This is a genomic window from Cytobacillus sp. MT66, from assembly GCF_058792595.1.
In genome coordinates this window covers 260967-317420 of the sequence record NZ_JBXAFB010000006.1, presented here as the reverse complement: position 1 = coordinate 317420, position 56454 = coordinate 260967, and the positions used below count along the sequence as shown (strand labels likewise).

At 40.1% G+C, this 56454-nt stretch carries 64 protein-coding genes, 1 riboswitch and 1 other annotated feature (2 of these 66 running past the window's edge); of the genes, 22 read left to right on the top strand and 42 right to left on the bottom strand.

What is annotated here, in order from left to right:
• The 3 genes from AC1Q59_RS13575 to yugI all read right to left on the bottom strand — a co-directional run.
• Positions 1–395, bottom strand: the beginning of a protein-coding gene (locus AC1Q59_RS13575) for a LacI family DNA-binding transcriptional regulator (RefSeq protein ID WP_492366374.1). Its footprint begins 610 nt before the window's first position; 395 of the gene's 1005 nt are visible here — the first part of the coding sequence; the start codon lies at positions 393–395; its stop codon lies off the left edge, out of view.
• Between the two features lie 147 nt (positions 396–542).
• The gene (locus AC1Q59_RS13570) at positions 543–1745 is read right to left on the bottom strand and encodes an ornithine--oxo-acid transaminase (RefSeq protein WP_492366373.1); all 1203 of its coding nucleotides are present in this window, start codon (positions 1743–1745) and stop codon (positions 543–545) included.
• A 229-nt stretch (positions 1746–1974) separates the two neighbouring features.
• Positions 1975–2370, bottom strand: a complete 396-nt coding sequence (gene yugI / locus AC1Q59_RS13565) for a S1 domain-containing post-transcriptional regulator GSP13 (RefSeq protein ID WP_492366372.1) — start codon at positions 2368–2370, stop codon at positions 1975–1977.
• 286 nt (positions 2371–2656) lie between these two features.
• On the opposite strand from yugI, the gene AC1Q59_RS13560 reads away from it, so the two are divergent.
• Positions 2657–3499 carry an alpha/beta fold hydrolase gene (locus AC1Q59_RS13560; RefSeq protein ID WP_492366371.1) on the top strand — a complete coding sequence of 281 codons (843 nt, stop codon included), beginning with the start codon at positions 2657–2659 and terminating at the stop codon, positions 3497–3499.
• Positions 3500–3584: 85 nt separating this feature from the next.
• Complete coding sequence (locus AC1Q59_RS13555) at positions 3585–4754, top strand: MalY/PatB family protein (RefSeq protein ID WP_492366370.1); 1170 nt, start codon at positions 3585–3587, stop codon at positions 4752–4754.
• A gap of 31 nt (positions 4755–4785) precedes the next feature.
• Here AC1Q59_RS13555 and AC1Q59_RS13550 read toward each other — a convergent pair whose 3' ends face one another.
• Together AC1Q59_RS13550 and AC1Q59_RS13545 are read right to left on the bottom strand one after the other, a co-directional pair.
• Positions 4786–5313: a superoxide dismutase family protein gene (locus AC1Q59_RS13550; protein WP_492366369.1), complete on the bottom strand. Its 528-nt coding sequence runs from the start codon at positions 5311–5313 to the stop codon at positions 4786–4788.
• Positions 5314–5403: 90 nt separating this feature from the next.
• Entirely contained in the window at positions 5404–5625 is a 222-nt protein-coding gene (locus tag AC1Q59_RS13545; RefSeq protein ID WP_492366368.1) for a hypothetical protein, read from the bottom strand.
• 151 nt (positions 5626–5776) lie between these two features.
• Here AC1Q59_RS13545 and kapB point away from each other — a divergent pair, with 151 nt between their 5' ends.
• On the top strand, positions 5777–6157 hold the full coding sequence (kapB, locus tag AC1Q59_RS13540) for a kinase-associated lipoprotein KapB (protein ID WP_492366367.1): 381 nt from the start codon (positions 5777–5779) through the stop codon (positions 6155–6157).
• 63 nt (positions 6158–6220) lie between these two features.
• Here kapB and AC1Q59_RS13535 read toward each other — a convergent pair whose 3' ends face one another.
• Positions 6221–6469 carry a hypothetical protein gene (locus AC1Q59_RS13535; RefSeq protein WP_492366366.1) on the bottom strand — a complete coding sequence of 83 codons (249 nt, stop codon included), beginning with the start codon at positions 6467–6469 and terminating at the stop codon, positions 6221–6223.
• Positions 6470–6714: 245 nt separating this feature from the next.
• Here AC1Q59_RS13535 and AC1Q59_RS13530 point away from each other — a divergent pair, with 245 nt between their 5' ends.
• The 8 genes from AC1Q59_RS13530 to mnhG all read left to right on the top strand — a co-directional run bounded on the left by AC1Q59_RS13530 (position 6715) and on the right by mnhG (position 13641).
• A complete protein-coding gene (locus AC1Q59_RS13530) occupies positions 6715–7731 on the top strand; it encodes a DUF1646 family protein (RefSeq protein ID WP_492366365.1) in 1017 nt (338 codons plus the stop codon).
• Between the two features lie 184 nt (positions 7732–7915).
• Positions 7916–10315, top strand: a complete 2400-nt coding sequence (locus AC1Q59_RS13525; protein WP_492366364.1) for a Na+/H+ antiporter subunit A — start codon at positions 7916–7918, stop codon at positions 10313–10315.
• On the top strand, positions 10302–10724 hold the full coding sequence (locus AC1Q59_RS13520) for a Na(+)/H(+) antiporter subunit B (protein WP_492366363.1): 423 nt from the start codon (positions 10302–10304) through the stop codon (positions 10722–10724). The genes AC1Q59_RS13525 and AC1Q59_RS13520 overlap by 14 nt, the downstream gene beginning before the upstream one ends.
• A complete protein-coding gene (locus AC1Q59_RS13515) occupies positions 10724–11065 on the top strand; it encodes a Na(+)/H(+) antiporter subunit C (RefSeq protein WP_492366362.1) in 342 nt (113 codons plus the stop codon). The genes AC1Q59_RS13520 and AC1Q59_RS13515 overlap by 1 nt, the downstream gene beginning before the upstream one ends.
• Positions 11058–12539: a Na+/H+ antiporter subunit D gene (locus AC1Q59_RS13510; protein ID WP_492366361.1), complete on the top strand. Its 1482-nt coding sequence runs from the start codon at positions 11058–11060 to the stop codon at positions 12537–12539. Before AC1Q59_RS13515 ends, AC1Q59_RS13510 begins: the two co-directional genes overlap by 8 nt.
• 4 nt (positions 12540–12543) lie before the next feature.
• Entirely contained in the window at positions 12544–13020 is a 477-nt protein-coding gene (locus AC1Q59_RS13505; protein WP_492366360.1) for a Na+/H+ antiporter subunit E, read from the top strand.
• Positions 13020–13304: a Na(+)/H(+) antiporter subunit F1 gene (locus tag AC1Q59_RS13500; protein WP_492366359.1), complete on the top strand. Its 285-nt coding sequence runs from the start codon at positions 13020–13022 to the stop codon at positions 13302–13304. The genes AC1Q59_RS13505 and AC1Q59_RS13500 overlap by 1 nt, the downstream gene beginning before the upstream one ends.
• Positions 13288–13641, top strand: coding sequence for a monovalent cation/H(+) antiporter subunit G (gene mnhG, locus AC1Q59_RS13495; RefSeq protein WP_492366358.1), 354 nt, complete (start codon positions 13288–13290; stop codon positions 13639–13641). The genes AC1Q59_RS13500 and mnhG overlap by 17 nt, the downstream gene beginning before the upstream one ends.
• A gap of 47 nt (positions 13642–13688) precedes the next feature.
• On the opposite strand, the gene AC1Q59_RS13490 is transcribed toward mnhG, so the two are convergent.
• Positions 13689–14072, bottom strand: a complete 384-nt coding sequence (locus AC1Q59_RS13490) for a hotdog fold thioesterase (RefSeq protein ID WP_492366357.1) — start codon at positions 14070–14072, stop codon at positions 13689–13691.
• Between the two features lie 167 nt (positions 14073–14239).
• On the opposite strand from AC1Q59_RS13490, the gene AC1Q59_RS13485 reads away from it, so the two are divergent.
• Complete coding sequence (locus AC1Q59_RS13485; RefSeq protein WP_492366356.1) at positions 14240–14620, top strand: YuzC family spore coat inner layer protein; 381 nt, start codon at positions 14240–14242, stop codon at positions 14618–14620.
• Between the two features lie 112 nt (positions 14621–14732).
• Here the strand turns inward: AC1Q59_RS13485 and AC1Q59_RS13480 are convergent, their stop codons facing one another.
• From AC1Q59_RS13480 to ald, 3 genes are all read right to left on the bottom strand, one after another.
• Positions 14733–14948, bottom strand: a complete 216-nt coding sequence (locus AC1Q59_RS13480) for a hypothetical protein (RefSeq protein ID WP_492366355.1) — start codon at positions 14946–14948, stop codon at positions 14733–14735.
• Between the two features lie 117 nt (positions 14949–15065).
• Positions 15066–16496: a proline--tRNA ligase gene (proS, locus tag AC1Q59_RS13475; RefSeq protein ID WP_492366354.1), complete on the bottom strand. Its 1431-nt coding sequence runs from the start codon at positions 16494–16496 to the stop codon at positions 15066–15068.
• Between the two features lie 272 nt (positions 16497–16768).
• Positions 16769–16975: a binding site (T-box leader), on the bottom strand.
• Between the two features lie 104 nt (positions 16976–17079).
• On the bottom strand, positions 17080–18189 hold the full coding sequence (gene ald / locus AC1Q59_RS13470) for an alanine dehydrogenase (RefSeq protein WP_492366353.1): 1110 nt from the start codon (positions 18187–18189) through the stop codon (positions 17080–17082).
• A 164-nt stretch (positions 18190–18353) separates the two neighbouring features.
• Between ald and AC1Q59_RS13465 the strand changes: the two genes are divergently transcribed.
• Positions 18354–18863, top strand: coding sequence for a MerR family transcriptional regulator (locus tag AC1Q59_RS13465; protein WP_492366352.1), 510 nt, complete (start codon positions 18354–18356; stop codon positions 18861–18863).
• Between the two features lie 129 nt (positions 18864–18992).
• Here the strand turns inward: AC1Q59_RS13465 and AC1Q59_RS13460 are convergent, their stop codons facing one another.
• The 3 genes from AC1Q59_RS13460 to AC1Q59_RS13450 form a co-directional block, all read right to left on the bottom strand.
• Positions 18993–20306: a Na+/H+ antiporter family protein gene (locus AC1Q59_RS13460; RefSeq protein WP_492366351.1), complete on the bottom strand. Its 1314-nt coding sequence runs from the start codon at positions 20304–20306 to the stop codon at positions 18993–18995.
• 211 nt (positions 20307–20517) lie between these two features.
• On the bottom strand, positions 20518–22017 hold the full coding sequence (locus AC1Q59_RS13455) for a leucyl aminopeptidase (RefSeq protein ID WP_492366350.1): 1500 nt from the start codon (positions 22015–22017) through the stop codon (positions 20518–20520).
• Between the two features lie 60 nt (positions 22018–22077).
• A complete protein-coding gene (locus tag AC1Q59_RS13450; protein WP_492366349.1) occupies positions 22078–22452 on the bottom strand; it encodes a DUF309 domain-containing protein in 375 nt (124 codons plus the stop codon).
• 183 nt (positions 22453–22635) lie between these two features.
• Between AC1Q59_RS13450 and AC1Q59_RS13445 the strand changes: the two genes are divergently transcribed.
• Positions 22636–23112: a divergent PAP2 family protein gene (locus AC1Q59_RS13445; RefSeq protein WP_492366348.1), complete on the top strand. Its 477-nt coding sequence runs from the start codon at positions 22636–22638 to the stop codon at positions 23110–23112.
• Positions 23113–23219: 107 nt separating this feature from the next.
• Here the strand turns inward: AC1Q59_RS13445 and spsC are convergent, their stop codons facing one another.
• From spsC to AC1Q59_RS13425, 4 genes are all read right to left on the bottom strand, one after another.
• Positions 23220–23936 carry a stationary phase survival protein SpsC gene (spsC, locus tag AC1Q59_RS13440; RefSeq protein WP_492366347.1) on the bottom strand — a complete coding sequence of 239 codons (717 nt, stop codon included), beginning with the start codon at positions 23934–23936 and terminating at the stop codon, positions 23220–23222.
• Between the two features lie 121 nt (positions 23937–24057).
• On the bottom strand, positions 24058–24381 hold the full coding sequence (locus AC1Q59_RS13435) for a YuiB family protein (RefSeq protein ID WP_492366346.1): 324 nt from the start codon (positions 24379–24381) through the stop codon (positions 24058–24060).
• A gap of 94 nt (positions 24382–24475) precedes the next feature.
• Entirely contained in the window at positions 24476–24604 is a 129-nt protein-coding gene (locus tag AC1Q59_RS13430) for a YuiA family protein (RefSeq protein ID WP_492366345.1), read from the bottom strand.
• Between the two features lie 288 nt (positions 24605–24892).
• Positions 24893–26110 carry an NAD(P)/FAD-dependent oxidoreductase gene (locus AC1Q59_RS13425; RefSeq protein WP_492366344.1) on the bottom strand — a complete coding sequence of 406 codons (1218 nt, stop codon included), beginning with the start codon at positions 26108–26110 and terminating at the stop codon, positions 24893–24895.
• A 548-nt stretch (positions 26111–26658) separates the two neighbouring features.
• Here AC1Q59_RS13425 and AC1Q59_RS13420 point away from each other — a divergent pair.
• On the top strand, positions 26659–27654 hold the full coding sequence (locus AC1Q59_RS13420) for an NAD(P)/FAD-dependent oxidoreductase (protein ID WP_492366343.1): 996 nt from the start codon (positions 26659–26661) through the stop codon (positions 27652–27654).
• Positions 27655–27715: 61 nt separating this feature from the next.
• On the opposite strand, the gene AC1Q59_RS13415 is transcribed toward AC1Q59_RS13420, so the two are convergent.
• Together AC1Q59_RS13415 and AC1Q59_RS13410 are read right to left on the bottom strand one after the other, a co-directional pair.
• Positions 27716–28078 carry a HesB/IscA family protein gene (locus tag AC1Q59_RS13415; RefSeq protein ID WP_492366342.1) on the bottom strand — a complete coding sequence of 121 codons (363 nt, stop codon included), beginning with the start codon at positions 28076–28078 and terminating at the stop codon, positions 27716–27718.
• A gap of 309 nt (positions 28079–28387) precedes the next feature.
• Positions 28388–28627, bottom strand: coding sequence for a YuzB family protein (locus AC1Q59_RS13410; RefSeq protein ID WP_492366341.1), 240 nt, complete (start codon positions 28625–28627; stop codon positions 28388–28390).
• A gap of 160 nt (positions 28628–28787) precedes the next feature.
• Here AC1Q59_RS13410 and AC1Q59_RS13405 point away from each other — a divergent pair, with 160 nt between their 5' ends.
• A complete protein-coding gene (locus AC1Q59_RS13405; RefSeq protein ID WP_492366340.1) occupies positions 28788–29855 on the top strand; it encodes an NAD(P)/FAD-dependent oxidoreductase in 1068 nt (355 codons plus the stop codon).
• Positions 29856–29941: 86 nt separating this feature from the next.
• Here AC1Q59_RS13405 and AC1Q59_RS13400 read toward each other — a convergent pair whose 3' ends face one another.
• The gene (locus tag AC1Q59_RS13400; RefSeq protein ID WP_492366339.1) at positions 29942–30265 is read right to left on the bottom strand and encodes a YuzD family protein; all 324 of its coding nucleotides are present in this window, start codon (positions 30263–30265) and stop codon (positions 29942–29944) included.
• Between the two features lie 177 nt (positions 30266–30442).
• Between AC1Q59_RS13400 and AC1Q59_RS13395 the strand changes: the two genes are divergently transcribed.
• Entirely contained in the window at positions 30443–30685 is a 243-nt protein-coding gene (locus tag AC1Q59_RS13395; protein WP_492366338.1) for a NifU family protein, read from the top strand.
• A 57-nt stretch (positions 30686–30742) separates the two neighbouring features.
• Here AC1Q59_RS13395 and thrB read toward each other — a convergent pair whose 3' ends face one another.
• The 4 genes from thrB to yutH form a co-directional block, all read right to left on the bottom strand.
• Positions 30743–31672 carry a homoserine kinase gene (gene thrB / locus AC1Q59_RS13390; RefSeq protein ID WP_492366337.1) on the bottom strand — a complete coding sequence of 310 codons (930 nt, stop codon included), beginning with the start codon at positions 31670–31672 and terminating at the stop codon, positions 30743–30745.
• Positions 31669–32733, bottom strand: a complete 1065-nt coding sequence (thrC, locus tag AC1Q59_RS13385) for a threonine synthase (RefSeq protein WP_492366336.1) — start codon at positions 32731–32733, stop codon at positions 31669–31671. The genes thrB and thrC overlap by 4 nt, the downstream gene beginning before the upstream one ends.
• On the bottom strand, positions 32730–34025 hold the full coding sequence (locus tag AC1Q59_RS13380; protein WP_492366335.1) for a homoserine dehydrogenase: 1296 nt from the start codon (positions 34023–34025) through the stop codon (positions 32730–32732). Before AC1Q59_RS13380 ends, thrC begins: the two co-directional genes overlap by 4 nt.
• Before the next feature lie 345 nt (positions 34026–34370).
• Positions 34371–35372 carry a spore coat putative kinase YutH gene (gene yutH, locus AC1Q59_RS13375; protein WP_492366334.1) on the bottom strand — a complete coding sequence of 334 codons (1002 nt, stop codon included), beginning with the start codon at positions 35370–35372 and terminating at the stop codon, positions 34371–34373.
• 200 nt (positions 35373–35572) lie between these two features.
• Here yutH and AC1Q59_RS13370 point away from each other — a divergent pair, with 200 nt between their 5' ends.
• Positions 35573–36073, top strand: coding sequence for a phosphatidylglycerophosphatase A family protein (locus AC1Q59_RS13370; protein ID WP_492366333.1), 501 nt, complete (start codon positions 35573–35575; stop codon positions 36071–36073).
• 43 nt (positions 36074–36116) lie between these two features.
• On the opposite strand, the gene AC1Q59_RS13365 is transcribed toward AC1Q59_RS13370, so the two are convergent.
• From AC1Q59_RS13365 to AC1Q59_RS13310, 12 genes are all read right to left on the bottom strand, one after another.
• A complete protein-coding gene (locus AC1Q59_RS13365) occupies positions 36117–37037 on the bottom strand; it encodes a polysaccharide deacetylase family protein (protein WP_492366332.1) in 921 nt (306 codons plus the stop codon).
• Between the two features lie 87 nt (positions 37038–37124).
• A complete protein-coding gene (locus AC1Q59_RS13360; RefSeq protein ID WP_492366331.1) occupies positions 37125–37874 on the bottom strand; it encodes a GNAT family N-acetyltransferase in 750 nt (249 codons plus the stop codon).
• A gap of 5 nt (positions 37875–37879) precedes the next feature.
• The gene (locus AC1Q59_RS13355; protein ID WP_492366330.1) at positions 37880–39010 is read right to left on the bottom strand and encodes a glycosyltransferase family 4 protein; all 1131 of its coding nucleotides are present in this window, start codon (positions 39008–39010) and stop codon (positions 37880–37882) included.
• Positions 39011–39040: 30 nt separating this feature from the next.
• A complete protein-coding gene (locus tag AC1Q59_RS13350; RefSeq protein ID WP_492366329.1) occupies positions 39041–40018 on the bottom strand; it encodes an O-antigen ligase family protein in 978 nt (325 codons plus the stop codon).
• Between the two features lie 223 nt (positions 40019–40241).
• Complete coding sequence (locus AC1Q59_RS13345) at positions 40242–41546, bottom strand: lipopolysaccharide biosynthesis protein (RefSeq protein WP_492366328.1); 1305 nt, start codon at positions 41544–41546, stop codon at positions 40242–40244.
• The gene (locus AC1Q59_RS13340) at positions 41543–42694 is read right to left on the bottom strand and encodes a GNAT family N-acetyltransferase (protein ID WP_492366327.1); all 1152 of its coding nucleotides are present in this window, start codon (positions 42692–42694) and stop codon (positions 41543–41545) included. Before AC1Q59_RS13340 ends, AC1Q59_RS13345 begins: the two co-directional genes overlap by 4 nt.
• Before the next feature lies 1 nt (position 42695).
• Entirely contained in the window at positions 42696–43625 is a 930-nt protein-coding gene (locus AC1Q59_RS13335; protein ID WP_492366326.1) for an NAD-dependent epimerase/dehydratase family protein, read from the bottom strand.
• Positions 43626–43686: 61 nt separating this feature from the next.
• The gene (locus AC1Q59_RS13330; RefSeq protein WP_492366325.1) at positions 43687–44466 is read right to left on the bottom strand and encodes a tyrosine-protein phosphatase; all 780 of its coding nucleotides are present in this window, start codon (positions 44464–44466) and stop codon (positions 43687–43689) included.
• Between the two features lie 42 nt (positions 44467–44508).
• A complete protein-coding gene (locus AC1Q59_RS13325) occupies positions 44509–45879 on the bottom strand; it encodes a tyrosine-protein kinase domain-containing protein (protein WP_492366324.1) in 1371 nt (456 codons plus the stop codon).
• 29 nt (positions 45880–45908) lie between these two features.
• Positions 45909–46574, bottom strand: coding sequence for a sugar transferase (locus tag AC1Q59_RS13320; RefSeq protein WP_492366323.1), 666 nt, complete (start codon positions 46572–46574; stop codon positions 45909–45911).
• 327 nt (positions 46575–46901) lie between these two features.
• On the bottom strand, positions 46902–47669 hold the full coding sequence (locus tag AC1Q59_RS13315) for a TIGR01457 family HAD-type hydrolase (RefSeq protein WP_492366322.1): 768 nt from the start codon (positions 47667–47669) through the stop codon (positions 46902–46904).
• Positions 47670–47702: 33 nt separating this feature from the next.
• The gene (locus AC1Q59_RS13310; RefSeq protein ID WP_492366321.1) at positions 47703–48140 is read right to left on the bottom strand and encodes a DUF86 domain-containing protein; all 438 of its coding nucleotides are present in this window, start codon (positions 48138–48140) and stop codon (positions 47703–47705) included.
• A 157-nt stretch (positions 48141–48297) separates the two neighbouring features.
• Here AC1Q59_RS13310 and AC1Q59_RS13305 point away from each other — a divergent pair, with 157 nt between their 5' ends.
• Both AC1Q59_RS13305 and AC1Q59_RS13300 read left to right on the top strand, forming a co-directional pair.
• A complete protein-coding gene (locus AC1Q59_RS13305) occupies positions 48298–48564 on the top strand; it encodes a DUF3055 domain-containing protein (RefSeq protein WP_492366320.1) in 267 nt (88 codons plus the stop codon).
• Between the two features lie 115 nt (positions 48565–48679).
• Entirely contained in the window at positions 48680–48967 is a 288-nt protein-coding gene (locus AC1Q59_RS13300) for a cytosolic protein (protein ID WP_492366319.1), read from the top strand.
• A 14-nt stretch (positions 48968–48981) separates the two neighbouring features.
• Here the strand turns inward: AC1Q59_RS13300 and AC1Q59_RS13295 are convergent, their stop codons facing one another.
• Positions 48982–49269 (bottom strand): YutD family protein, encoded by a 288-nt coding sequence (locus AC1Q59_RS13295; protein ID WP_492366318.1) that lies wholly within the window; start codon positions 49267–49269, stop codon positions 48982–48984.
• A gap of 126 nt (positions 49270–49395) precedes the next feature.
• Here AC1Q59_RS13295 and AC1Q59_RS13290 point away from each other — a divergent pair, with 126 nt between their 5' ends.
• Positions 49396–50034, top strand: a complete 639-nt coding sequence (locus tag AC1Q59_RS13290) for a YhcN/YlaJ family sporulation lipoprotein (protein WP_492366317.1) — start codon at positions 49396–49398, stop codon at positions 50032–50034.
• 54 nt (positions 50035–50088) lie between these two features.
• Here the strand turns inward: AC1Q59_RS13290 and lipA are convergent, their stop codons facing one another.
• Positions 50089–51006, bottom strand: coding sequence for a lipoyl synthase (gene lipA, locus AC1Q59_RS13285; RefSeq protein ID WP_492366316.1), 918 nt, complete (start codon positions 51004–51006; stop codon positions 50089–50091).
• Between the two features lie 252 nt (positions 51007–51258).
• On the opposite strand from lipA, the gene AC1Q59_RS13280 reads away from it, so the two are divergent.
• Positions 51259–52215 carry a M23 family metallopeptidase gene (locus tag AC1Q59_RS13280; RefSeq protein ID WP_492366422.1) on the top strand — a complete coding sequence of 319 codons (957 nt, stop codon included), beginning with the start codon at positions 51259–51261 and terminating at the stop codon, positions 52213–52215.
• A 34-nt stretch (positions 52216–52249) separates the two neighbouring features.
• On the opposite strand, the gene AC1Q59_RS13275 is transcribed toward AC1Q59_RS13280, so the two are convergent.
• The 4 genes from AC1Q59_RS13275 to AC1Q59_RS13260 form a co-directional block, all read right to left on the bottom strand.
• The gene (locus AC1Q59_RS13275) at positions 52250–52357 is read right to left on the bottom strand and encodes a MetS family NSS transporter small subunit (protein ID WP_492366315.1); all 108 of its coding nucleotides are present in this window, start codon (positions 52355–52357) and stop codon (positions 52250–52252) included.
• Positions 52357–53871, bottom strand: a complete 1515-nt coding sequence (locus AC1Q59_RS13270) for a sodium-dependent transporter (RefSeq protein WP_492366314.1) — start codon at positions 53869–53871, stop codon at positions 52357–52359. Before AC1Q59_RS13270 ends, AC1Q59_RS13275 begins: the two co-directional genes overlap by 1 nt.
• Before the next feature lie 342 nt (positions 53872–54213).
• The gene (locus AC1Q59_RS13265) at positions 54214–55779 is read right to left on the bottom strand and encodes a Na+/H+ antiporter NhaC family protein (RefSeq protein ID WP_492366313.1); all 1566 of its coding nucleotides are present in this window, start codon (positions 55777–55779) and stop codon (positions 54214–54216) included.
• Positions 55780–55888: 109 nt separating this feature from the next.
• Positions 55889–56082: riboswitch (Lysine riboswitch) on the bottom strand.
• Between the two features lie 96 nt (positions 56083–56178).
• Positions 56179–56454, bottom strand: partial view of an HD-GYP domain-containing protein gene (locus AC1Q59_RS13260; protein ID WP_492366312.1) — the 3' portion only. 810 nt of this gene lie beyond the right edge of the window; 276 of the gene's 1086 nt are visible here — the last part of the coding sequence; its start codon lies beyond the right edge, outside the window; the stop codon is at positions 56179–56181.

Genomic DNA, 56454 nt, shown 5'->3' with positions numbered 1-56454 from the left:
TTAACGTTCCCGCTCGTCGGAAAAATTATTAAGCCATCAACTTGTTTTGCCCGTAGCATTTCGATATAGCTTCGTTCTTTTTCAGGATCATCGTCAGCATTGCAGACAAAAATTTGTACTTCATTACACTCACATACATCTTCAATCGCTCGGATGATCTCTGTAGAAAAGGCATGCAGAATATTTGCAACGATAACACCGATAGTTGAAGTTTTCTTTTGCTTAAGACTTTTCGCGATATAATTCGGTATATATCCAAGCTCCCGAATAGCCTCTTCAATCCGCTTTTTCGTTTCCTCAGCCATATATTCGTAGCGGTTATTAATAAATTGAGAGACTGTGCTCTTTGAAACGCCCGCTTTTATCGCGACGTCTTGCATCGTTATTTTATTCATGCGCTTCCCTCATTTGCTAAACCGATTTAGTAAACCGGTTTAGTTAGAAGTATAAAAGAAAACCCTTTCACTTTCAACAAAAATCTGAAAAAAAATATTGTTTAGAACAAAAAAATCCCCGCTCATTAAAGACCAGGGATTCATCTTTTATTTATCAAGCACTTTGTGTATTCTTTCTATTGCCCAATCCAGCTCTTCTTTTGTTATGACAAGCGGAGGAGCAAATCGGATCACACACTCATGAGTTTCTTTACATAACAAACCTTCTCCCTTAAGCTCTTCGCAATATTTTCTGGCAGGCTCGCTCAATTCAACTCCAATGAAAAGACCGCGGCCGCGCACCTCTTTAATTTTTGGATTCTTAATATCCTTTAATTTTTTTATAAAATATTCGCCATGCTCAAGGGAACGGTCTGCCAGATTTTCATCAATGAGGACATCTATTGCTGCAATGGATGTTGCACATGCCATTGGGTTTCCTCCAAAAGTTGACCCATGTGAACCAGGATTAAACACCCCAAGAATATCTTTATCAGCAGCCACACAGGAAATTGGGAATACCCCGCCGCCAAGCGCTTTTCCAAGTATATACATATCCGGTACAACTTGATCCCAATCACAAGCGAACATTTTCCCTGAACGAGCTAAGCCGGATTGAATTTCATCCGCAATAAATAAAACATTATTCTCTTTACACACATTGTAAGCAGCTTTAAGAAATCCTTCAGGAGGTATAATGATTCCTGCTTCACCCTGTATTGGCTCAATTAAGAAAGCTGCAGTGTTTTCTGTGATGGCATTTTTTAATGCAGCAAGATCTCCGTACGGAACCAATTTGATTCCTGGAAGCATTGGTCCAAATCCACGCTTATATTCCTCTTCCGATGATAGGGAGACAGCAAGCATCGTCCTGCCGTGAAAATTACCTGTACAAGCAATGATCTCTGCCTGATTATCAGCGACGCCTTTTACATCATAAGCCCAGCGCCGGGCAGCTTTTACAGCCGTTTCCACAGCCTCTGCACCTGTATTCATAGGAAGAACCATTCCCTTGTTTGTCAGCTTGCTCACCTTTTCATACCATGGTCCGAGCTGATCATTATGAAATGCCCGTGAGGTTAAAGTGACTCGATCCGCCTGACTTTTGAGCGCCTGAATAATTTTCGGATGTCTGTGCCCTTGGTTTACAGCGGAATACGCACTAAGCATATCCATATATTTATTGCTTTCAGGATCTTCAACCCAAACTCCTTCAGCACTTGAAATAACTATTGGAAGAGGATGATAGTTATTTGCCCCATACTTCTCTGTTTGCTCTATCAATGATCTTGAATTTGATGATTCAGCCATACCCTTCATTCCTCCATTACTGCCGTATTTATCCATTCCATTGTATCGTTTTAACATTCACTTAGGAAAGAAATAACATTATTGTAAAATAACTTTAACAAAACCCCCATATGGAAATAAGGGAGACGTTCCGTTATATTATATCCTTTCCCACAGTAGAAATTGCCTCGTTATGGATTCAGACGGTAAAAAAAATGAACCGGACAAAGGCCCGGTTCATTTTACATTATTATTTTTTAATTAAATCTTCACGCTGGGATTGCTCAATCCATTCCTGAAGCTTATCTTTTAGTGTATTAAATCCTTGAGAATCATCGTCTAATTTAACAGCAGCAGCTTGACGCTTACGAGGCTTTTTAACTTTTGCCTCTGGTGCTGGCGCTTCCTGTGTTGCACGAATGGATAAGCCGATCTTGCCAGACTCTTCATCCACTGATAAAACTTTAACGTTTACTTCATCCCCAACTTTAATGAACTCGTTAATATCTTTGACAAATCCGTGTGTTACTTCAGAAATATGAACAAGACCCTGGGTATTTTCGTCAAGTGCAACGAATGCGCCATATGGTTGTACACCCGTTACCTTACCCGTTAAAACACTGCCAATTTCGATTTTTTCAGACATGAAAACACTCCTAATTTTATTATAATTTATCCCTTTTATACGCAATAAAAAATTATACCATAGTTCTATGGTCATTTCAAAAACATTCATAAACAATAGTCACTATTATTTTGCTCAATATTGAAGGATTTTACTTTTTATGAATAAAAACTTTTTATTTTGGTTACCCTTGTTGTAAGGCTTTCTAGTATTCCCCCTTTTTGAAGTGGACAATCCCTTGTGGCTTGTCCTTTTTTTTATTTTTTGGTGATAATAAAAAAGGACAGTATTGGGAGGAGTGAGGGACATGATTAGAAACATCCCCGGAAAATATATGGATATCAAAAACGGACAAGTTTATTACGAATATATCCAAAATCCATCAGCCCGTGAAACAATTGTTTGTTTACACGGCTTTTTAGCTTCATCATTCAGCTTTCGGCGAATCCTTCCATACTTAAAGAATGACTTTCATATTCTGTTAGTGGATCTCCCTCCCTTCGGAAAGAGCGGAAAGGTCCGCGGCTATACGTTTTCTTATAAAAATCTCGCGAAGACCGTGATCATGCTGATTGAACAGCTAAATATCGAAAAAGTCATCCTGCTCGGTCATTCAATGGGTGGACAAATTTCTTTACATATTGCCAAACTAAGGCCCGATTTAGTAAAAAGCGCAGTTTTGCTCGGCAGTTCATCTTATCTGAAAAAAATGAAGCCGCTTCTTGTTATGGCTAGCTACCTCCCAATCTCTCATGTCTTTGTCAAGCGATGGCTTGAGCGTTCGGGTTTGGAACAAAATTTAAAATTAGTGGTTTATAACAAGGCAATCATTGATAAAGAAATGGAAGAAGGATATCTTGCCCCTTTTTTGCATGATGACATCTTTCGCGGATTAGCGAAAATGATTAGACATTGGGAGGGTGATATGCCAAGAGAAGCTTTGCATCAAATCGAAACCCCTATTTTGCTTATTTGGGGTGAGCATGATAAAGTTCTTCCTCTTTCTTTTGGAAAAAGACTAAAGAATGATTTAAAGAACTCTAAGCTTGTTGTGCTCAAAGATACCGGCCATCTTGTGCCTGAGGAACAGCCAGAGGAAGTGCAGAAACAAATAAAAGCATTTCTAAGCCTTGAACAGAAGGAGTTATAATCACTCCCTTTTATTTTAATTTTTCGTCATCTTAGCATATGATAGAATGGGAACCACTTTATTTAGAATGAGGGTGAGGACAAAAATGAAAAAATATAATTTTGATGAAGCAATATCACGCAATAACACGCTTTCTGTTAAATGGGATATGACAAAGGAAGTCTTCGGTTCAGCTGACTTGCTGCCAATGTGGGTGGCTGATATGGACTTCAGGCCACCAAGCGAGGTTATAGAAGCATTAAAGGAACGAATTGACCATGGAATCTTCGGATATACATATTCAGGAGAATCAACTGCGGACAGTATTAAGCATTGGCTTGAAAGAAGACATGGCTGGTCTATTGAATCTTCTTGGGTCCTATATAATTCTGGTGTTGTTCCGTCTATTGCTGCGGCGATTGAAGCCTATACAGATCCCGGTGATAAGGTACTGCTGCAATCACCAGTGTATGCGCCATTTTTTGAAAAAATAAAATCAAATAACCGTGAAGTCGTCAATTCTCCTTTAATTTTAAAGGATAATCGCTATGAAATAGATTTTGCCGACTTTGAAGAAAAATTGAAATCCGGTGTAAAGCTATTTCTTCTATGCAATCCTCATAATCCAGGAGGAAGGGTATGGACAAAAGAAGAACTATTACAGCTTGGTGAGCTCTGTTTAAAATATAATTGTCTCATTCTGTCAGATGAAATTCATTCTGATTTGATTTTCAAGCCCAATAAGCATGTACCATTGGTTTCACTAGACGAAAGATTCAAAGATATGGTCATAACATGCATTGCTCCAACAAAAACATTTAATTTAGCTGGACTTCATGCTTCTGCTGTGATCATTGCAAATGAAGATATGCGCAAAAAGTTTGCCTCTGTTTTAGGGCGCCAGGGATTCTTTACCCTCCCAGCTCTTGGAATTATCGGAATGGAGGCTGCTTATCGACATGGAGATGACTGGCTCGAGGAATTATTAGAGTACTTGAAGGAAAATGCCGAGATTGCCAAAACCTACATTGCAGAAAACATTCCAAATATCTCTGTGATGGAACCTGATGGAACTTATTTATTATGGATCAACTGCCGCGGACTTGGTAAAAGCGATACAGAGATCAAGGAGTTATTAGTAGAAAAAGGAAAGCTTGGCCTTGAGCCTGGAACCAAATATGGTCCAGGAGGAGAGGGATTTGTCCGTATGAACCTTGGGTGTACAAAAGAAACATTGAAGGACGGACTTGATAGACTTAAGAAAGCATTTGAATAAAACGCAGAAAAGTCCCCGGTGTGGGGACTTTTTATTTTTTCTTCTTTTCCATAGAGATCTCTCCGCAGGCGATGCGTTCTCCTGAATCTCCTGCGGGCTGGGTCATGCCATCGTCTTTCCCTTCATGAATAACAATCGCTGTGCCGTCCTTTGATAGCAGGGAACCTTTTTTGCTTTCCTTTAAGGTGACACTTGGCGCCATGAGTTCGGCTTTTACTTTCCCATCTGCTTCAACAATCAGATTGGGCAGATCTCCGGCATGTGCTCCCTTTGGATGAAGCAGGCCATGCTCCTTATCATCCGGATTGAAGTGATTGCCTGCTGATTTAAAATCAGGTGCTTCACACTTTCCAGTTTCATGAATATGTATCGCATGTTCTCCTGGCGGGAGTCCTTTCAAATCAACATCAAGCCTCACTCCTGAGGATTGTTCCTGTAAATTTATTATACCTAAGGAGTCTCCATCAGCATTGAATACTTCCACATCCATATTTTTTATATTTTCCTCCATACAGCCTGACAGCAATAATAATGGGATTAATAAACAAATCTTTTTCATTCCACCGTTCCTCCATAAGACAATTTGTCATTCAGTATGCACAAATCCCCCTATAGATAAACTTATGCGGGCACATAAAAAAAACAGCCTTTAGCGGCTGTTCTCCTTCGAATGAGTACTGTGGACCTGTCCCATGATCTTATCCTCTAATTCTTTTGCCTTCGCCGCTTGACGCTTGGATACACGAAGAATCCAGCGGAAAAATAGAACACAAAGTACAAGACATACGGCTAATTTAATCGCTGCAGGAATGTACTCACTTTTATCCTGTGGGAAGTATAAAAACAGTGATAAGATATACCATTGAAACAATTCAATCGTTCCTTTCTGCAAAAAGCAGTGGTTCTTTCATCTATTATACAACAAAAAGGATGTTAGCCAAAATTGTTTAATTTGTCTTTAAAAAGTAAACCACTTACAATTGAAACAGAACAATCTTTTGTTAAGGAAGGAGATTTTTTAGGTGGCAGAATTTCAAGTAGGCGATCAGGTAACAGGCATCTATAAAACTGGAAAGTATATTGGCGAGGTAACAGATATTCGGCCACAGGCCTATTTAGTAAGAGTGCTCGCTGTACTAAAGCACCCGATGCAAGGTGATCTGCACAGTCCTAAGGATGCTGACGCACTAATCTTTCATGAGCGCAGAGCACTTTCATACAGAGAACAGGCAAATATCCCCAAACCGATGGTTAAGGCATTTACCGAAGAAATCCCTGATTATAAGGAGTCTCTCCAGACTGCTTTGGCTAGTATGAAGCAACAACTCCTTGAGGATGGGTCCAAATGGGCAGAACTTAGCTTAAGAAATGTTGAGGCATTAGAAAAAGATTATTTTAACTAACGTCAAAAGGCCAAATCCTATAGGGGATTTAGCCTTTTTATCTTGACCAGGCAGTATAACGTTTTACATTCCCGCATTAAATCTTACATACTCACGCGGACCAAAGGCTTTTACCCGATTCTCGACAAAGCCCTCGTTTTCGTAATGAACCTGCATCTTCTCGATGGCATCTGCAAGCCCCTCTGCTTCGTTAACGATACTGGACGGCTCAGGTATATAAAACTCTCTTTTCCCCTTGCTGTCCAAGAAAAAACCGCCGGCAAATATTACTGAAAAAATAATTATTGACGTATATATTTTCTTTCTCACCATCTATCACCCATGTATACCATGCGTAAATTGGCGAAAAATATTCCTTTATGTCAATTTTTTTTATAAAAAAATCACCCATTTCTAACATGTTTCTACCTATTTAATAATTCACATAGGACATAGAATAAATAGAAAATTCATGCAGAAAAACTCGATTTTTCGTGCTATAATTAAAAATGGTATAAAAGATAGCGGTTATAAGCTTCCTCAGCTAAGCCTATAGTCTTAAGAAAGGACCGACCACAATGATACTAGGATTAACATTTATCTTAATACTTGTTTTATTTCTGCCTTTCACAGTAAAAAAAGTCGAGCATAATTTAGAAGTATTTTTGTTTATTATGGGACTGGCTGCTTCATTAATCAGTCAAGTACTAGACAAATCATTGATCATAGCTGCACTGGAGGACCCAATTAAGATAACTTTGGCTGTGCTTTTTGCTGGTCTGCTTTTCAGATGGTGTCAAAATCCAATTGAAAAGGGAATTCTAGGATTAAGCCAAATGATGCCAATCCGCTTATTCTTTGCTTTAGTTGTTATTGTTCTTGGGTTAATTTCAAGTGTCATTACAGCTATTATCGCTGCTATCGTTTTAGTTGTTATCGTCAGTGTTCTTCGCCTTGATCGGACATCAGAAATTCGTTTAGTTGTATTAGCATGTTTTTCAATCGGACTTGGGGCAGCCTTAACGCCAATTGGGGAACCGCTTTCAACAATTGCAATCAGCAAATTAGACGAGCATTTCTTCTATTTGTTTGAATTAATTGGAGTAGATGTTATTACAGCTGTCATCATTTTTGGTATACTATCAGCAATTATTATTAAACCAAAGCAAAATGATGAAGGATTATCTGCAAGTCTTGAACAAGAAAGCTATAAGGAAATTATTATCCGCGCTGCAAAAATTTACCTATTTGTTATGGGACTAACATTGCTTGGTGCAGGATTCGAACCGTTTATTGAAAAATACCTATTGGGATTAAGCCCGCTTATTCTATATTGGATTAACATGATTTCTGCTATTTTAGACAATGCAACATTAGCTGCAGCTGAAATCAGTCCTGCAATGGATGACATGACTGTTAAAGCAATCTTGCTAGGTCTAATGATCAGTGGCGGAATGTTAATTCCAGGAAACATACCGAATATCATCTCTGCTGGTAAATTAAACATTACAAGTAAAGAATGGGCAAAATTCGGGGTTCCTGTTGGCCTAATTACAATGCTTGTTTATTTCATAGTTATTGTTATTTTTCACTAAACCTTCATCATATTAAATAAAGGGGTAACAAACTCTCCTGCTAATTGGCAGGGCCTTTGTTGCCCCTTTTATTTTAAAGGTATGCTTACAAAACATCCTAATAAATGGTATTACAGTATTTCCTATTTGACATAATTTAAATGTCAAATGATATAAATTTACTTCAACAAAAGGGGGTTATGTTTTGTCTTTGCTTCATTTAGCAATTATTTCGCCATTTCTGCTTGCTATTCTTGTACCTATTTTGTACAAGCTATTTAGAAATGTGCATACAGGCTGGTTTGTTCTGCCACTGCCAATTCTGCTGTTTAGCTATTTCATTTCATTTGTATCCATGACCTCTAATGGACAGACCTTTTCAAAGTCTGCCCCATGGATACCCGTTCTTGACATTGACTTCATTGCAAAAGTTGATGGACTTGGATTATTATTTGCTCTGCTAATAACAGGAATCGGATCTTTAGTTGTATTATATTCCGTTTTCTATTTAGCAAAAGATAAAGAGCAGCTTAATACATTCTATGTCTATTTATTGCTTTTTATGGGGGCTATGCTCGGAGTAGTGTTATCAGATAACCTTATTGTCCTATATACTTTTTGGGAGTTTACCAGCTTTTCATCCTTCCTGCTGATTGGATATTGGTACCATAAGGAAAGATCACGTTATGGCGCTCAAAAGTCTATGCTTATCACTGTTTTTGGCGGTCTGTCGATGCTTGGGGGGATCATTCTCCTCTATATTATGACTGGAACGTTCAATATATCAGAAATTATCGGACAGGCTTCTGCTATTTCTAGCCATGACCTATTTATTCCTGCGATGCTTTGCTTTTTATTAGGAGCTTTTACAAAGTCCGCACAATTTCCATTTCATATCTGGCTTCCGGATGCCATGGAAGCACCTACACCTGTTAGTGCCTATTTGCACTCTGCAACAATGGTTAAAGCAGGAATTTACTTGGTTGCAAGAATGAGCCCAGTATTTGCTGAAGAGGCTTTATGGCTATGGCTTGTTGCTGGATTCGGAATCCTGACATTATTCTGGGGTTCCTTCAATGCTGTTAAACAAACAGACCTTAAAGCTATATTGGCTTTCTCAACTGTCAGCCAGCTGGGGATGATTATGTCACTGCTTGGGATTGGAGCCGCAGCCCTTCATTTTGATGGAGTGGACAGAAGCTATTTTGGTGTGGCTACCATCGCAGCTGTATTTCACCTCATCAACCATGCAACTTTTAAAGGCAGTCTATTCATGGTCGCAGGTATTGTTGATCACGAAACCGGCACAAGGGATATACGGAAACTTGGCGGCCTGATGAACTTCATGCCGATTACCTTTACCATTGCTTTAATTGGAACCTTTTCAATGGCTGGATTGCCGCCGTTTAATGGATTCTTAAGTAAAGAAATGTTCTTCACAGGTATGATTCGTGTCCTTGAATTAGATATTTTTAGTTTAGAAACATGGGGGCTTCTATTCCCAGTAATTGCTTGGACAGCTAGTGTATTTACATTCCTTTATAGCATGGTGCTGTTATTTAAAACTTTTACAGGCAAGCACCAGCCGGAAAAACTCGAGAAAAAGCCGCACGAAGCACCAATGGGCATGTTAATTTCGCCAATTGTCCTTGCTTCATTGGTTGTTGTCTTTGGTTTCTTCCCTAATATTTTATCAAACAGCATTATTGCACCAACCGTAAGCTCGATTATGCCTGGAAACACAGCAGATGTTCATATTTCTTTCTGGCACGGGTTCAAGCCAGAGCTTTTTATGACATTAGGCGTTATTGCCTTTGGAGTTATACTCTTTAAAACACTGCCTAAGTGGAATGGAGTATACCGCATATTCCCGGAAAACCTTTCACTAAACAGCCTGTACGATCAATTGCTGCTTGGGATAGAGAAATTATCCAGCCAGTTAACAAGAACGTTTATGAATGGATCGATTAGAACCTATCTAGTGTATATTTTTACATTCTTTATTGTGATATTAGCAACAACGCTAGCTGTAAAGAATGCATTCAAATTTGATACGAGCAATATCTCATCGATTGGCTTTTATGAAGTGCTTCTTGCAATTGCAGTAGTTATTGCATCAATAAGTATCCTGTTTGCTAAATCACGAATGACGTCTATCATCCTTCTTGGGGCAGTTGGCTACACCGTATCACTTTTCTTTGTATTATTTAGGGCGCCAGATTTAGCCTTAACACAGCTTGTTATTGAAACAATCTCTGTTGCTTTATTCCTGCTTTGCTTCTACCACCTGCCTAAGAACAGCAAGAATGAAGAAAGAATGGGATTCAAGCTAACTAATGCTCTTGTTTCCATTGGGGTAGGTGCCATAGTCACACTTATAGCTTTATCAGCGCACAGCAATAAAGTATTTGATTCCATTGCCCAATATTATGTTGAGAATACGTATACAGAGGCAGCCGGGAAAAATATGGTTAACGTGATTCTCGTTGACTTCCGCGGATTTGATACGCTGTTTGAAATCACAGTTCTGTCCATAGCATCTCTAGGGATATTTACTATGATTAAACTTCGCATGGGAGGAGGAAAGAAAAATGAGAACAAATGATATTCTTCTGCAAACAGCAACAAAAGTAATCCTGTTTATCATTATTCTTTTCTCTTTCTTTATTTTTTTCAAAGGACACTACACGCCAGGAGGCGGGTTTGTCGGCGGTCTGCTTACATCAGGGGCAATTGTGTTATTGCTGCTGGCCTTTGATATGAAGACCGTAAGGAAAAGCCTTCCTGTGAACTACATGTTTATGACAGCGACAGGCTTGTTGTTTGCACTTGGGACATCGGCTGGAGCGATATTTTTTGATGTTCCATTTTTAACCCACGCCTTTGGTCATGTAAACATTCCTATATTAGGCGAGTTGTCCCTTCATACAGCTACATTGTTTGACCTAGGTGTTTACTTGGTTGTTGTCGGTGTTACGATAACCATTATTCAAACGATTGGGGAGGATGAATAATGGAGATAATTATGGCTTTTGTTATAGGCATCTTGTTCATGTCTGCTACCAATTTAATGCTGTCAAAGAGTTTATTGCGAATAATCGTCGGAACGGGTCTGCTAAGCCATGGAGCCCATTTGCTTATCCTGACAATGGGCGGGCTAAAAAGAGGAACGGTCCCGTTGCTGGGAGAGCATGCAAGCTCATATACCGATCCAATTCCACAAGCCTTAATTTTGACAGCTATTGTTATTAGCTTTGGAGTCACTGCCTTTTTCTTAGTTCTTGCTTATCGCGCATATCAGGAAATCGGGACTGACAATATAGAGAGAATGAGAGGGAATGAAGGAAATGATTAACTTTTTAATTCTGCCGATCGTAATCCCTTTCCTGACTGGCATCCTTTTGATTTTCTTTGCCAAATATGTCCCTATTCAGCGCGGGATTGCAGGCATTTCAGCTTTACTGAACATCATTGTTTCCGCCATGCTAGTCAATAAGGTTCACCATGAGGGCATTCAAACACTTAATGTTTCAAGCTGGCAGGCTCCTTTTGGGATTACCTTAGTATCAGATATGCTTTCTGCACTGCTTGTACTGACCACTAGCATTATCGTTTTTGCTTGTGTCATCTACTCTTTTAAATCAATTAAACCTGAGCAGGAGAGATATTATTTTTATTCGGCTATGAACTTCTTAGCCCTAGGGGTCATCGGTGCTTTTACAACGGGTGATATTTTTAACCTGTTCGTTTTCTTCGAAGTACTGCTCATGTCTTCCTATGTTTTGCTTGTCCATGGGGGAACGAAAATCCAGCTGCGTGAATCGCTAAAGTATATTTTAGTCAATGTTATTTCATCAGCGCTTTTTGTTATTACTGTTGCCTATTTATATTCCGTCGTCGGAACATTAAATATGGCACATATCTCTGTCCGTCTCAGTGAGTTAGGACAATCAGGCATTATTACAGTCATTGCTGTTTTATTCTTGATTGTATTTGGTTTGAAGGGTGCCATTTTCCCGCTGTTCTTTTGGCTGCCAGGATCGTATTATGCACCGCCTGCTCCAGTGATGGCCCTGTTTGGAGCCCTGCTGACAAAGGTAGGGGTATATTCCATCATAAGAACATACACCTTGTTTTTCCTGCAGGACACGGGATATACCCATCAGCTTTTAGGAATATTGGCGATCATTACAATCATTGTTGGAGTTATTGGCGCCATTGCCTATTCCGATGTGAAAATGATCATTATTTATAATATTATCGTAGCTGTTGGTGTGATTTTATTTGGAGTTGCTGTCATGGAACCGGAATCGCTGACAGGCTCAGTATTCTATCTGATTCATGACATGATTGTTAAAGCAGCGCTCTTCCTGCTGGTTGGCATCATGATTTCCATTGCCGGGACAAGCAATTTAAGAAAAATCAGCGGCTTGATCAAGCGTTATCCTGGATTAGGCTGGACATTCTTTATTGCAGCACTTGTGCTTGCTGGAATCCCGCCATTCAGCGGATTTGTTGGCAAGGTGCTGATTGTCCAGGGAGGATTTATCGGAGAACATTTCTGGGGTGCAGGGATTGTATTAATCTCCAGTCTTCTCGTGTTGTTTTCCATTATGAAAATCTTTATTAATGGCTTCTGGGGCACTCCGCAAAGCTATAAAGGGGAGGAAATGGTTCCTGTCCGTAAGCTGCTGGCTGCACCGGTCATTCTCGTAAGCATTTCTGTTCTATATGGTGCTGGAAGCGAATTTGTATATCCGTATATCTCACAGGCTGCAGAAACCCTTGCCAATCCAAGTATTTACATTGATGCAGTCTTAAAGGAGTAATGGTATGGCATTTCAAATATTATTAAATGTATTTCTCGGATTTTTATGGATGTTTTTCACGGGGACTTATGATGGGACAGCGTTTATTAAAGGCTATATTTTAGGCCTAATTATTATTTTCTTTTTAAGGCGTTTTTTCAGTACAAGGTTTTATATGTCCAGAGTCTATGCTGCTATAAAACTTGTGATTCTTTTTATTAAAGAATTGATTCTATCAAATATCTCAGTTTTAAAGCTAGTTATTAAACCGAAGCTTGATATTAGACCAGGAATCTTTGCCTTGCCAACCGTTCTTGAAAAGGATTGGGAAATCACCCTTCTTTCCAGCCTGATTACTTTGACGCCTGGGACACTGGTCATCGATGTTTCAGATGACAATAAAATCTTATACATTCACACCATTGATATTGATGATGTAGATGAGGCTATTGATTCCATTAAAAACTCTTTTGAAAAGGCTATTTTGGAGGTGAGCCAGTAATGATTTTGACTGCTGTAAAAATAGCGATATTCTGTATGGCTATCTCCATTCTCGTATTGATTTACAGGGTCATCAAAGGACCATCTGTTCCGGACCGTGTGGTTGCCCTTGATGCCATTGGGGTCAATCTTATTGCGATTATTGGGCTCGTTTCTATTTTCTTAAACACTAGTGCGTTTTTAGAAGTAATTTTATTGCTTGGTATTCTGTCGTTTATCGGTACTGCTTCTTTTTCTAAATATCTAGAGAAGGGGGTTGTTTTTGACCGTGACAGAGATCTTTAATATTATCATTGTTATCTTTATTCTTATTGGGGCCTTTTTAAGCCTTGTAGCAGCTTTTGGAGTCATCCGGCTGCCAGATGTCTATACAAGAAACCATGCCGCTTCTAAGGCTGCTACATTAGGCGTTATGTCTATTCTGGCTGGAGTCTTTCTGTTTTTCTATGTAAAAGATGGCTATTTTAATGCAAGTGTTATTCTTGGTATCGTCTTTATCTTCGTCACTTCACCTGTCTCAGGACATCTCATAAGCCGTGCGGCCTATAATTCCGGTGTCAAGATGACGGATATGAGTGTCCATGATGATTTAAAAGATAAGGGAAAGATGCAACAAAAATAAAAAAAAAGGTTTGATTTCTTAAAAAAGAAAATCAAACCTTTTTTCATTTACTTTCGTTTGATTACGGCTATCGTACATCGGGATACACAGATTAATTTATCATCTTCATCTTTAATTTTTATATCCCAAACTTGAGTGGTTCTGCCTTGATGAAGGACGGTGCCGACGGCTGTAACAAATCCAGCCTTTTTAGATTTAATATGGTTTGCATTAATCTCAAGACCTGCCACAACTTCTGTCTCTTTATCAACTAATTCATACGCGCCAATGCTTGCAACAGTTTCAGCAAGTGCCACTGATGCCCCCCCATGCAGCAGGCCAAACGGCTGTCTTGTCCGATGGTCAACAGGCATTGTGGCAATAACATTTCCTTTTTCCAGAGTTAAAATTTCCATTCCTAGAGCTTCGACTAATGTTTGATGTGTATCCAATCCTCCCACTCCTTTCTTATGTAATAAGTATACGACTAAAGATTGAGATTTTCCTTCATGCCGTTTTTACGCCTGCCTTAGACTGAGTAGAACCGAAATAGCTATTATGACATATATTGTAAGCATGTGGGGCGATTCTTGAAAAAGCTTAGAAAGAGGATGATCATGTGAACCCCTATGCTTATTACATGCCGATTCCATATTGTTATCAATATCCAGCCAGGATAAACAGCGGATACCCTGACATCAGACAAATTCCTGCGGTTAATCCGCAGATATTTATGACATCTGCCAAAGATATGGATATACTGCTAAAAGACGCGAGCCTTGTTTTAGCCAAAATGGCCAAGGACAAAAAGTTTTCATACGAATTAATTAATGCCGCACAATTATCAAAGCAAGAAACAGTCGAAAAAATGATTAAATCTATAGGAACGAAATTCGTCCCGAAGGTAAAATATACTCCGGATGGTTTAACTCTGACCTTCAACACAGGATCCGAATATCAGGACTGCTGCAGCCTGGTCCTCAAATTAAGATGGGGATAAGAAAAGCTTAGTAACACACTTTGCCACTAGCACCTGAGCGAAACTGATAAAAATAAAAAAGCTCTTCATGAGAGCTTTTTATTTTTTGGCTATTTACAGTACACGTTCTTTATTAGTAATAATAAGGGGCTCCGTATCCGTAGCCAAAGCCATATCCTCCGTACCCATACGGCGAAAACGGCGGCACTGGTCCATAAGGGAAAGGTGTAAATCCATAGTACGGACGAAATAAGGCGCTTCCAACTAAGCCGCCAAGCAATCCTCCGATAAAAGGTGCGCCAAGAAGAAAAAATCCCCTTTGGTCTGGCTGTCCTCGATAATAATGCATAATTTGGGTAACCTCCTATTCTTTTTCCCTACACTATTTCATATGCAATCCATTTGCCTTTGGCGTGGGCGATTTGAATAGGAGTCCCATTTTTCATACCATAATTATATAAAAGGATTAATAGGCTTTTGCCCAATAAACCAATTGATCTGCTTTACGTCCGCAGCAAACACACTCAGATGAAACAGCAGCTTGTTCAAATGGCAGACATCTTGAAGTTACACCTGTTTCTTCTTTTATTTTTTCCTCACAGGCGATATCCCCGCACCACATTGCTTTTACAAAGCCCTGCTTTTCTGCGAATGTCTCCTTGAACTCTTCATAATTGGTCACAGTATATGTTTTTTGCTCACGAAGTTCTTTTGCTTTACGGTATAGATTTTGCTGAATATCGTCAAGCAGCTCTGTAATTTTAGCCTCTAAGCCTTCCATTGGAACAACAACTTTTTCACCTGTATCTCTTCTGGCAAGGATGACTTGATTCTTTTCAATATCCTTTGGCCCTACCTCTAAGCGGATTGGCACACCCTTCATCTCATGCTCATTAAATTTCCATCCAGGCATTTTATCACTGGCATCAATACCAACTCGTGCCACACTGGATAAGGATTTCTTTAATTGATAGGCAAAGTCAAGAACGCCTTCTTTATGCTGGGCAATCGGCACAATCATCACTTGTGTTGGCGCTGCTTTTGGCGGGATTACAAGACCTCTGTTATCACCATGCACCATGATCATAGCCCCAATGATGCGTGTAGTGAATCCCCAGGAAGTTTGATTCACATATTGCTGCTTGCCATCTTTATCTAAATATTGGATGCCAAAGGCTTTAGCGAACCCATCTCCTAAATGGTGAGAAGTCCCTGACTGAAGAGCTTTACCATCATGCATCAAGCTTTCAATTGTATAAGTGAATTTTGCACCAGCAAATTTTTCCTTATCCGTTTTTTGTCCTTTTACTACAGGAATCGCCAGCACATTTTCACAGACATCCGCATAAACCTCAAGCATTCTGCGTGTTTCTTCATGTGCATCCTCATCAGTAGCATGGCATGTATGACCTTCCTGCCATAAGAACTCCATTGTGCGCAGGAACGGTCTTGTCGTTTTTTCCCATCGAACGACATTGGCCCATTGATTGTATAGCTTAGGCAGATCGCGATAGGAATGAATAATATCTTTATAATGTTCACAGAAAAGAACTTCTGATGTTGGACGGACTACTAAACGCTCGGCTAATTCTTCATCCCCTCCATGCGTCACCCAGGCAACTTCAGGGGCAAAGCCTTCCACATGGTCCTTTTCCTTTTGCAGCAGACTTTCAGGGATGAATAACGGCATGTAGATATTTTCATGTCCTGTTTCGATAATACGATTATTTAGTTCTGTTTTGATGTTTTCCCATAAGGATAAACCGTATGGACGGATGATCATGCAGCCTCGGACACTAGAATAGTCGATTAGGTCCGCCTTGGTAACAACGTCTGTATACCACTGGGCAAAATCATCTTCCATGGAAGTAATATCTTTTACAAACTCTTTTGCCATTTTTAATACACCTCTATTTAATTTTTTCAATGGTTGATTGCTAAACAAACTTTTTTCAATAAGGCTCTGTTAAATTTGACCGTTGATTTCCTCTCCAGGCACTTCGCTTTCCGGGGGGCGTTTTGTGAGCCTCCTCGTCGCATTCGCTCCTGCGGGGTCTCACTTCAACGCTGATCCCCCAGGAGTCTACGTGCCTGCAGCGAAGATCAACTATGCGGTTAAAATCAACATTATAGTTTAACACAGCTTTCAAAAAAAAAGCTTTGCATTAAAAAAGGGACCAATATATGGCGGTACCACCCTTATTTAAAGCAAAGCTTTACACTCAGAATTTGATAACGGAGTATGTCCGCATGTATCTTTTCGACACAGAACTCGGAGGCAGGTTCAAGCGGCTGTTTAATAGGAGACTTTCAGCTTAGGGCTCCCTCTCTGAGAATAAACAAATTCCCTCTACTATTCCTCGTCATTGTTTTTAAGTATTTAAATGTAAATAGTTAATCCCATTTTACCCTTATCTTAGACATTTTGCCACAATTTTATACAGGAAATCCTCCCCGGCAAGGGAGGATCTTTTTATCTATTAAAATGCTTCATCTACAGAAGCGTAAGAATAGCCAAGGTCTTTTGCTACCGCTTCATAGGTGACATGACCGTTTAATACATTGACCCCACGCTTTAATGCAGCATTATCGTCAACTGCCTTTTTAACACCCTTATTAGCAATTTGCAGCGCATAAGGAATGGTCACATTCGTAAGAGCAATAGTAGATGTTCTTGGAACAGCGCCAGGCATATTAGCAACAGCATAGTGAACAACACCATGCTTCACATAGGTTGGATCATCATGTGTTGTTACATGATCAACAGTTTCAAAGATTCCGCCCTGGTCAACAGCTACATCAATGACCACAGATCCAGGTGACATTGACTTGACCATTTCTTCAGTTACCAGCTTAGGAGCTTTTGCCCCAGGAATCAGAACTGCACCGATTACGAGATCACTTTCTTTAACAGCCTGAGCAATATTAAATGGATTTGACATTAAAGTCTGAATCGTATCACCGAAAATATCATCAAGCTGGCGGAGACGATCTGGGTTAAGATCAATGATAGTGACGGCAGCACCTAGGCCAACAGCCATTTTTGCAGCATTAATTCCTACAACTCCACCGCCGACGATGGTTACCTTGCCGCGCTGGACACCTGGAACACCTGCAAGAAGGATCCCTTTTCCGCCATTAGTTTTTTGCAAGAATTGAGCACCAATTTGTGTAGACATACGGCCGGCAACTTCACTCATTGGTGTAAGCAAAGGCAAAGTGCGATTCAATTCAACAGTTTCATAGGCAATGGCAGTTACGCCAGATTCGATCAGTGCCTTAGTTAGTTCAGGCTCTGCAGCTAAGTGCAGATATGTAAACAAAATTAAATCTCTGCGGAAGTATTTATATTCCGGCTCCAATGGCTCTTTTACCTTCATAACCATTTCCGCTGCCCATGCATCAGCAGCTGTGGAAACGATTTCAGCGCCTGCTTGTTTATAGTCATCGTCAGTGAAACTGCTTCCTAAGCCAGCACCTGTTTCAATTAATACCTTATGGCCAGCACTGACAAGAGAGAATACACTAGCTGGTGTCATTGCAACACGATTCTCATTGTTCTTTATCTCTTTAGGCACACCTACAATCATCAAAAAAACCCCCTTCCAATTATCAAAACCAATTTTAGTATAATAAAAATCTTGTAATAAATCCACTTTCTTTGCCGAATAGGAACTTGTTTTGTCACACGTGAAGGAATCACCTTGGCCGAAAGAGAAAGCATCATTAATATATTTGGCGGGAGGGACTTATCATGAACACAAGTGCTGTAGCAAAGTTATTGGGAGTATCTTCAAGTACGGTGCAGCGTTGGGTGAAGCAGCTGGGAATCGATATGGAGCGGAATGAACTTGGTCATTATTTATTTAACGAGGAAGACATTCAATTATTGAAACAAGTCCAAGAGCAATTAAATAATGGGGTTAGTTTGCAGGAGGTTTCGGTCGGCAAGAAAACACAGCGAAAAGGTGCTGCAAAGCAAATTGATCCAGCTGCAGGGAAGCTGCTTGAGCGGATCCAAGTGCTCGAGCAAAAGATGAACAGCAAAGCAGACGATGTAGTCACATATCAGCTCCTGCAGCATCGAAGAGAAATTGAGGATCTGCAAACCCAGCTTAAAGAACTGTCAGCCAAAATTGAAAAACTCGAAGCCGAACGTGCAAGCAAAAATAACAGTATAGAAAACCTTATCGTATTAGACGAAGAAAAAAAGAAACCAAAGCCAAAAAAGAAAAACGTCCTATCCTCACTGTTCGGATTTTAGCACATTAACGCATTGGGGGTCAGGCCCCCGCCGGAGTAAAGCATTAACGCAATGGGGTCAGACCCCCACCGCTTTAATGCATTAAAAAGGCAGCTTCCCTTGGTAGAGAAGCTGCCTTTTTTGGTGTGATTATAGTACCATGGCTGCAATCCAGCCGAATATAATGAGCGGAATATTATAGTGCAGGAACGTAGGAACACATGAATCCCAGATGTGATTATGCTGACCATCTGCGTTAAGTCCTGCTGTTGGCCCTAATGTACTATCAGAAGCTGGGGATCCGGCATCCCCAAGCGCTGCAGCTGTTCCAACCAAGGCAATGGTCGCCATTGGGCTGAATCCAAGCTCCAATGACAGCGGAACAAAGATCGTTGCAATAATAGGAATAGTAGAGAATGAGGATCCAATCCCCATTGTTACCAGCAAGCCGACAACAAGCATCAAAAGTGCTGCAAGTGACTTATTTCCACTAATTAAGCCTGCCGCCTGCTGCACCAACTCCTCTACATCCCCAGTTGCTTTTAGCACTTCTGCAAATCCAAAGGCTGCCAGCATGACAAACCCGATGAAAGCCATCATTTTCATTCCGTCTGTTAATACATCATCAGCCTCTTTCCATTTAACCGAGCCTGTAATATAAATAACAAGAATACCTGCCAAGGCACCGAATATCATGGAATCAAGGACAATCTGAACACCGAGTGCCGCTATAATCGAAATGATCGAAAAGACTATGCTTTTTTTATTAGTATCTGTTTTTTCCGTTTCAATGATCGAAAAGTCTTTATAGTCTCTTGGCTTGCGATAGGAAATAAAAACAGCTACAAGCAAACCTGCGACCATCCCTGCCGTTGGAATCAGCATGGCCATTGGGATATCGCTGCTATTTACTGCTAGACCGCTGCTTTCAATGTTTTCTGCCAAAATCCCCTGGAATATCTTCCCGAATCCAGCCGGAAGCAGAATATATGGTGCGGTCAAGCCAAAGGTTAGAACAGAAGCAATTAAGCGACGATCAATTTTCAATTCATTCATAACTGTTAATAATGGCGGAATCAGAATAGGAATAAAGGCAATATGAATGGGAATCACGTTCTGAGAAAAACATGCCATAATTAATATAGAAATAATGATAAGTGCTTTTGATAGCTTTTTCCCTCGAGATTCTCCATCACTGCCAACCCTTTGCAAAATCCACTCAACAAGTAAGCTAGGCAAGCCAGTTCTTGAAATGGCCACTGCAAATCCGCCTAATAGAGCATAGCTTAGCGCAACCTCTGCACTGCCGCCAAGCCCGCTGGTAAATACTTCAATGGTTTTATCCATACTTAAACCGCCTGCCAAACCGCCGACAAGTGCGCCAACCGCCAATGCAATTACCACATTTATTCTTAAAAGACTCAATATAAGCATGACGAGTACTGCAAGTACAACTGCATTCATATAAAAAATCCTTCCTTTTACTTTACTATGCTAAATTGGTAGAGAGCTAAAACATAGATATAAAACTATCATACTGACATCTTCATGTCAATAGCATTAGAACAGGGAAAAAAAGGGTCAGGTTCCCGACACTTTAACAGTTTAACGTGCCGGGGGCCTGACCCCCACTGGTTTAATGCGTCACCGCGTTTAATGGGTGAACGTTTATGGTTTATTTTTCGAATCTTTCTACAAGGAGGGCGAGGGTTCGCACCATGACGCCTGTTGCGCCTGATGGGCCCAGGTCATGGTCTTTTCGTGTGACAGAGGTGCCTGCGATATCCAGGTGTACCCAAGGGGTGTCCTCTGCAAATTCCCCGATAAATGCACCGCCCATGATTGCATGGCCTTCACGCCCTGGTGAATTATTCAAGTCAGCAATTTTGCTGCTTCTCACTCTTTTCTTATCCTTTTCAAATAGCGGCAGACGCCAGATCGGCTCTCCTGCTTCATAGGAAGCTTCGAGAACCTGCTCCCAGAAAGCCTCATTATTTGTTAAGGCACCGGTTGTCTCATTGCCTAAAGCGACAATTACACCGCCAGTTAGAGTAGCAATATCAACAAGATAGTTCGCCCCATGAAACTTCGCATAGGTTACAGCGTCAGCGAGAACGAGTCTTCCCTCTGCATCCGTGTTAAGCACTTCGATTGTTTTGCCGCTCATCGAAGTAATAACATCATCGGGCTTAAAGGCGCCTCCTGAGATCATATTATCAGTGGAAGGAATAACAGCAACGACGTTTTGCTCTGGTCTAAGCTCTCCGATAATCTCCATCGCTCCAAGTACAGCTGCTGCACCGCCCATATCCGTTTTCATGCCGACGATTCCATCTTTTGTTTTCAAAGAATAACCGCCAGTATCAAATGTAATTCCTTTTCCAACTAGACCAATGACATCTGTCCATTCATCTTTCCCCTGGTATTTAAGAACAATCATTTTTGGCGGCTGTTCAGACCCTTGATTTACTGCAAGCAAGGCGCCCATGCCAAGTTTCTGCATGTCTTCCTTTTCAAGAATTTCAGCTTCAAAATCATATTTTGCAGCCAATTCCTTTGCATATTCCGCCATATCTGAAGCCGTAAGCAGATTACCCGGAAGGTTAACAAGGGTACGCGCTGAATTCGTTGCTTTTCCATAAGCATACCCTACAGTCAAAGCCGCCTTTACATCTTCTGCCTCCTCTGCCTGACTATACACAGTAATGCCTTCAACTTCCCTTTCAGGTTCATTTGATTTCTTTTTGTAGCCCTCAAAGCTGTAAGTGGATAAAGCAAATGCCTCGCTTAGCGCATGCCCTGCATCAAGGGCATCAATGCCTTCACCAAGGAAACTATCTAAATATACAGCAGCATTTCCCAATTTATCATTTTTGACCGCTTTAAACACTCTTCCAAACGCCTCGCGCAGCCCATCAAATGAAAAATCCTTTTCCCTGCCAAGACCGACAATATATATTCTTTTTGCACCTATTTTTCCGAAAGTATGTATTTTAGCAACTGCTTTAAACTTCGCGGAAACATCACCGCTTTTGACAAGCTCTGTTAGCTGACCGCCGAATTGTTCATCTAAATTTCCCAAAGTCCCTTCAAATTTATTAGGCTTTTCAAAAATTCCAATGATTAAACATTCATGTGTATCAGCCAGATTCCAATCTCTCAATACTGTAAACATATGTTCACCCCCAAATTAGATGATTTCATTATATAGGAAAAAAACAATTATTTCGACTCCCTAATCATTTAAGAATAAAAGCAATTCTGGAAGCTTCGGCAGTCTTCCTTGCTCTCGGAATTCAACCCTGTCAATATCCTTAGGGAAAATCTCCAGGCATGTTTCAATAAAAAGATAAACATGCTCAAGATCCAATCCCCAATGCTTAGGACGATAAGACTGCAAATACTCATGTGCAGCAGCCATCATTAGCCTTGCCCCTTTGACATTCCCATACTCATAATGATAAATAGCTACGCTCATCTGCAGGAGGCCTTTTAAGAACAAATTCCCCTTATCTGTCATCCACATTTCCTCAAGCAAATCATGGCATGTATAGTAATCTCCTTCATTAAACTTCACAAAAAACTCATAATACTCCTGCGGATAGTCCACATTCCCCCACCCCTTTCAGAAAGAGGAAATCCCTTTTTTTCTTTCTCCGTGACGGCAAATAAAAAGACCTTATTTCCGAAAAACCATTGCACTAATAGTAAAATATTATTATCATCTTAACAAATAGATCACTTTTTTCATTGTCTTTTGCCTATCCGGAAAAAATAAAGGTGGTTTTCCTGCATGGAATTATTTATGAATTTTTCGTTATGGTCCGCAATTGCAGCTATTTTCTTTGCCCAATTCGTTAAGGTTCCTATTCAATTCATTGCAACGAAAAAGCTTGATTGGTCGCTGCTGACTAGCACTGGCGGAATGCCCAGTTCGCATTCTGCAGCAGTAACAGCACTTTCCACTGGTGTTGCCCTAGAATCAGGCTTGAGCTCCCCTATATTTGCCGTTTCAGCAGTCTTTGCCATTATAACCATGTTTGATGCCACTGGTGTTCGCCGTCAAGCAGGAGAACAGGCTATTGTCTTAAATCAGCTCGTATCGGATTTCAACCGTTTCCTTGAGGAAGCGAGACTCTGGCAAAAAAAGGCTGACCGCGAAAAGCGCAAAGAACTTAAAGAGCTTCTTGGACACAAACCGATCGAAGTTTTTTTCGGCGGTCTTACAGGGATCCTACTAACCCTTGGTCTTCATTATCTAGTTTTATAGGTCCTAACTATAAAAAACAGGCGCATTCAAATAGAATGCCCTGTTTTTTATTAAAAGGATTCACAGCACAAGTCTTTACGCAATTAACAGGTGCTTGCAGCTTTTTTCTATTTCCTTTCTGATCTCGTATATTGCTGGCGGAAAACCTGCATAGACTCGTTCTCATTAAGCAAATGGAGCTCTTCCTCCGTCAGGGTGCCATCCCCCATTTCAACAATGTACACGTTCAGTTCTTTCTTGCCCCAATGATTATAAACATCTTCTACCGTTTCATAGTAAAGGTCCAGCCGATCCCCCTTGATGGCTCCTCCCTTATCAGCGACCACACCGTAGCCATAACCTGGGACAAATAAGATTGTTCCGATAGGGAATACATTTAAATCCGCAGCAACTGTTGAATATAAATCTCTTTTCACCTTAACCCCAGAATATGTAATGCCAAACCCAGGATGTCCAGGATGTTTTCCGGTTGATTCATAATAGGCTGTGTATCCGGTTGCTACTACCTTTTTTGATGGATATTTCGTCCAGTCGATGGCCTCCTCTAAAGTTTGCGGCTCGGCCGCTGCCGTTTGACTGGCAGATAGCTGTCCATCTAAATGAACCATACTCTTTAAATATTTTATAGCGCCTTCTACAGACTTATAAGCTTGCTCAAAGAAGTGATCGCCCGATTCCTTGCCAGGCTGTGAATTTGCTGTACTGTAGTAATCTTTTAAAGTTCCTGCTCCAACCCCGGAAATGGTCTGCAGGGTTGTTAAAAGGGCTGCGAAGAATAATATTGACATTATTGTTCGCCTTGTCCAACTCTTTATTTTACTCATGTTAAATTTTCATCCTCCCAAGAATATTCATTTCCCAAGAATTAGAGAAATATTCGGATTGGAGCGAAATTAAAACATGAGGAAAAATAAAAAGACCCTGCATCCTCGCAGAGTCTTAGTTTTAAAACATTTGATACCCTTTTTTTCTTAGCATTTTTATGACAATACCAGCAACGATCGCACCAGCTAATCCGCTGCTCAAAATCAGAATATCTACGGTCACCAGCTGAGAAAGCTCATGCCCTAAGCTTGAAAAAGCTTCTCCTGTGTTCGTAAAGTATTCAATAAAACGAACCTTGTCAATAATCAATAGCGCGACAACTGGAAAAATAATTGCCATAATCCATGACATTCGCAAAAGCATATTTAGTATAAAACCTATCCCAAAAAATAGAACGAAAAATAGAATCATCGAAATAGGCAATGTAAAAATCGTCATCTGCATATAAAGGCCTCCCCCTTACACATCAATAAATAGTGTACTTAATGTATTTGGGTGAAGTCAATAAGAAATGCCCCGCGGCTGCGGGGCAATTTTTTTAGTTCTTATTTTTTTGTCCGGTTCCTTCACAGCTCGTGCATGTTTCTGAACCGCCTAATAATAGTTGGAAATATCCATTACCTGAACAATATACACACTCGTTTTTGTCTGCTGTCTTTGCTGCCATTTTGTCCATCTCCTTGTAATGTGTTTTTGTATTGAATTTTCTGATAATATACCAAGAATTTTATTGAAAGAAAAGTTCCAAATTTCAGTAAAAATAGTCATAGAAAACGATTACATCTGTTTCATCCTTTAAAATTCTTACTCTAGCTCTTATTTTTGGGAAATTTCAGAATAATAGGACTGAACCCTTGGGACAACTAGCTTCAATAATTTTGTGGTAATATTTACCGGCGCAAATACTCACTAAAAAAGGGGGCAGGCTGCTTTTCTGTCCCCCTTGTCATTTATTTTAAAATAAATTAAATTTCCCTTTTCGCAAAACTAATGAAGGACCGCCAATCATATATAAAGCGCGGTTATCAACCATTTTTTTCATGAAAGAGGCAGTCGATCCTGTCATCTTTTTGCCGAATGCCACACCAACGGCATCATCATCACCCAAAGAGCAGACAGTTCCTTTAATATCCGGTTTGAAATTTGAAAGTGCAGGCTGCTGGCGTATTAAGGCAAGAAGGTTCTTGGCACATGTTTCTCCTTGCTGCATGGCAATTTGCGCAGTAGGCGGATATGGACGATTAATCTCCTCATTTATCACCAAGGAGCAATCACCGATGATAAAAATATGATCATGTCCAGGTGCCCTTAGATCTGGTGTAACCTTCACACGTCCGCGCATGGCTTCAAAGCCTGATTTTTCGATTAGCGAATTCCCTCGGATTCCTGCTGCCCATACCACTGTTCCAGCTTTAATCTCCTCGGTCTCATCTTCGCCTTTCGCTACTATAATTCCCTCTGGTGTGCATTCCTTAATAGCCGTGCCAATACGAAACTCTACTCCTTTTTTCTCTAGCTGAGCTACCGCGTACCTGACAAGCTCAGGGTCAAATCCTGGCAATGCAGTAGGAGCAGCCTCGACACAGATAATCTTAACTTTCTCTGGATCAATATCATATTCTGAACAAAGCTCAGGGACCCTGTTCCCAAGCTCACCAAGGAATTCTATTCCGGTGAAGCCCGCCCCTCCAACAACAATGGTTAGGCGCTCCTCTTTTTTCTCTGCCTCTGTTGGGTAGACAGCAAATTGGTATTCAATATGTTCACGTATTTGCCGGGCCGCATTGACATTTACAATAGAAAACGCGTGCTCTTTTAATCCCTTTATGCCAAAGGTTTCAGATTCCCCGCCAACAGCAACAACTAAATAATCGTAATCTATTTCACCATCTTCTAAAATTACTTTATTATCCCCTGTCTTTATCTCGGTAACGGTGCCTTTTATAAAGTTCACCTTATTTTGATCAATGACAGATTTAATATCATAGCGTACCCTGTCATGATGCAAGGTGCCTGCAGATGCTTCGTGAAGCCATGTAGTTTCATAGTGGTAATCATTTTTATTCACTAATATAATATCCGCTTCATTCGGACCCAAAGCTTTTTGCAGACGGGTGGCCGTCATAAGCCCGCCATAGCCAGCTCCCAAAATGACAATTCTCTGTTTTCTCAACGTATATCTTCCACCTTTAACTGTTATTTTTACTGAAAGCTCTTTTGAAAAACGCTTCTTTTTAAAGGGGTCTGTTAAACTTGACCGTTGATTTCCACTCCAGGCGCTTCGCTTTCCGGGGGCATTTTGCGAGCCTCCTCACAGCGACCGCTCCTGCGGGGTCTCGCTTCAATGCTGATCCCCCAGGAGTCTGCGCGTCTTCCGTTCCAATCAACTAAGCAGTATTAACTAACTCTGCCTTAACAGAAACTTTTTAAAAAGAGTTTGTGATGTTATTCACTTGAAGTGTCAAAAATATGTTCATTTTACATTAATAATTTAATTATTCTATATATTCATATTATTCTTTTCCATTTCCTTTTTCAACCTTAAAGATAGAGATATCACCCTATCATGATGTGTATGTATTTGATCATTTTATTATGATAATTGAATTTTCATATCCTTCACCAAATTTGCAAAGTTTTTATCAAACAAGCTGAGCTTTAAATCGATTTATGATATGATATGGGTATAAACCAACATTGGAATACTGGGGGGAAATAGAAGTGAAAGAAGATCAAAAAGTGTATGATATTACTATTATCGGTGGGGGTCCAACCGGTTTATTTACTGCTTTCTATGGCGGCATGAGACAGGCATCAGTGAAAATTATTGAAAGCTTGCCGCAGCTTGGCGGTCAATTATCGGCCCTTTACCCTGAAAAATACATATATGATGTTGCAGGTTTTCCTAAAGTGCGCGCTCAGGAATTAATCGATAACCTTAAAGAGCAAATGGCCAAATTTGAACCTGCTGTTGCGCTTGAACAATCTGTCAACAAGCTTGAAAAATTGGAAGATGGCACTTTTAAGCTTACTACTGACAAAGAAATCCATTATACAAGAGCAATTATCATTACAGCAGGAAATGGTGCATTCCAGCCGCGCCGGCTTGAATTAGAATCAGCTGCGCAGTACGAAGGCAAGAACCTGCACTACTTTATTGATGATTTAAATAAATTTGCCGGCCAGAAGGTTGTGGTTTTTGGCGGCGGAGACTCGGCTGTTGACTGGGCACTTATGCTTGAACCTATTGCAGAAAAGGTCACTATTGTACATAGACGCGATAAATTCCGTGCCCATGAGCATAGTGTGGAAAACCTTTTCAATTCCAAGGTTGAAATTAAAACACCTTACGTGCCTGCCGATTTAGTCGGAGAAAACGGACTTATTAAACAGGTTGTATTAGAAGGGGTTAATGACAAAGAAAAAGAAGCGATTGATGTCGATTCCGTAATCTGTAACTATGGCTTCGTTTCTTCACTTGGTCCAATCAAAGAGTGGGGATTGGATATCCAAAAGAATTCAATCGTCGTTAACTCTAAGATGGAAACAAATATCCCTGGAATTTATGCTGCAGGAGATATCTGCACATATGACGGAAAAGTAAAGCTGATTGCCTGCGGATTTGGCGAAGCACCTACAGCAGTCAACAATGCAAAAGCTTATATTGACCCTAAAGCAAAAATCCAGCCAATGCACAGCTCTTCCATGTTTGGTTAAAACGGGCAGAAAAAGGTATCCTCATTGGATACCTTTTTCTTTTACAGGGCAAAGCTGCCTTTTAACAGTTTTCCGGAGTACCTGCGTTTGCAGCCGTTCTAAATGATGAACCGCAGCCGCATGAAGCAATGGCATTCGGATTATCGATCGTGAATCCGCCGCCCATCATGGACTCTTTATAGTCAATTTTAGTTCCTTGCAGGATTGGCGCATCTTGTTTATTGACAACAATCTGGATTCCGTATTGTTCAAATTGCTGATCATTTTCCTCAACTTCATGGGCAAATCCCATTCCATATGATAAACCGCTGCATCCGCCGCCCTTAACTGCGACACGCAATATGGCATTTTCTTCTTCACTTGCCTTCATCATGTCCTTAATTTGCAAGGCTGCAGCTTCTGTTAAAATAATTACATCACTCACGATTGTTCCCTCCTTTTACTGATGGGATAAAAGTTTCTTCCTATATTCTAGTATAAACACATTGCTTACGTTCCTCAACTTATCTGAATTGAACCTGCCGCCTATATATGATAAAACCCGTATTAAGGTTCTCTTTTAGCCGTTGATTTCCACTCCAGGCGCTTCGCTTTCCGGGGGGCGTTTTGCGAGCCTCCTCGTCACATACGTTCCTGCGCACGTCTCGCTTCAACGCTGATCCCCCAGGAGTCTTCGCACCTTCCGTTCCAATCAACTAAGATGTCAATCAACATCAATCTAATACATCTTTTACTAAAAAAGTTCATTTTCCTCAATATATTGATAAATTTTTTCCACCAGATCTTCTGGGGTTTCGCCTTTTATCACTTCGCCCTCGACTAGTGCATATAAGCCTGCATCACACTTGCCGCAGTGGCTTAAACAGCCATACTCATAAACATCTAAATCATAATCTTTTTTCAATTCTTCAAACGCCTTATGCGCCCCGTTTGCCAGGTTGCTTGCGCAAAACTCAATGAGCGGTCTGATCACCCAAATCACCTCTCTACACGTTTATGCTACTTACTTTTTTATAGTTAGGCAACCATTTTTAATGAGGTTGTGGTTTTATCCTTTATTCGATATACTCATATGGGATTATGATTTTTGGGAATAATTATACATAAGAACGGATTTAAAGGGGAATTACAAGATGAAAAAACTAGTGATACTGGGTGGGGGCTATGGCGGCATGCGTGTACTTGCGAAGCTTTTACCAAATAACCTGCCAGAGGATGTTACTGTAACACTCATTGACCGTGTGCCATACCATTGTCTAAAAACAGAATACTACGCCTTAGCAGCTGGAACTATTTCTGATCAGCACGTCAGGGTTGCTTTCCCTGAAGACCCTAAACTGTCGATTGTCTATGGAGAAATTATGGGCGTTGACTTAGAGCAGAAAAAGGTCCTAATGAAGGAAGAAAAAGACGTTCCATATGATGATCTAATTATCGGTTTAGGATGCGAAGACAAGTACCATAATGTTCCAGGAGCTGATGTATACACACACAGCATTCAAACCATTGAAAAATCCCGTGCAACTTACCAGACACTAAATAACCTGCAGGCAGGCTCTGTTGTAGGCATTGTCGGAGCTGGTTTAAGCGGTATTGAAATTGCTTCAGAACTCCACGAAAGCCGTCCTGATTTAAAAATAAAAATATTTGATAGAGGAAGCCGGATTCTGTCCGCATTCCCGGAAAGATTAAGCTATTATGTTGAAAGCTGGTTCGACAGCCATGGTGTAGAAATAGTCAGTCATTCCAATATTACTCGGGTTGAAGAAAAGACCCTATATAATAATGATGAACCTATCGAATGTGACGCTATTGTCTGGACAGCCGGAATTCAGCCAAATCGGGTGGTTCGTGAAATGCCAGTCGAAAAGGATTCACAGGGCAGAGTTGTTCTAACAAAATACCACAACCTCCCAACCGACGAACACGTCTATGTTGTCGGAGACTGTGCCAGCCTGCCGTTTGCCCCTAGTGCCCAGCTTGCTGAGTCCCAGGCAGAACAAATTGTTACAGTTCTTTTGTGCCGCTGGAAAAATGAAGCACTTCCTGAAACGTTGCCAACTATAAAATTAAAAGGGGTACTTGGATCCCTAGGCAAGAAACAAGGATTTGGCGTTGTTGCTGATCGGGCAATTACTGGTCGGGTGGCACGGCTGCTGAAGTCAGGTATCCTATGGATGTACAAAAACCATCGCGGATAAAGAAAAGCGGGAGAGTCGCCTAGTGCTGGGGCTTAGACATTCTCGAAGTTTAAAATAGAGACTTTCCTGCCGGAAAGTCTCTGTCTTTATTCTGCTTTGTATCCGTATTTCTCCATCTCCGCATAAATGGTCTTTAATCTCGGGTTGCCTTCTCCTACAATTTCATCTTCAATTAATACCACGGGGTAAAACATATCCTCTTCAATAACCCTTTGAGCGAAGGTCTTTTTTTCCTCATCCTCCGGCGGATTAAAAATATCTACATACGTAATCTTAAATGGCTGATCGGGATATTTTCTGCTAAGAGCTGATTGCAGCCATTCAAATGTATCCTTTGACGAAGGCAGGTTGACACAGCTCGCGCAAATTTGCTCTGCGCCATAAATGGTCATTTCAACTTCACGATTCATATTACGCTCCCCCTTTGATTGATTTTATATCTATATGTTATATTCCATAAAGATGCTGACTTCTTGCTGATTGTCCTTTGAGCAGGAGAACCGTCACCATTTCATTTTAACATATTATTAAATAGATTTTTATTGTCATAATGATTATAATAAATATAAAGAAAGGAGTAGATATCAATGGCTGAACAAGCAACAACAATGTTTGATCAGGTTCAAGAGGTATTAGATAAATTGCGTCCATTCCTGCTTCGTGATGGTGGAGACTGTGAATTAATTGATGTTGAGGATGGAGTAGTAAAGCTTCGTTTACTTGGAGCCTGCGGCACATGCCCAAGCTCAACAATTACACTTAAAGCAGGCATCGAACGTGCCCTATTAGAAGAAGTACCTGGTGTTGTTGAAGTAGAACAAGTTTTCTAATCAACCCTTCTTATAAAAAACTCGCCAATTTTTGGCGAGTTTTTTTGTTTATATTTATTATGCAAGACATTGGCTTTCATCTTTTATAGAAGAACGAACAACAGAACCCCTGCTGTCAACCCTTAGCCTTCGGTATTCCATTTCCGGCAGTAGCTTGGACAGGCCTTCAGCTACCGCTGATGCCTTTCCTTTTTTAACCAGGCAAAGCACGGTCGGTCCAGCACCGCTTAATGCCACACCAAAAGCTCCTAATGCATGGGCATGTTCTTCAATAACCTCGAGATGCGGAACAATCTTTTTCCGATAAGGATGATGGTATAAATCGCGTTTCATCATTTGACCTGCAAGGGAATAGTTATGATTTAATAACGCCCCAATAAGAACATTGCCAATTGCTCCAGCTTGGACGGCTTCCTTGTATTCTAGGTTCAGCGGCAGCACTCCCCTTGAATCCTTCGTTAGTAATTCCTTTTTGGGGATGACGGCAACTACATCGAGATCAAGCTCAGAAAAAACCTGTGAAAATACCTTGCCCTCTATCTGACAGCCAACAAACAGACCGCCTAAAAGACTTGCCCCAACATTATCCGGGTGCCCCTCGAAATCAGATGCAACCTCAAGCTTCTCCTGTTTTGTTAAATGAAGGCCGCATAATGAGTCTGCAAGTTCAATACCGGCAACAATCGCGGCAGCACTGGATCCAAGACCTCTTGCTAACGGAATATCACTCTTCATTTTAATTCTGCACGCTGGCAGGACTTGGCCAAATTTCTTAGCAGTCTTTATCGCCACCTGGAATACAAAATTCTTTTCATCCTTTGGAAAGGCCTCTAATGGGGGTGATAAAGGGATCATTTCCCATTTATCTGCTTTCTCAACCTCTAATGTTAAGTAGACATTCAAAGCTAATCCAATAGAATCAAATCCAGGGCCCAGATTGGCTGAGCTCCCTGGAACTTTTATGATGAGCATTTCACCCTCGCTCATACATGGACAACTCCTTTAATATACTCAGCAACAGCTTTTTCATCATTAGGCAAGGACACTGGATGAATTGGGCTGCAATCAATTGCTGTGTTCGGGTCTTTCAGGCCATTTCCTGTAAGTATAGCGACTACTTTTGAACCGTGAGGAATTTCGCCGTTTCTTAGTTGCTTGTATACTCCGGCTAAAGAAGCACACGAGGCAGGCTCTGCAAAGACTCCTTCTGTTGATGCAAGTTTTCTGTACATGTGAACAATCTCTTCATCGCTAACTTCATCAATTTTCCCATTTGATTCTTCAACAGCTGCGACAGCTAGATGCCAGCTGGCTGGATTTCCGATTCTGATCGCTGTTGCAATTGTTTCAGGGTTTTCGAATACTTTTCCATGAACAATAGCAGCTGCACCTTCAGCCTCGAAGCCGCGCATTTGCGGAAGGCCTGTATGATTTTTCTCATTGTACTCTTTGAAGCCTTTCCAATAAGCACTGATATTGCCGGCATTTCCGACAGGCAATGCAAGAATATCTGGTGCCGCTCCGCCTAGCTGGTCACAAATTTCAAATGCCCCTGTTTTTTGTCCTTCAAGGCGATATGGATTCACTGAGTTTACTAATGTTACTGGCTCTGTTTCACTGATTTGTCTTACCATTGACAGGGCCTGGTCAAAGTTGCCCTGGATAGAGATGATTTCTGCTCCGTACATAACTGCCTGAGCAAGCTTGCCCATAGCTATTTTGCCTTCAGGAATAACTACGATACAGCGCATTCCCGCTCTTGCTGCATAAGCAGCCGCGGCGGCTGATGTATTTCCAGTAGAAGCACAAATGACTGTATCACTGCCATCTTCTTTAGCCTTGGCAACAGCCATGACCATTCCGCGGTCCTTGAAGGAGCCTGTTGGGTTTGCCCCTTCTGTCTTCACATAAAGGTCAATTCCCCATTCTGTGGAAAGTCTATCAAGGCGAATTAAAGGTGTATTACCTTCGTTAAGTGTCAGCAATGGTGTATTTTGATTAATCGGTAAATATTCCTTATATTCTCTTAATAATCCTTCCCATTTCATACATTCGAGCTCCCTTCAACACGGTATGAACTTTCTATAGATTGTACTGCCTGCAAATCTCTTAGTTTGACTAAAATATCTCCATAATCCTGTAATGATGCCTGGTGGGTAACAAGAACAATTTCAGCAAGTCCTTTGTCTTTAGGAAGCTGCATGATCTTTTCAAAGCTGACATTATGCTCTGAAAAAATAGAAGTCACTTCAGCAAACACACCAACTTCATCTTTTACATGGAATCTTAAAAAGAATTTTGAATAGATTTCGCCAGCATCCTTAAGCTGCTTATCATATTGCGGCGGAATAGCGCTTTTCCCTGTTACACCTAATCGCATATTTTTCATTACAGTAATTAGGTCTGAAACAACAGCTGATGCTGTAGGAAGGCTTCCTGCTCCGGGACCGTAAAACATCGTTTCTCCAACGGCTTCCCCATACACGTACACCGCGTTATACTCATCATTCACTGATGCAAGAGGATGGGAATCAACTAAGAATGTCGGCTGAACACTTACTTCTGCTTTATCCCCTTGACGGTCAGCAATACCAATCAGCTTCATTGTATATCCAAGCCTCTTTCCATACTGAAGGTCCTCTTCAGTAATTCCTGTGATCCCTTCAGCCTTTACATCATCAAGTTCAATTTTCATGGAGAATCCGAGTGTAGCTAGAATCGCCATTTTTCTTGCAGCATCCAAGCCTTCAACATCAGCAGTTGGATCTGCTTCAGCATAGCCAAGGTCCTGCGCTTCCTTTAAGACCTCTTCATAAGGACTGCCCTGCTTGCTCATCTTTGTTAAGATGAAGTTCGTGGTACCATTGACAATCCCCATCATCTTAGTAATCCGGTCTGAAGAAAGACCGTCTGACAGACCTCTTAAGATTGGAATACCGCCGCCGACACTTGCTTCATAAAAAAGGTCACAATCATTTTTAGATGCTAGCGTTAAAAGGTCCGAACCGTTAACAGCCATCAAATCTTTGTTCGCCGTCACCACGTGTTTACGATTGGACAATGCTTTTACAATATAATTTTTTGTTTCTTCAACGCCGCCCATTACTTCAATAATGACATCAATGTCTGGATCGTTTAAAATTTCTTCGGGGTCTGCAGTCAATTTCCCTTTTTCAACATATACTGGCCGTTCTTTATTTACATCTTTAACAAGGATTTTTTTAATATAAACAGGACATCCAACTTGATGCATGAGTTTATCCTGGTGATTTTCAATAATTTGCACGACTCCGGAACCCACTGTTCCCAGCCCCAGCAATCCAATAGCGATCGATTCCATTTTTCTACCCCTCTCCGTTGTTGTTCTCCCTATATGTACAGTTGTATTTGTATAGTAGACATTATAGATCTTATTTCTTTTATTTACAATAGTTTTTATAAAATTCTAACTGAAGTTAGACACTTTTGTATTTTGGCCGTTGATTGCAGCGAGAGGCGCTTCGCTTTCCGGGGGGCGTTTTGCGAGCCTCCAGGAGTCTACGCGCCTGCAGCGAAGATCAACTAAGCGGTTAAATCAAACAATAGGCTTTGGTATAGCATAAAAAATAAAAACAACATCTTTATATGCAAAAGAAAACACGAGATTTCCTCCATTTCCTAAAGGGCAATCTCGTGCTTTTTATCATCAAAGCCAGCTGATGATTGGTATTTTCATTTTTTTGACTGGTACTTCCGCAAAGTCGTAAAACGAGGCGAGAAAGTGTTCGTGGTCATCTGTTTGCTGGAGATACTTTTGCAGAGATTCTTCAAGCATTCTTTGTTTTTGCTCTGAGCCGGTCCCGTAATAGGTTTCAATACAATTAAAATAATGCAGCGGAAAGACGAGTCTAGCGTACAGCAGTCGCCAGGAAAAAGAAGTAAGCGGGACAATGCTTTGATAATCCTGAAGGAACAGACGAAGATCTGGTTCATAGGTTTTAATATTTCGGAAGTATCTCTCTCTCGTCCACTCAGCCAGATCTCTTGCTGAGTGATCAAACACCCATTGGAACGGGTTCTTCATATAGTAGGAATTCATCCAGGTTTCAGCAGTAAGCCTCTCATGACAAACAGTCCCATGATCCGTTAGCCCGGGATCATCATCCAGTTCTGAATCAACAAGATACTGGATCGCATTCTCGGCAAGTCCGCGGTAATATGGAAAGGACTCGAAGAACATGCGCTCAAATTCGTTATCCGGATGCTGAAAGAGCATCTCATTCCATACAGCCTCCATCTGTTCAAGCCTTTGTTCCCACAGCTGCTTCCATTGCCCAATTCTGCTTATCTTCTCTACTTGAAAAGTCACTAGCCTGCCCCTGTAATGAAATTTGGCCAGTTTTCTTCCTAGACGACTGATCTTCCGATTTTGAATCTGCCTGCTGTTCAAAATTGCATATTTGCCGTTCTGCCATTCGCAGGTGTTTTTGCCTTCCTTTGTTTTTAAAAACGTACTGCAATACTTTTCCCCTGTTTTCACCAAATGCTCTGACAGCAAATGAAGCTCATTCAGCACGGAATCATCATAACCGTCAACCGGAATCAGAATATAAATCTTTTCCTGCTTTCGGCAGGCAGTATACTCACCTATGCGCAGTTCCTCATCTGCTTGTATCCCATATTGAAATTCTAGAATATTCTTTAACATTTTATATTCACCACACCTTCTTTTTTCCTCTCCTTGAACCAATATATGAAGGATGGACAGGAAACTTGTTCTTTTCTTGATTTATCCAGATTGCCTAGGTATGATTGAAACTATTAACATGATTTGGTAAAATGTTAGACCAAGCATATTATCGGAAAAGAAAGTATATATTTAATCAAAAAAGAAACTAGGTGGAACTAATGAACGAAGAAAAGAAAAAGACTGTTCTCGAGCAAACAGCAAGGCAATGGCTGCAGGAACGCGGGGTCAAGATTCAGGATATTGCTGATTTAGTTTATTTTCTTCAGGAAAAGTATCATCCTGATTTGAAGATGGAAGACTGCTTAATAAACGTAGAGAGGGTTCTTTCCAAAAGAGAAGTGCAAAACGCTATCATTACCGGAATCCAATTGGACGTATTAGCCGAGGAAGGAAAGCTTCGCGATCCGCTGCAGCATATTATTGAAATCGATGAGGGCTTGTATGGCGTTGACGAAGTCCTTGCCTTATCAATTGTAAATGTGTATGGATCGATTGGTTTTACAAACTTTGGCTACATCGATAAGCTAAAGCCAGGCATCTTAAAGGATCTGAATGACAAAAACTCTGGCAAATGCCACACTTTCTTAGATGATATCGTTGGAGCAATCGCAGCTGCTGCATCAAGCCGCCTTGCTCATAGAGCAGTTGGCGAAGAGTAATCCACAAACCCATAAAAGGATGGAGAAATCCCCTCCATTCCTTTTATGGGTTTATTAATTCTTCTGCAAGCTTCCCCATACTTACGCTTTCCATTCCATATTTTTTTTTCAGAAGGCAATAATGTTCCAATATTACTCTTAACATGGCCAAGTTTTCACCTAAGTAAGTTCCAAAGTTATGCGGATGCCACCATAAGTGGTAGACTTGCCCGTTTTTAGCAGCAAACGTAAGACTATTAATAATTCTTTTTAATCGCAGCTGGTTAAGAACATTAAGGCGGGGATTAAAAGGACGCAGAAAACGGCTGGATGGAATATTTACTGGGCTTGTTTGTACATATATAGAGTTAATAGAATAACTGTGATGCCCGGACAAATTCACATAGGAATCAATCAACCTTAACGCTCTTTTAAAGACAGATTCCTCCCTTGTACAATCGGGTCTATACAGCCATGAATGTTCATTGCCGCGATAGCATAGAATCCCCAAGTCTCTGCATATGGATAAATAATCAGGATTCACTTGATTACGCGGAAAAACCAAGCTTTTCACTTCAGCATTTCTCACTTTTGCAATATTAATAGCAGCTTTCAGGTCATCTCTAAATTGTTCCTTCAATTGCCCTTTTTCTAGACAATAGTAGTGTGAAAACGTGTGGGTACCTATTTCCTGATTTGGAACAGAATTAATTTTCTCTATTAATGATAATCCGTAATGAAAAGGATCTTCTTGCTCAGAACTTCCTATATGCTCAATGGCTAAATACGGAGAAAAGGATTGGTCTGTATATTCTGGTTTGTTCTCTGGCAGATGCTTTAGCAGTTCTCCCTTTGAGTCAAAAAACAATAACCCTACAGTTGCCCAAGTCGCATGAATGTCGAATTCCTGAAAAAGGTTCAGTATTCCGGGAATTGCTTGCCTCACTCCTAAGAGATTGTCTTTATATTGGGAAATGGTCATCATATCCCTCACACCCCAATAAAGCTCAAAATCCAGAGAGATCACAAGTCTCCCTTTTTTATTCAGTTTAATCCCCTCCTTTGCTGCCTCTTAACCTTTCATTTTTTTATAAAGCAGAACAAGCTTTCCAAGCCGTGTTAAAGCATGATAGCCGGAGTACTCGGTTACCTCTTTTCCGCCAAATGAACGTTTAAAATAATTAACATTTTCATCATTGGTTATTTCACCGAAATCATAAATTTTATAGCCCTCTTTTTTAAATTCAATCATATTCCTCCAATGAAGATAACGATTGGCCCTGCCAATTAAACTTTTCTGAGAGGTTTCAGTACTCATTCTGTAATGCGAGGCAGAATAGAGCATCATAGCTCTATCCCCATCAGCTGCATATACGTGATAACATAATGGCTGCCTGTTATCATCAGAGACCTTTGCAATAACGAGGCCGTTCTGGTCATTAATAAGCTTCAATGTTTGAAGATGAAACCTGCCGCATTGTGCCGTATTTTTATTGCGGGCAAATTCATTATAAAAATCCCGAAATTCATGAATATCATCCTCAGCAGGTCTTTGATTAAAAGAATAATATAGAGCATCCTTATTCATTGCACGATTAATTTTGTAGCGATTAGATTTGCCAATTTGTTTAAATAAATCATTTTCATTTCTAGTTAAATCAATTTGAATAATCTTTTTTGCTTTTAACCCATTTCTTGGAATGACCGATTGTTGAAAACCTACAAGATCAACATGTTTTGCCATCAAATCTTCTTCATCAGAATCTGAAAAATATATCGTTTGAATACTTAGGTTTCCAATCTTTCTATCTATCCTGATCAATGAAGTTATCCCCTTTTATGAACATTTTGCCTTTTGCTGCAAGCTATAATCTTTTCATAAAAGCTCAGCGTTTCTTTTAGCATTTTTTCAAAGGTAAATTCCTTTTCATACTTTTCCCGGCTCCGCTTTCCCATTTGAATTCGAAGCTCTGAATTTTGGATGAGTTCCCGAAGTTTGCTTGACAGCAGTTCAAGGTCAGATCGCGGGATTAAGTAGCCATTCACTCCATCCTCAACTAATTCACTAACACCCCCAACATTTGAAGCAATAATGGGCAAACCGCTTCTCATCCCTTCTATGATACTCAGTGGAAGACCCTCAAAATTTGTGGTTAGGACAAAGATCTGTGATTCTCCTAGAATATGAGGAATATCCCTTCTATTTCCTAAAAAACGGATTCTTTCAGATAGCCCGCCTTCATCTGCCGCTCTTTTTGCTATTCCCAGCAGCGGGCCCTCTCCTACAAAAACAACCACCCATTCTAAATCGGAAAGCTGTTTTACAGCATTGATCAGCAATAAATGGTCTTTTGGATAATCAAATCTTGCTAACATGACTAGACGAGGTGGAGACTCTGATACATCAGCAATAAAAGCTGATCCTGCATCAAAAACCCCATTATGAATAATTTTCAATTTATCTTCCGGGATCGTACGATGTTTTACAGCTAAGAGATAATCAAATTCTGAAACCGTTATCACACCTAAAGATATTTTACCGGCCAATCGTTCAAGAAAAGCATATAACTTTCGTTTACGGCTGGAAACACCCTCAGTAAATGCCCATCCATGAGCGGTAAACACTGCTGGAACCCCCGTTAATTTCCCTGCGGCTCTGCCGATCATCCCCGCTTTAGAAGAATGTGCAGCAAGAATATCAGGCTTTAATTTCTTTAACCACCTGCAAATCTCGAACAATGCTTTTATATCATAATATGGATGTATTCCCAGCCTTAAGTTGTTTAACTCAATATACTTAACCCCATGACTCTCCAGCTCCTCCGAAACGATGCCCTTGCCCATTGAAAGAACAATCACTTCATGCCCGCTTTGAACAAGACCTATAGACAGATCTAGCACGTGTACTTGCGCCCCTCCTATAACGTCCATCCGGCTAATAAACTGTACGATCCTCAATAATCATCTCCCCTTACTCTTAACATCCAATCATGTTTTATATCCTTTAGAGTCCATATTCAAATCCTGTTCTGCCTGCCACCAAGGAAGGGCAAGCAGCAGCCAAAAATGTCTCCAATGCAATGTATCGATAAAAAAGCTATTAAAGCCGATTCCTAACAGGGAGGCAAAAACCACCACAAAGAGACCTTTTTCCTCCCCTTTATGCCTGAAGATATTTTTTAGAGACTGAAACAGTGCGAGACAATAAAAGACAAGAAAGGCTATGAAGCCGAGAATACCATTTTCAGTAAAAACTCGAACATAAAGACTATGAGTAGAATGATTAAATACTTCCTCTGACTGCCCCGGTCCTATACCCAACGGGTGTTTAATTCCTATTTCTAATGCCTCCATTTGCTTTGTAAATCGGGTATCATCATATTCCTGGTAGCCAAATCTTTCATGCAAAAGTCCGGCAGTCTGAGAAGACGCTGTGATATAAAATAGAGCAGGAATTGAGAATGCCAACAAAGTAACTAGCAATATCAGCCTTCTTTTAAAGCTGGAATGATAAAAAAATAAATAAATGAACATAGATAACATAAAATGTCCCCATGCAGCCCTAGAAAAGCTTAACAATACGCCAATCGCCAGCAAGGCAAAGCAAATGGCCATGATAACCATCAACATACGCCTTCCTTGGTATTTTTCAATCTTTAATAGGAGAAAGATTGATGGAGGGATAAGAAAGGGGCCAAAGACATTAGGGTCTTTAAAGAATCCCTTTACACGGCCTTCCATTAAGAACATTTCAGAAAAAGGAAGGAGATGGTAATAAGCTGCTATACCGAAAAAGGCTGCGAGAACAGCTGAAAAGACATACCCCTTAAAAATGGCCTCCGCTGCTGTCACTTTAAATCGGGAAACAATTCCTGCAAAACAAAACCAAGTCATAATTAAATAGAAGGAGATGACAGTAAATTCGGCAAAACGGCTAATATCTTTAATCATAAAAAATGATGCCAAATGACTTTCTATAAACAAAAAAAGGCATATAAAGGGAATTAATGCAGAAGGACTAAAAGATAAATAGAACAGATACACACTTAAGCCAAACAGTATAGGAAATAAAAGATCATAAGGAGAAGGCTCTATCAAGGAAATCGAACTGAGTGCCAGCATAATAAATAAGAAGTTGAATAACCACTTGGGTTGTCTTATTGATCTCAAGCCTGCCCACTTCCCTCATTTATTTTCCTTTTTTATTTTTTGTTTGCAGACCCCTTCGTATGGACAGCCAGGAACATAAAGCTAAGACAATGTAGCCAAAGGAGCTAAAAACACTTAATAGAGCTATACTTTTCAGTGGATCGCTAAAATGTATGGAGCAAAACCAAACAGCAAACAGGATCACCATGCAGCGGATGCCTTCAGCGGCCAATTGCAGGCCTTGACGTTCAAACACGTAAAAATTAGTAGCAATAGGCCCGACAACCATTTGCATGAAATATAAAACAGCCAAAATTTGCACATAAAAGCCCGCCTCTGTCCAGCCATCTCCAAAAACGAAGCGGAAAATATATGGCGCTATGACAGCTAAGCTTCCAATAATTAAAAAGCTAACCCAAGACATCTTCCATACTGTTTGCCAAAAAAGAGAAATAATAAGCGGATTTGATGTACGAACCATTTTAGTAGCTTTGGAATAATAAACTTGCTTAACAGAAAAGCCAACTAATGACTCAGGTATAGATAGCACACGCTGGGCAAGCAGGTACCAGCCAGCAACGGCTGGCCCAAATGATGAAGCAATAAAGAGGGTTGGGAGGTGGAAACTAACCACATTTAAGATAGATGACCAGCTTGTTATAAGCGGAAAGTGCTTATACTGTGCTGCTAAACCCATCATCCTCTGAAAGGAAAACTTTCTCCACTTTGTCTCTATATATCTCCAGGAAAAAGCGGCTATCGTTCCACTCCCGCAAAATCTTCCCAATACCTCTCCCACAACTAAGCCGAGAAATCCGATGGGGGCAAAGACGAACTGAAAAAATAGCTGACCAAGATTCATAGCTACCTTTCCTTTTGCCATATATGGATAGGCTTCATGGCGAATCAGCCAGGAATTCATAACCTGAAATATGCCAAAACCTGCAAAACTAAAAGGCAAAAGCCATAAATACTCTTCAAAATGAAAATTTTGAAACAGCTGGGCTATAAGATCTTGAAACATCAGAACCACAACAAAAACTAACAGACTCATCCCTAGAACGGTTAAAACAGATAGACTTAACAGGTGAAATGCGTCATTTTCACGTTTAGGGAGAGGGATGGCTGCATCATACTGGAGTGATGCAAGAATAGTAATACTATATAGAATAGACACATAGACAGCATATCCCCCGAATTCCTCGGGTGTGTAAATTCGGGTCAAAAGAGGGGTTGAAAGAACAATGATCCCTTGCGAAAGAATCGTGCCAGACATAAGAGTGAGCACACTTTTTAGGTAGCTGCTGGAGGATGCCTTTTCCTTTATTTTTTGGATCCACTTCATCCCTTTTTTCCCCCATGCCAAAATGGCAAAGATTTCAATACACGAGATTTCACCTTCCCTAAGAAGTTCCTTTTAAAAAGAACGAGCTTTCGATTCTTCTTTAATGAATCAATCAATCTAGCCTTTGCTGAATAAACAAAATAAAAGATTCTTGCCAAGCTATGCTTGGATGGAAAAATAAACCTGGCGGCAAATTTTGTTTCATTGCTCCAATCAAATTTATATGGCTCATATCCAATGCTCATATCAAAGATCTCTATTTCCGATTGCACACAATCTGCAATTTTCTGTTTAAATAGAATCTTGCCAGGACTGAATTTCCCATAGTCATCATCATGAGCCGGCAGATAAAAAAGGTACCGGCTCCGGCACTCAAATCCATACAAATAGGCAATCAGCCGATCGTCTACATATAAGGCATCAACCTTCGTTTGAAAGGCAGCAGATTCAGCCTGAAGAAGCTTTTGAAAAAATTCTTTTGTTTTGCCTTCTGAAAACCCGCTTGTATCGTTTTTTTCTTCCCATCTTTTTGTGTGAAGACTAAACATTTTTTCTATATCGTTTTTGCGAAGAGGCTCAAAGGACACTGCACCCAATTCTTTTAATCTTCTTTCCTTGCGGTCAAGGCCATGCTTTTTCTTTCTTTTAGCAAAGTATTGATCAAATTGTATTTCGGTTAATTGTAAAACTGGGCAAACAATCATTGAACGGTAATTCGCTATCCTTTTTACTTGCAAATATTGATAAAGGGGAAAATAAAGGTCACTGTCTTCAAAAAGGCCATGAAAATGAAACAGCCTCGGTTTTTTGCTGTTAGTTAAATGCTGCATTATAAATTCGATGGCCTTAGCAAGCTCAACATCATTAGCTATCGCATCCATATAATTTGCCTGGCCATAGCCAATAAAATAAATATGTTCAATGAAGAGGCCCTTTCTTTTCATTAGAGGTAAAATAACTTTGACATCTTCATCCTCTTCTATAGCAATAACAAATAATTCATATTGCTGGCCAAAGACGCTCCACCATAAAAATATCCAATCAAATTCAATAAAAGGATTGTTATTCTCCGCTCTTTGCAAATGGCCATCCCATATAGGCTTTATCCTCTCCAAGCATTCAATGGATTGAATCACTCGAAGTTTCATTTTATTTCACCCGTTTTTCGCTATAATACTCCATCGTTTCATTTAAACCCTCTAGTAAACTGTAAGAAGGAGCCCAGTTTAATTTTTCTATTGCCTGCTGATTTTTGAGGCAGCTGCAGGGGATATCTCCTTCCTTGGCCTGATGATAAACAATAGGAGCCTTCCTGCCGCTGATTTGAACTAATACTTCTGCTAAATCCGATATAGAAGTCTGTGTTTCTGTACTTAAATTCAAAATATCGTTTGTTCCGTTTAGCAGCGCCAAATAGCAGCCGTTGGCAATGTCCTTCACATAAATGAAATCTCTTGTTTGTTTCCCATCACCATAAATTTCGAGAGGCTGATTACTTAATAGACGATCAATAAAAATGGAGATTACGCCCGCTTCTCCCTGGGCATTTTGTTTTGGCCCATATACATTGCCATATCTTAAAATACAGTAATCCAACCCATGGAATTTCTTAAATAGCTGAATATATGTTTCAGAGGTTAATTTTGATACACCGTAAAATGAAATAGGATTTGCCGGATGGAGTTCATCAATTGGAAGATATAGAGGCATGCCATAGACTGCGGCTGTCGAAGCAAAGATAAATTTTTTCACTTTATATTTGGCGCTTAACCTTAAAAGATTTAAGGTGCCTATAGTGTTAATTTTTGCATCATAGGCTGGATCTTCCATTGATGACTGGACAGATACCTGTGCCGCTTGATGGATGACATAATCAGGCCTTTCCTTTAAAAAGATTTCTTCTAATTCCGCCTCGTTTAATATGTTTACATTGTAAAATGAAAGATTGCCAGGAAGATTACTTTTATTACCTTTGCTCAAATTATCCACCACGGCAACTTCTATATTCTCTCGCAGCAGCTTTAATGCTATATGGGATCCTATGAAGCCTGCACCCCCTGTTATTAATGCTTTCTTCATGTTGTTAATCACCTTCATTCATAAAGTAGCAAGCTCACATTCTGCCGAAAAAATACATTGATTATGTGAAGTTGAAAAACCACCTTTTTTTTACAAATTTCTTCGGCTGAATAACAGTAAAGTCTTCTCCCTTAAGTATTTTTATGGCGTTGTCACGAAAGTAGTCTGCAAAGGAGGCTGAAAATTGCTTTTCCAAGTAAGTATATGCAGCTTGGATATTTGAGCCACGGCGGTTCACATTATGTGCATCAGAAGCTATAAAATGGGCGAGGTGATATTTCAAAAGTTTGGCTGAAAAGGTCTCTAATTTTTTCCCAAACGTACCGATCAGGCTTCCTGCTGTAATTTGCGCTAAGGCTCCTTTTTGGATAAAGGTATAAAGCCTATTTGGATCCTTATAAAATTCTGCATTTCTTTCTGCATGGGCAATAATAGGAACTAGCCCAGCTATTTGAAGCTCATAAAAAAACATTTCCGTATTAGCAGGAATATATAAATCAGGCAATTCTATCAATACATATTTACCGGTTCGGTTTAAGGTAAGCAAATCATTTGTTTTTGATTTTATATCGTTTATCAGGCCAGCGTATAAGCTAATTTCCATTCCGGGAACGACCGTCAGCGGGATATTGTTGATATTTAACAGCTGATTTACCTCCTCCACTCGGCTTTGAACGGTACTTGAAGGATTATTATATTTCCCGTTCTTGTGATGAGGGGTTGCGATGATGTGAGTAATGCCGTTTTCGGCCGCCTGTTTAGCCATTTGAATGGAATCCTGAGAAGTCTGGGCACCGTCATCAAGACCGAAAAGGATATGATTGTGGATATCAACCAACATGTAAATCTTCCCTTTCTTTTGCTAAAAGCATTTGGCTGCTGATCAGTCGTAATAATAATTTTTCCATATGCTCTTTTTATCACTTTTATTTAAAATCACCCCTAGGATGTTGGCCTCAATTCTTTTAAGCTGATCAATTCTTTGTTTAATAACCTCCCTGCGATTTTTCTTTGCACTAATCACAAAAATGCAGCCATCTGCTTTTGCAGCAAGTATTGCAGGATCGGATACAACCATTGGAGGGGCATCAAGTATGACAAGATCAAATATCTTTGTCAGTTCATCTATGAATTGGTCCATTAATTTGGAAGCAAGAAGTTCAGGAGAATGTAAAGGAATAGGTCCTGCAGCAATAAATGATAAATTGGGGATATTAGTCTTCCTAATAATCTGGTTCAGCTGTGCTCTTCCTGTTAAATAGGATGTGACACCTTTCCGATTTGTCATATGAAACATGTAATGGCCCGATGGTTTTCTTAAATCACAATCAACAAATACAGTTTTTTTATGATCCATAGCCATCAATATAGCAAGATTTCCGCAAGTGATTGATTTACCTTCTTCAGGCAGCGAACTTGTAAACATAATGGAGCGAAGCTCTTTAGCCCCTCTTTGAAACTGAATATTGGTGCGAATTAAACGATAAGCTTCAATGATGGGCGAATTCTCCTCCATTTTGGGCACCATTTTGAAATAACGTTCATTGTAAAAAGTCCCTTCGTCTGCAGAACTATTGCTGATAAACGGCACCTCTCCCAGCGGTGAAAGCAATAGATGCTCTGAAATATCACGCTGGGAATCTATTTTTCCATAAAAGTAATGTTTGATCATAATAAAACCTGTAGAAGTAATCAGACCAATGAGAAAACAAATAAGACCATTTAAAAAAGTCTTTGGTCTTACAGGCTGTGCCCTATCCTCTGGATCTGTCACAGAAAGAATATGAACATTATCCAGGTTGATCAGCTGTCTGATCTCTGATTGAAAAGCTTCAGCAATTGTCTTAGAAATATGAGCCGCTTCAGCTAAGCTTGAATCCTCTACAATGATCGAGATAATCTGAGAATTCCCGTTTGTTTTAACCTCCATTTTCTTTTTTAATTCACTTGACTCATACTCCCCTTTTAAGCTTTCGGATGCTTTATCCAAAATTCGCTGGCTTTGAATAATGAATTGATAGCTTTCAATTAGTTTTAGATTCGTTTCGATTTCCCCAAGAGAAAGGATGCGTCCATCTTGATTCGTAACCGTATGATTGATTAACAAATCTGTTCGGCCCTGGTAAACGGGAGTAAGAAAGAAATAGCTTATTGCACTTCCCGCTAAAGCAAATAGAAGTGTCATTAGCAGGATAAATTGTCTGCCTTGCTTTAAAACATTAAAAAGATCCCGCAAATCAAACTCTCTTTCCATTCACTCAAATCCTTTCAATAAAACAAAAGCTAATAGGCACCCTTACCTCTAATCACCTGAATAAAAGTCTTCATAATAATTTTGACATCCAATAAAAGAGAACATTGCTTTACATAATAAAGATCGTAAGCAATCTTTTGTCCATGATTAATTTCAGAACGTCCATTGATTTGCGCAAAGCCGGTTAAACCTGGCTTCACAAGCAGTCTTTTAGATTGTGTTTCATTATAAAACTTCGTGAATTCATAACTCTCTGGCCTAGGACCAACAATACTCATATCGCCCTTTAATACATTGAAAAGCTGGGGGAGTTCATCAAGGCTATATTTTCTTAAAAACTTCCCAGTCTTTGTTACATTTTGACTCATTTCCGATTTGAAAATAAATTCATCAGGTATGCCTTCTCCCCATTTTTCAAAATCAAATAAAACGGGAGAATGACTATCATTTCTCATAGTGCGAAATTTCCAGATCACAAATGGGATATGATTTCTGCCTGTTCGGATTTGCTTAAAAAATATAGGGGGACCATCCATTTTTAAAATAAGTATCATTAAAAGCAAAAAAATTGGTGTAAAGAGTATTAATAAAGTAAAACTGACCAAAATATCAAAAATCCTTTTAAATATTAGGTATGAAGGTTTATTATGGTTTCCTTTTGCAAATGCAGATTCCTGTTCTATTTTCCTATCCACAATTGCCTCCCTCCTAAGCCCCCCTCTACTTTCACCTAATACAATTTGCCTCCTTTTTAAAATAAACCATCAAACATTCAGTTCCTATGTCACAGATAAATCAAATCCTTATATTTTATTGGATATATTTACTATATATTCTAAATTATTTATATGATTTTAATATAACTAAAGTCGGTCATAATCCGATAAAATAAAAAGTCTCTAAACCACAAAGGAACTACATAATCCTTTTGATTCAGAGACTTTTAGGCTAATGATATTTATTTAGTCCTGGGTAAAAAGTTTTAGGTAAATAATGCTTTTTATATACAAGCCCAATAAATTCTATCGGAAATTCCATTGATCAAGCGTATCAACAACATAGGTTGGTTTTTTCTTATACCCGGTTAGGAGCTCTTTTGTCGTCACACCTGTATGTACAAGCAGCGTATCAATTCCTGCCTTCATCCCAGCCATAATATCTGTATCATAATTATCGCCAACCATAACGGTTTCTTCCTTTTTCGTCCCAATGACTTTTAGTGCCTGTTCCATAATGATGGACTCCGGCTTGCCAATAAAAATCGGCTGGGTTTGTGCAGAAACCGTAATCACCGATGTAATAGACCCGTTACCTGGCAACAGACCTCTTTCTGTTGGAAGGGCAATATCACCATTTGTGGAAACAAATGTTGCCCCGTTTCTCACGGCAAGGCAGGCAGTAGCCAGCTTTTCATAATTAATTGATCGGTCAATCCCAATGACAACATAATCTGCACGTTCTTCAGCAAAGGTAAATCCCTTGTCTGCCAATGCCTTTTTAATCCCTTCCTCACCAATCACATACACGGATGCATTCCTTTTTTGCTCGTATATATAATTGGCCGTCGCCATACTTGTTGTAAATACTTGCGATTCGTCTGCGGGTATATCGAATTCGCAAAGTTTTTTAGCTACTTGTTCAGGTGTTCGTGAGGAATTATTCGTGACAAAAAGATGCGGCAAGTCCAGCTCCCTGAGCTTTTTCACAAACCCAGATGCTTCCTTTATCACTTCGTTTCCACGATACATGGTACCATCCAAGTCAATTAAATAGCCTTTATATTTTCTCACTCTCTTTTCACTCCTATTAGTTCCGCCCCTATATTAATGGCGGAAAGCTGAAACAGGTCCTAATTCATTTAATAAATATTCCCTTACTTTTTCCGGGAATTGTCTTAATGAAGGCAAATTTTCTCCAAACACTTTTTTCATCTGGTTATGATTGATATTTGTATATTGCTGTACAAGCACCTTGCGATAAGATACAATCTCCTTCATGCTTTTCGTTAACTCACCTTGAACAACCTTTTCATCATCTAGAATATCTACAATGTCTTCATAGCTGCCCGGATCGCGCATGATAAAGCCGTCTATCATGGCATTGCCAACATCAAGAATTCCTTCTACTATGGTATGGCCAATCCGCTCCATGGCCGCTTTCTCAAGGTCTGTATGTAAATCCTTTATTTCCTCAAAAAGGGAGAATTGCCGTTCTAAAAATACAAGAATTTCCTCAATTTTTTCTCTGTCCACGAAATACATGTCTCTCACCTTTCCTCTATTGAGCGTAAAAATCAAAATCACCTATATTCTATCATACCTCGTGGAAGAAAGATAAAACCATTGGGATATTCTAAAGGAGAATGGCATCGAGTGACGAATATATAAGAATGAAGAAAACAAACAAAGGAGCCCGGAAATGACAGATAGATTTTTTTTATATGATGACATGGTAGACACAAAAACACGATTTGTGAGCTTTATGGGAGAACACCAGCGCTTTGACTTAGCCATCGTACAATCTGACCGTTATTATGGAAAACATATTGTCCTTGATATCCAAGGAAACCGTTTTGCCATAATTGGAGCAGATGATTTGGAGGAAGAAGGCTATTTAGAATATGCTTTTAACTTGTCCGAAGAAGACGCAGAAGAATTGCGTTCCTTCCTGGCAGAGATCGTTTAACAAATAGTGCTTTTCATGATTCTTAACTCATTTACAAATAATAAAGGAGAGCCTTTTTAAAAAGGGTTCTTCTTTTTTCTTTAAAATAATCTTCTTTTGGAAGAGGTGTTTGTAAATGGGATTAGATCGTGAATATACCGATTTTTCAAATGTAGAAACACAAAGATTGTATCTGACCGCTGAGGAATATCCGGAAGGCCCTTATGGTTCACCCATCAATCAGAACGAGCCTGTCGAAAATAAAAGCTCCCCATGGATTGAAGGCCAGCGAAAATATTCTGCCTTTAATTATGAGAACAAAACCCTTCACGAAGATATGCCGCGGCAAATGGAGGGTGCACATATTACACACGATGATTCAGACGCTGAGATGGAAAAGCCATACCAAGATTATCAAAAATAAAAAAAGGCAATCGGTTAATCCGGTTGCCTGCCTTTCACCTTTTTCAACACAAAATAAGCACATCCAAAATTACAGAATTCATATAGGTATTCCGTTAAAGTACTAATTTTTGTATCGAAGGTTGCTTTTTGGTTTTGGTCATCAAAAAACCCCTTTAACCGAAGCTGACCATATCCCCAATCACCAACAATATAATCATATCTCCCTAAAATATCGCTATACCTGCCGCGGAATGCCTCTTCATTGAACCCTTCCCGCTTCTCTTCAACTAACTCATAGCAGACATTGTTAATGCAAATCATTGCTCATTCACCCCCTATGTGAATTTTTCGTGCACGATGTCTTGATTAAATTATAACTGATTCCCCAGCAATTTCTAAGTAAAATTATTTACCCCATGGTTATCTTAAGATTAGGAGGTGCTTAAATTGAAAAAGCCTTTAATCATCCTTGGTATTTGCGGAATAACGGCCTTAACTGCTTGTGCAGGACAAAATAACATGGCAAATGACGGTATATACGAAAGATCTGGAAACACGCTTAATGTTAATAATCAGCGGGCAGATATCTATAACCGCGATAATGGCTCTGTCAACAGAAACGCAGACTTTGGTTATGTCCGCCACCAGCAAAGCCCGATTATGGGTGAAAACGTGTCTAACAACAATTACACTAATCTTAATAGAGAAGAGCTTGCAAATACAATCAGCCGCTATAGTTCACAAGTTCCGAATGTTGCCGACGTGTCAACACTTGTGACAGACAGAGAGGTGCTTATTGTTTATGCTACAGATACAAAAGACAGAAATTTGACAGCTGACCAGGTAAAGAAGATGGCTATGTCTATTGTTCCAAGATGGTACCATGTATATGTCAGCGATAATACTGGCCTTAGACAAAACCTTGAAAACTTTGCCACTACAGCAACTAATACACGAAATGCCCATAATGGCATTGATCATCTCATAAAACAAATGCTTAAATCTCCTCAAGGCGGCAAAATGAGCGATGGCGAAAATCAGAACGGAGTCATGCAGGGAAAGACAAATAACAATAACGTTAGGTAAGCGAATGATTCATACCAAAAAGAGTTCAGCACAGGCTGAACTCTTTTTTTCGTATTATGCTTTCTTCAGTTCCTCTTCGCCCAATGCTTGTTTGCGCTTTGAAGCTTCGTTTACTTGTTCATCTGCATGGTAAGATGAGCGGACAAGCGGACCAGCCTCACAGTGGCTGAAGCCTTTGCTTAAAGCAATTTCCTTTAATTCCTGGAATTCATCTGGATGGTAATACTTCACAACTTTTAAATGCTTTCTAGTTGGCTGCAGGTACTGGCCAATTGTCATAATATCAACGTTATTTGCCCGCAGATCATCCATTGTTTCTAAGATTTCTTCTTTTGTTTCCCCAAGACCAACCATTAGGCTGGACTTTGTTGGAATATCCGGCTGTATTTCTTTTGCACGGCGCAAAAATTCAAGGGAACGGTCGTATTTCGCTCTTGCCCGAACTCTCGGTGTTAAGCGGCGAACGGTTTCAATATTATGGTTAAGCACATCTGGACGGGCATCCATTAACGTCTTTAAGTTCTCGTATACCCCACCCATATCTGATGGAAGAACTTCTATTGTTGTAAACGGATTTTTTCTGCGAATTGCTCGAACGGTTTCGGCAAAAACAGCTGCTCCGCCATCTTTCAAGTCATCCCTGGCAACCGCTGTTACAACTGCGTGCTTTAAATTCATTGTTGCAACGGAATCAGCAACTTTTTCTGGCTCCTGCAGATCAAGTTCAGTAGGCAACCCAGTCTTAACTGCGCAGAAACGGCATGCTCTCGTACAAGTATCACCTAAAATCATGAAAGTGGCTGTTCTTCTCACAGCCCAGCATTCATGGATGTTTGGACATTTGGCTTCTTCACATACAGTGTGAAGTCCTTTATCTCTCATCATCTTTTTTAATCCGGTATACGTTTCATTCGTATTTAACTTTATTTTCAGCCATTCTGGCTTTCTTATGTATTCTTCCTGTTTACTCAAAATCCCCCAACTCCTTTAAAAATTGCACAAAAACACCTTTCATAAAGCCACTTTATCACAACAGATCAGGAAAAAACAAGCCAATCGGGATTACCATTAATTGATATCATTAAAATTTTCCAACGGTCGCAAACTATAACAGAAAAGCAACAATTGCCTTTAACTAGCAGGCTGAGGCTAGATAGTTCTCAAAGTCAACATTTGAGAAAGGAGGATTTTTTAGTGCGCATCTTTTCTTTTTTCGTCTTCACTATGCTGTTTTTGGCTTTTTCACAACCTGTTCAAGCCCAGGAAAAACAACCGGATATTTATGCACAAAGAATGGCTTTATACAAAGATATTGAATCTGTAACAAATATCCCTTGGTATTACCTTGCTGGCATAGACCAATATGAAAGAAAAGTACGGGAAGCGAGAAGAGACCTCCCTAAAGCAGAGGGCCTGACAGGAATTTATATAATGCCTGAAGTTTGGTCAGGAGCGCTAAACCCTAATCAAAAGGATGAAAACCCTTTAACTATTCAGCTTTTTAATGGTTGGGGCATTGATGGCGATGGTGATGGAAAGGCAAGTCTCTCCAATGATTTCGATGTCCTTTATTCTATTGCTCGCTTCCTGCTTTCCTACGGAACAGACCACGACAATATCAAAATGGGCCTTTGGGATTACTATAAAAGGGATAAGACAGTCAGCATTATCATCGGAAAGGCAAGAATGTACAAGCATTTTAATCGCTTGGATTTAGACCAGCGTGTTTTCCCTCTGCCTCTAAGAAGCCATTACACCTATAAAAACACTTGGGGGGCAGCCCGAGGATGGGGCGGCCGAAGAATTCATGAAGGCACAGACATCTTTGCAGGCTACGGTGTACCTGTCAGGGCAACTGCTTACGGCATTATAGAAATGAAGGGCTGGAACCGATTTGGCGGCTGGCGTGTAGGTATAAGGGATATTAACAATAATTACCACTACTTTGCCCATTTAAGCGGTTTTGCAAAGGATATTAAAATAGGGCAAATTGTTGAGCCCGGCATGCTTATCGGGGGTGTGGGCAGTTCAGGATATGGCCCTCCAGGTACTTCTGGGAAATTCCCGCCCCATCTTCACTATGGGATTTACAAAGATAACGGAAGAACTGAATGGTCATTTGATCCATATCCTCATTTAAGACAGTGGGAAAGGCTAGAACGTTTAAATAGGAAGAAATAGGTAAGGGCCCTCCCAAAAGGAGGACCCCGCTTTTTTATTTTGCTCTTTTGGACTTTATAACCGCATTTGCGATGCTTGCACCAAGTCCTCCCCAGATAATTAGCATCCCAATGACCAACATTGTAATGGCTCCACCTGACATTATTGAGATACCTCCTTGTTTTCTGGAATTTCTAATTCTGCTTTCTTGTTCCATTTAATTGCAGCAAAGATAAATCCAAGAATGATTGCACCGATAGCAACTCCCCATCCCATATAAAGCAGGAAGCTTGTCGGATAGCCTTCATAATTATCTTTAATGTTTGTAATAATATTTTGCACCATCATATATCCCAGTACAATTGGAGTAATAAGCCCTAAACAAATCTTCCACCAGCCGCCTAGAAGAATATCAGACATGCTGTTTGCATGGTTCTGCAGATTTTTTAGTTCCTTTAATACCCAAGCTACGACAACTACCTCAACTAGGCCGGCAAGGGCAACTCCAAAGTTATTGATAAAGTAATCAGCAGCATCTAAGAAGTATAATCCGCCTTTTGAAGCAAATAGGATGGAAACTACTGCTGCTAGACCTCCGCCAATTGTGACCGATTTTGTACGGGATACTTTAAATTTATCTTCGACACCAGCGATAAAGGTCTCAACAATTGAAATTAATGATGACAAACCGGCTAACACTAAACAGATGAAGAAGATTGATCCAAATAGCCCATTAAAGGCTGGCATTTCGCTAATAATTTGCGGGAATACCACGAACGCTAGGCCAACCCCGCCTGCAACAACCTCGCTGACTGGAACCCCTGCCTGTGCAGCCATGAAACCAAGCGCTGCAAACACGCCAATACCTGCTAATAATTCAACGCTGGAGTTTGCGAAGCCAGTAATAAACGCATTATTTGTAATATCAGTTTTCCTTGGCAAATAGCTTGAATAAGTAATCATAATGGCAAAACCAATTGATAAGCTAAAGAAAATCTGTCCATAAGCCGCAACCCAAACCTTAGGGCTGGCAATCTGACTCCAGTCTGGCTTAAAGAATGCTTCAAGACCTGCTGCTGCTCCATCAAGGGTGATTGAACGAAATACAATAATTAGGAATAAAATAAGTAGTGCTGGAATAAAGATTTTGTTGGCAATTTCAATTCCCTTTTTAATACCTTTATACAAAATTCCTAGTGTAATAATCCAAACAACAACAAGAGGAATAAACACGCCTGGAACGATTCCGCCTACATCCCCAGGGTTCTCTGCAAGCTGCAGGAAACTTCCGAATAGGAATCCTTCAGGATCATCTCCCCATTTAAGACTGAATGAGAATCCAGCATACCTGATTGCCCATGCAATGATAACAGCATAATAGGTTGCAATGACAAAGGAAACCGCTACCTGCCACCAGCCAAGCCATTCAAATTTCTTGTTCATTCTTGCATAGGTTAATGGTGCCGATCCCCTATACTTTTGTCCCAGTGTAAATTCCAAAATAAGCAGTGGAATACCTGCAGTTAATAACGCAAATAAATACGGTAAAAAGAATGCACCGCCGCCGTTTTCATAGGCAACAGCCGGGAATCGCCAAATGTTCCCCAGACCAACTGCTGAACCAATAGCAGCCAGTACAAATCCTGCTCGTGTTCCCCACTGTGGACGATTATCCATAATCCTTAACCCCCTTAGTTATGTCTTTTTTCCTTAATTCCGCTTTTTGTATCGAGAATGTTTTTACTTTTCAGATTATTTAATATAATCTACGGATAGTATAATATTTTTAAACTAATCTGTCAAAACATTATTTTGGGAAAAATAAAATATTTCTGAATTACTTTACCGAGGCATAGCACAAAAGGGTTTTTATTTTTTTGATGAGCTAAAAAGATATATTCATATCATTTCATTTCCTCCTTTCCTTTTTTCATCCTATTCCTTTATGAGAATAAATATTAACAAAACAAATAGGAGCCCTTCCCAAAGTTTAGTTTGGGAAAAAGCTCCTTTTTTACTCTACAATCTCTGCTCTCTTTCTTTTTTTCCAATAACAAACATAAAGATGACAAGCAATACAGCTGAAGTCAAGAGCGCAAAAATAGTACTGTCAGTGAAGCCAAGGACTAGGTATCCAATACCCGAAATGGCAGCCGATGTCAGCGCATATGGCAACTGGGTCAGCACGTGATCCATATGATTGCATCCCGCACCTGTCGACGAAAGAATGGTTGTATCTGAAATTGGCGAACAATGATCGCCAAACACTGCTCCTGCCAATACTGCTGCCATCGCTGGCAATAATAGACTTAAATCTGTAGCTGCCGCAATATTACCCGCAATTGGCAGCAATATTCCAAATGACCCCCAGGACGTTCCTGTACTAAAGGCCATAATCCCCGCAACAGCAAATAAAAGGAAAGGCAAAAGGGCAATATTCAGATTAGCGCTTTCTACAATGCCTGCCATATACTTCCCAGTTTCCAAACGGCCAATCAAATCAGAAATCATCCACGCAAAAATAAGAATGTAAATGGCTGGGAGCATGGATTTAAGACCTTCACTAACACCTTTGCCAAAGACATTGCCATTGACACCTTTTAAGACAAATGCCTGGCGGAAAAATAAAGCAAAAGTAACAGCTAATCCAAGAAGACCGCCTAGAATCAGGGACTTAGACACGTCTGTATTTTCAAAAATTGAAAAAATGGTCGCATTGTCACCCGCAGCCTTATATCCAGTCAAAAACATCATGCCAACCGTTCCTATGATTAGCGCAAGTATTGGCCAGATTAAATCTCCTACTGTACCCTTAGAGCTTGTTGGGAGATCATCCTTTAATTCTCCAGGTGCCTGTTTTTTCGGGTCATGAACGAGACCTTCCTCGATAGCCCGTCTCTCGTGCCCCTTCATTGAACCAAAATCAATGTTTCCTAGCGCAATAATAAATACCATTGCCAAAGTAACCCAAACATAAAGATTCATTGGAATCATCTGCACAAATGCCGAGAAAGCCGAATACTCGGTGATATGATTAGCAGCAAGAATGGTTCCAACTAATGTAATAATATAGGCGCCCCAGCTTGATACCGGTGAAACCACACAAACCGGCGCACTCGTTGAATCAATTAAATAAGCAAGCTTAGCACGTGAAACCTTATGCCGATCGGTAATAGGGCGAGAAATTTGCCCAACAGCCAGGGCATTAAAATAATCATCTATGAAAATAATAATTCCTAAAACCGCCCCAACTAGCTGAGCACCTGCACGGGTTTTCACACGCTTCATGGCCCATTCCCCAAACGCATAGCTCCCGCCTGTAATGGAAATAAAGGCGGTAATTACGCCTAAAACAAATAAAAATAAGATGATATAAATATTCCAGGTGTTTAACTCTCCTTCAGCAATAAATATTCCTTTTAAAGAGTCTAAAATAATGCCTGCTGTTCCTGTAAAGCTGAAATCAGCCAACAGAAGGGCTGCTGATATGATTCCGGCTCCCAGCGACAGAAGAACTTTTCTGGTCAAAATAACCATGACAATGGCCAAGAGCGGCGGTATGATTGAAAAAATCGTATTCTCCAATTTTCTTCCTCCTTGTTTATAAAAGGGGAATAATGATCGAGTGAAAACAAAAAAAGAGTAATGATAGAAAAGTCTACCATTACTCTTACAAGTAATTTACTTCTCCATCACGATCTGTAGCTCCCCATTATGAAGGTCTTGCGAAATTCTCCTCCATAGTGACAGTGCTGCTCCTTTTCAAAGCAGCCCCAGCATTAAAACCTATGACAGATTCTAGCGCTTCGGCAAAATTCCCTTCCAGCAGTGATCATTGTTGTCATCCTCACACAGCCTACTCTTGAATTCTGCTCCTCTACCTCACCGGATATGATAAGGCTAATATACAATTGGTACCTCTACTATAGCAGAGTGTAAAAAAAGCTTCAATGTTTTAGCAGAATAATATTTATTCCATTTTAATTAAAAAGTGGTGTCACAGCCTGTGATGGTAATGCTTAATTCATTTTTCAAATCAATTTCATATGGAGGAACCTTTTCGCCCATTTCCTCCATGATTCTAACCTTTGGCCTGTCGCCAAATCCAATATTTTGCCCAGCTACAATCCCTTTTCTGCCATCGCTTAAATCAACAGTAATTCCAACAGGATAGATAACAACAGCAAGTCTAAAAGCTTCAATTATCTTTTTTTCAAACAGCGTTCCGGATCCTGCATAAAGGATTTCAAGCCCCTCGTG

Excerpts from the sequence above, each read along its gene's own strand:
- AC1Q59_RS13570 (WP_492366373.1), bottom strand. The coding sequence starts at position 1,745 with ATGGCTGAATCATCAAATTCAAGATCATTGATAGAGCAAACAGAGAAG.
- yugI (WP_492366372.1), bottom strand. The coding sequence starts at position 2,370 with ATGTCTGAAAAAATCGAAATTGGCAGTGTTTTAACGGGTAAGGTAACG.
- AC1Q59_RS13560 (WP_492366371.1), top strand. The coding sequence starts at position 2,657 with ATGATTAGAAACATCCCCGGAAAATATATGGATATCAAAAACGGACAA.
- AC1Q59_RS13555 (WP_492366370.1), top strand. The coding sequence starts at position 3,585 with ATGAAAAAATATAATTTTGATGAAGCAATATCACGCAATAACACGCTT.
- AC1Q59_RS13550 (WP_492366369.1), bottom strand. The coding sequence starts at position 5,313 with ATGAAAAAGATTTGTTTATTAATCCCATTATTATTGCTGTCAGGCTGT.
- AC1Q59_RS13535 (WP_492366366.1), bottom strand. The coding sequence starts at position 6,469 with ATGGTGAGAAAGAAAATATATACGTCAATAATTATTTTTTCAGTAATA.
- AC1Q59_RS13530 (WP_492366365.1), top strand. The coding sequence starts at position 6,715 with ATGATACTAGGATTAACATTTATCTTAATACTTGTTTTATTTCTGCCT.
- AC1Q59_RS13520 (WP_492366363.1), top strand. The coding sequence starts at position 10,302 with ATGAGAACAAATGATATTCTTCTGCAAACAGCAACAAAAGTAATCCTG.
- AC1Q59_RS13515 (WP_492366362.1), top strand. The coding sequence starts at position 10,724 with ATGGAGATAATTATGGCTTTTGTTATAGGCATCTTGTTCATGTCTGCT.
- AC1Q59_RS13510 (WP_492366361.1), top strand. The coding sequence starts at position 11,058 with ATGATTAACTTTTTAATTCTGCCGATCGTAATCCCTTTCCTGACTGGC.
- AC1Q59_RS13505 (WP_492366360.1), top strand. The coding sequence starts at position 12,544 with ATGGCATTTCAAATATTATTAAATGTATTTCTCGGATTTTTATGGATG.
- AC1Q59_RS13500 (WP_492366359.1), top strand. The coding sequence starts at position 13,020 with ATGATTTTGACTGCTGTAAAAATAGCGATATTCTGTATGGCTATCTCC.
- AC1Q59_RS13480 (WP_492366355.1), bottom strand. The coding sequence starts at position 14,948 with ATGCATTATTATCGAGGACAGCCAGACCAAAGGGGATTTTTTCTTCTT.
- proS (WP_492366354.1), bottom strand. The coding sequence starts at position 16,496 with ATGGCAAAAGAGTTTGTAAAAGATATTACTTCCATGGAAGATGATTTT.
- ald (WP_492366353.1), bottom strand. The coding sequence starts at position 18,189 with ATGATTGTAGGTGTGCCTAAAGAGATAAAGAACAATGAGAATCGTGTT.
- AC1Q59_RS13465 (WP_492366352.1), top strand. The coding sequence starts at position 18,354 with ATGAACACAAGTGCTGTAGCAAAGTTATTGGGAGTATCTTCAAGTACG.
- AC1Q59_RS13460 (WP_492366351.1), bottom strand. The coding sequence starts at position 20,306 with ATGAATGCAGTTGTACTTGCAGTACTCGTCATGCTTATATTGAGTCTT.
- AC1Q59_RS13455 (WP_492366350.1), bottom strand. The coding sequence starts at position 22,017 with ATGTTTACAGTATTGAGAGATTGGAATCTGGCTGATACACATGAATGT.
- AC1Q59_RS13445 (WP_492366348.1), top strand. The coding sequence starts at position 22,636 with ATGGAATTATTTATGAATTTTTCGTTATGGTCCGCAATTGCAGCTATT.
- spsC (WP_492366347.1), bottom strand. The coding sequence starts at position 23,936 with ATGAGTAAAATAAAGAGTTGGACAAGGCGAACAATAATGTCAATATTA.
- AC1Q59_RS13435 (WP_492366346.1), bottom strand. The coding sequence starts at position 24,381 with ATGCAGATGACGATTTTTACATTGCCTATTTCGATGATTCTATTTTTC.
- AC1Q59_RS13430 (WP_492366345.1), bottom strand. The coding sequence starts at position 24,604 with ATGGCAGCAAAGACAGCAGACAAAAACGAGTGTGTATATTGTTCAGGT.
- AC1Q59_RS13405 (WP_492366340.1), top strand. The coding sequence starts at position 28,788 with ATGAAAAAACTAGTGATACTGGGTGGGGGCTATGGCGGCATGCGTGTA.
- AC1Q59_RS13400 (WP_492366339.1), bottom strand. The coding sequence starts at position 30,265 with ATGAATCGTGAAGTTGAAATGACCATTTATGGCGCAGAGCAAATTTGC.
- AC1Q59_RS13395 (WP_492366338.1), top strand. The coding sequence starts at position 30,443 with ATGGCTGAACAAGCAACAACAATGTTTGATCAGGTTCAAGAGGTATTA.
- thrB (WP_492366337.1), bottom strand. The coding sequence starts at position 31,672 with ATGAGCGAGGGTGAAATGCTCATCATAAAAGTTCCAGGGAGCTCAGCC.
- thrC (WP_492366336.1), bottom strand. The coding sequence starts at position 32,733 with ATGAAATGGGAAGGATTATTAAGAGAATATAAGGAATATTTACCGATT.
- AC1Q59_RS13380 (WP_492366335.1), bottom strand. The coding sequence starts at position 34,025 with ATGGAATCGATCGCTATTGGATTGCTGGGGCTGGGAACAGTGGGTTCC.
- yutH (WP_492366334.1), bottom strand. The coding sequence starts at position 35,372 with ATGTTAAAGAATATTCTAGAATTTCAATATGGGATACAAGCAGATGAG.
- AC1Q59_RS13370 (WP_492366333.1), top strand. The coding sequence starts at position 35,573 with ATGAACGAAGAAAAGAAAAAGACTGTTCTCGAGCAAACAGCAAGGCAA.
- AC1Q59_RS13365 (WP_492366332.1), bottom strand. The coding sequence starts at position 37,037 with ATGATGACCATTTCCCAATATAAAGACAATCTCTTAGGAGTGAGGCAA.
- AC1Q59_RS13345 (WP_492366328.1), bottom strand. The coding sequence starts at position 41,546 with ATGAAGTGGATCCAAAAAATAAAGGAAAAGGCATCCTCCAGCAGCTAC.
- AC1Q59_RS13340 (WP_492366327.1), bottom strand. The coding sequence starts at position 42,694 with ATGAAACTTCGAGTGATTCAATCCATTGAATGCTTGGAGAGGATAAAG.
- AC1Q59_RS13335 (WP_492366326.1), bottom strand. The coding sequence starts at position 43,625 with ATGAAGAAAGCATTAATAACAGGGGGTGCAGGCTTCATAGGATCCCAT.
- AC1Q59_RS13330 (WP_492366325.1), bottom strand. The coding sequence starts at position 44,466 with ATGTTGGTTGATATCCACAATCATATCCTTTTCGGTCTTGATGACGGT.
- AC1Q59_RS13325 (WP_492366324.1), bottom strand. The coding sequence starts at position 45,879 with ATGGAAAGAGAGTTTGATTTGCGGGATCTTTTTAATGTTTTAAAGCAA.
- AC1Q59_RS13310 (WP_492366321.1), bottom strand. The coding sequence starts at position 48,140 with ATGTATTTCGTGGACAGAGAAAAAATTGAGGAAATTCTTGTATTTTTA.
- AC1Q59_RS13305 (WP_492366320.1), top strand. The coding sequence starts at position 48,298 with ATGACAGATAGATTTTTTTTATATGATGACATGGTAGACACAAAAACA.
- AC1Q59_RS13300 (WP_492366319.1), top strand. The coding sequence starts at position 48,680 with ATGGGATTAGATCGTGAATATACCGATTTTTCAAATGTAGAAACACAA.
- AC1Q59_RS13295 (WP_492366318.1), bottom strand. The coding sequence starts at position 49,269 with ATGATTTGCATTAACAATGTCTGCTATGAGTTAGTTGAAGAGAAGCGG.
- AC1Q59_RS13280 (WP_492366422.1), top strand. The coding sequence starts at position 51,259 with ATGCTGTTTTTGGCTTTTTCACAACCTGTTCAAGCCCAGGAAAAACAA.
- AC1Q59_RS13275 (WP_492366315.1), bottom strand. The coding sequence starts at position 52,357 with ATGTCAGGTGGAGCCATTACAATGTTGGTCATTGGGATGCTAATTATC.
- AC1Q59_RS13270 (WP_492366314.1), bottom strand. The coding sequence starts at position 53,871 with ATGGATAATCGTCCACAGTGGGGAACACGAGCAGGATTTGTACTGGCT.